This window comes from Chryseobacterium aahli (assembly GCF_022699665.1).
Lineage (GTDB): Bacteria > Bacteroidota > Bacteroidia > Flavobacteriales > Weeksellaceae > Chryseobacterium > Chryseobacterium aahli.
In genome coordinates this window covers 230687-288357 of sequence record NZ_JALDNB010000004.1, presented here as the reverse complement: position 1 = coordinate 288357, position 57671 = coordinate 230687, and the positions used below count along the sequence as shown (strand labels likewise).

The following is a 57671-nucleotide window of genomic DNA, read 5'->3' as shown; positions in this document are numbered from 1 at the left end:
TCTCTTGTAGATTACGTCACGCTGCTTATTCATCACATCATCGTACTCAAGAAGTCTCTTTCTTGTTCCGAAGTTGTTTTCTTCTACTTTTTTCTGAGCTCTCTCGATAGACTTAGAAATCATAGAATGCTGAATCACTTCACCATCTTTATGACCCATTCTGTCCATCATTTTAGCAATTCTTTCAGAACCGAATAAACGCATTAAGTTGTCTTCCAAAGAAACATAGAATTGCGAACTACCAGGATCTCCCTGACGTCCTGCTCTACCTCTCAGCTGTCTGTCAACACGTCTAGAATCGTGTCTTTCTGTTCCGATGATCGCTAAACCACCCGATTCTTTTACTTCTTTTGAAAGCTTAATATCGGTACCACGACCTGCCATGTTGGTTGCAATGGTTACAACTCCTGGCTGACCCGCTCCGGCAACGATTTCTGCTTCTTTCTTGTGAAGTTTCGCATTCAACACCTGGTGCTGAATTTTTCTTAACTGAAGTGCTTTTGAAAGCAACTGAGAAATCTCAACTGAAGTCGTCCCAACCAATACTGGTCTTCCGGCTGATGTTAAGTTCTCGATTTCTTCAATTACTGCATTGTATTTTTCTCTGTTGGTTTTGAAAACCAAATCTTGTTTATCATTTCTTTGAATCGGACGGTTGGTAGGAATAACTACCACATCTAATTTATAAATCTGCCAAAGTTCTCCAGCCTCAGTTTCTGCCGTACCCGTCATCCCCGCAAGTTTGTTGTACATACGGAAGTAGTTCTGAAGAGTCACCGTTGCAAATGTCTGAGTAGCTGCTTCGATTTTTACACTTTCTTTAGCTTCAATCGCTTGGTGAAGACCGTCAGAATAACGTCTTCCTTCCATGATACGACCTGTCTGCTCATCAACGATTTTTACTTCACCATCGATCACTACATATTCATCATCTTTTTCAAATAATGTGTAGGCTTTCAACAATTGGCTCATCGTGTGAACACGCTCAGATTTTTCGGCAAAATCAGAGAATAGTTTTTCTTTAGCTTCGAATTCCTCTTCTTTAGATAAATTTTTAGCTTCTACTTCAGCAATCTCAGTTCCAATGTCCGGAAGAACGAAGAAGTTATTGTCTTCATTTCCTTGAGACATATATTCAACACCTTTATCCGTCAAATCAACCTGATTGTTTTTTTCTTCAATTACGAAGTAAAGATCCTGATCTACAATCGGCATATCACGGTTGTTGTCAGCCATGTATTGAGCTTCAGTTTTTTGAAGCAATGCACGGTTTCCGCTTTCTGATAAAAACTTAATTAACTGTCTGTTTTTTGGTAAACCTCTGTAAGCCTGAAGTAATTTGAATCCTCCTTCTTTAGTCTTACCAGCAGCGATTAATTTTTTTGCTTCATTGAAAATTGCAGAAACGGTTTTTTTCTGAACTTCAACAATTCTGTCGATAGAAGGTTTAAGAACATCAAATTCTTGTCTGTCTCCCTGTGGAACGGGACCAGAAATAATCAAAGGTGTTCTTGCATCATCCACCAAAACTGAGTCAACCTCATCCACAATTGCAAAGTTCAATTCTCTCTGTACCAATTCTGAAGGTGAAGCCACCATGTTATCTCTCAGATAATCGAAACCGAATTCGTTATTCGTTCCGTAAGTAATATCTGAGTTGTATGCTTTTCTTCTTCCGTCTGAGTTCGGTTGGTGATTATCGATACAGTCGATAGACATTCCGTGGAATTGGTACAAAGGTCCCATCCAAGCGGAGTCACGCTTTGCTAAATAATCATTCACGGTTACAACGTGTACACCTCTTTCAGGAAGTGCATTTAGGTAAATTGGAAGTGTTCCCACCAAAGTCTTACCTTCACCCGTTGCCATCTCAGCAATTTTACCACTGTGAAGAATCACACCACCGATAAACTGAGTATCGTAATGCACCATATCCCACAAAATAGGAGTTCCGGCTGCATTCCATGAGTTTTTCCAAACTGCTTCATTTCCTTGGATTTCAACGAAATCTTTAGTTGCAGCAAGTTCTTTATCCCAATCTGTAGCCGTCACACGAATTTCTCCGTTTTGAGCCCATCTTCTAGATGTTTCTTTGATCAACGCAAAAGCTTCCGGTAGAACCTGTAAAAGAACTTTTTCTTCAATCTCGTAAGAATCTTTTTTCAAAGCTTCTATTTTAGAGAAAAGAGCCTCTTTTTCATCAACATTTTTTGAGTTTTTGATTTGCTCTTTGATTTCTTCTATCTGAGTTGTAATTGTATTAGTCGCTTCTTTAATTTTAGATTTAAATTCAGCGGTCTTTTCTCTCAAACCGTCATCAGATAATTCTCCGATGGCTGGTTCAACAGATTTTATTTTTGTTACAACTTTTTTTACTTCTTTTAGGTCCTGCGCTTTTTTGTCTCCCAAAAACCCTTTAAGAACTTTATTTAAAAAACTCATAGAATTTGTTTTAAGCTCAAAACCTCAGGCTTTAAGCGTATTAAATTACACTCGATGGTGTATGTTATTACTGAAAAAGCTTTAAGCGTATTGCCTAAAGCCTAATGCTTTTATTAATATTCGTCCTCGTTCCAAAGATAATCTTCGTCCGTAGGATAGTCGGCCCATATTTCATCAATAGCGTCGTAAACCTCTCCTTCGTCTTCAATAGCCTGAAGGTTTTCTACAACTTCCATTGGTGCACCAGTTCTGATTGCGTAGTCGATAAGTTCTGCCTTTGTCATCGGCCAAGGTGCGTCGCTTAGGTATGAAGCTAATTCTAATGTCCAGTACATAATTTTTATTTTTTGCAAAAGTATAAAAATAGGTTATATTATAAACTTTTTTTATGATTTGATTTTCAATTCTTTTATTAAATTTTGTCTATGTTTACTGCAAATGCTTTTGTGAGCGTGATTGCGGTAGGTTGATGTCATTTTCTCAAAAACCATTCCACAAATTTTTTTGTGCCATTTTGGAAGTTTGTTGTAGGGGCGTAACCAAGCAGATTTCTAGCTTTTGTAATGTCAGCATTGGTTTTCTGCACATCGCCCTGCTGCATTGGCAGTATTTTTTTTATGGCAATTTTGTCAAGATTTTGCTCGATAGCAGACAACATTTCAGACAACTTGATGACTTCGCTTTCCCCCAGATTAATAATTTCGTACACTTTAGAATTCTTTTCTAAATAATCAATTGATTTCACAATTCCATCAATGATATCGTCGATGTATGTGTAATCTCTAGCGGTGTTTCCGTCGCCGTAGAAAGGGATTTCTTTATCTTCTGAAATCAGTTTTGTGAATTTATGTATCGCTAGATCAGGTCTTTGTCTCGGTCCATAAACGGTAAAAAACCTTAGCTGAATCATATCGATATAATACAAGCTGTGATAAACATGACCTAAGATTTCACCACATTTTTTGGTTGCAGCGTAAGGGGAAATAGGCTGGTCTACATTATCGGTTTCTGAAAAAGGAGTTTTCTCATTGTTTCCGTAAACACTTGAGGAAGAAGCGCAAACGAATTTTTTATTTCCAAACTGATTGCACAGTTCCCAAAGATTCATTGTTCCTCGAACATTGACTTCCTCATATTCTAAAGGTCTTTCGATAGATGGTCGAACTCCGGCAAGTGCAGCTAGATGAATAATTAAATCAAACTGATGATTTTTAAATATTTTTTCCAAACCTTTTTTGTCCCTGATATCCTGATAATATAAAGTGTAACGTTCTGATTTTGATGTAGAAATCAAATTTTGGATATCGCTTTCTTTATCAGAAAATTCAAAATCAATATTTTTTTCAATAGAATCTAAAGTATTTTTAATTTTCACCTTATAATCATAGAAATCATCAAAATTGTCAATGTTTATGACAGAATGTCCGTGTTTCAATAATTCTTCTATCAAGTGAGAACCAATAAATCCGCTTCCTCCCGTAACGAGATACGTCATGTGTATTTTTTTAGAAGACAAATTTATTAATAATAGTTGAATGCTCTTTTCTTACTTTTGTTTTTTAAACTGAATTGATGATTAATTTTCAAAAACTTTTTGCTTTACCGAAAGAGGAAGAAGAAGATTTTACCTTTAATGAGATTGAGGAAGGCATTTTCTTTCGAGGTCACAATCTTTGGCTTTTGGTCATCTCGATGGGTATTGCCTGTATAGGTCTAAATATCAACAGTCCGGCAGCGGTAATTGGTGCGATGTTGATATCACCTTTAATGGGTCCCATCGTGGGCGCGGCATTCGGCTTTTCGATTGGTAACAGACATTTGATGCGTTTAGGCATTATCAATTGGGCACTAATGATTGTCGTGGCACTTTGCTCGTCTGCATTGTATTTTTTCATCACACCTTTTCATTCAGAAACCGCACAACTCGAAAGCTTTAAAACAGCTACTATTTTTGACTGTTTTTTAGCATTATTAGGAGGTTTTGCATGGTTTTTGGGTATTGTAAGAAAAGAAGCGATCAAAGTAATTGCGGGAGTTGCAGTTTCTACCGCATGCATTCCGCCACTTTGTACCGCCGGATACGGAATAGCCAATGGAAATTGGGAATATTTCTGGGGAGGATTTTACTTTTACTTAATCAACTGTTTTTTTATAGCAGTAGGCACTTGGATTCTCAGTATTATTTTAGGTTATCAAAAATACTATCTTCAGAAAAACAAGATTAAAAACCAAAAAATGTCTCTGTTTATAAGCTTAATTTCTGCTTTAATTCTTATTCCAAGCATTCTACTAACAAAGAAAAAATGGGAAAAAGAAAAGCTTAAAGAAAGATCTGAAAGTTACATTAAAACCATCAAAGAAAACCATCCGGAACTCGCTATTATCAGTCACGAAGTTTTCGAGGAAAAGGGAGAGAAGTTTTTAAAAATTACATTATTAAACGACAGTGTAGCAATCAGCAAAAACAGATTAGACGAACACGATAGTCTTGTAAAAGACATCCATCTTATTTGGCAGTATTCACCAAAACAGCAAAATCCAGAAACCGCAAAAATACACGAAATGCAGGCGCAAATTTCTGAATTAAAGCTAGAAATGGAACGATTAAAAACCAAAAAAGAATAATAACTGATTCTAAAATTTTATATTTACTTAAAAGTTAACAAATATGCAGTTTCAAGGGCAAATTTTAAAAATGACGAGTTTCAATGATCAACCTATTCAATATTATCTGAATCTTTCGGGTGATCTCATCCATATGAACGAATTGTTGGGTAAGGAACTAAGCATAAAACATACAGGTTATCAATGTGTAAATTGTGGTTTAGATAAAACAATTTACAGAATGGGTTTCTGCAAAAGCTGCTTTTTTGAAAGTCCTTATGCCAGTGATACCATTATTCGTCCGGAGCTTTCTACCGCACATTTAGGAATTGGTGAGCGTGATCTTGATGTAGAAAAAGAAATCCAATTGCAGCCGCATACCGTATATCTAGCTTATACAGGTGATGTGAAAGTGGGTGTGACGAGAAATACACAAATTCCGACGAGATGGATTGATCAGGGTGCAACATTTGCTCTACCGATAGCCAGAACCGAAAACCGTTATGAAGCCGGAATGATAGAAGTTGCCCTCAAAGAACATCTTTCCGACAAAACCAACTGGAGAAAAATGCTGCAGGATGATTTTGAAGATGAGGTAGATTTGGCAGATTTTCAGCAGAAAATAAAAGAATATTTCCCTGAGGATTTCCAAAAGTTTTATTCTGAAGGCGAAGATATGTGGAAGTTTGATTATCCTTTTTCAAAGCCTGAAAAAGTGACTTCTTTTACTTTAGACAAAAAACCTGAGTTTACAGGAAGACTTGTTGGAATTAAAGGACAGTATTTAGCATTTGAAGGTGGCAATTTTATGAATGTAAGAGGTCATGAAGGATATGTGATCGAGTTGGAAGTGAGGAATTAAAAATAAAAAAATAATTATGAAAAAACCCTGGGTTAAGAAGCTAATAATAGGTCTTGGAATTGTATTCGGGCTTATTCTGATTGCCAACTTAGCAATCAACATTTGGCTAAAAACCCAGCTTCCTGATTATATCAAGAAAAATACAGACTATAAAGTTTCGTACAAATCTTTGAACGTAGATTTGGGAACCGGAAATATTTTTGCGACAGGAATTACCGTCAACAATAAGAACCCACAAAATGTAAATATTATAGGTTTTCAGGGAACGATTGATACCTTGAAAATTAGCCGTTTAGGAATTTACGATGCGATTTTTAATAAAAAAATAAGTACATCAGATATTTATCTGGCAAAGCCTAATCTAAATATCATTTTAGCGAAACCTAAAGACAAGAAAAAAGAAAAAAACACCACTCCGCTTGATTTTGAAAACATCAGAATCAACAACGGAACGATTCAGGTATTTAAGCATACTAAGCAAAAGTTTTTTTCTGTTGATGATTTAGATTTAATTGTTGAGACTCTTCAGATGACAGAAGAGTCTGTACAAGATAAACTTCCTTTTGTTTTTGACCAATACAGCATCAAAGGGACAAGTTTTTTCTTTCAGCCTGATGATATTTATACTTTAAAAATTAATAAAATTACAACAACGAATGGGCAGGTTTCTATTGATCAACTTCAACTTGCGCCAATCATTGATTTTGAAAACTTCAGGAAAATTTATCCGAAGAAAAAGCAATTGATATCGGCAACGATCCAGAAAATTGATTTTAAAGATGTTGTTTTAAAGGATAATAAAGTTTCTCTCACGAATGCTACTTTTCAGAACCCGAATATTTTAGTTTATACCACCAATGCAATTCCAGATAAAGTAAAAAAGCCGACTAATTTTGAATTAAGCCTTGATAATTTTAAATTAAATAATGCCCTCATTCAGGTGAATAAACCTGATGGGAATAAACTTTTGTTTGCGAAAAACGTTAATTTAAATATTAAAAATATTGAGTTCGGTAAAGAAACTTCTGATGAAATGATTCCTTTACGATACAAGGATTTTAATTTTTCTGGGAGAGATATTCAGTTTTTTAACCATCAGAACATCAACGTAGAAAGCATTGCATTAAGTCCGAAAAAAGGTGACATCAGAAATGTCTCGGTTGTGCCAAACGATTTGGGATCAGACAAAACTTCAATGAATCTTAAGGCAAATCAGATTGCTTTTAATATCAATAAATGGGAAATTATTGATAAAAAACTTAATCTCGATGTTCAGGATGTTTTGGTTAATCAAGTGAACGGAACTATAACTGCAGGAACGGCAAAGTCTGTTAAGAAATCAAATTTTGATGGAATTCAATTTCCTATTGTCATTAAAAATGTCAATCTGAAAAATTCAAATATTACGTACGATAAAGCAAACCAGCCACTTACTTTTAATGATTTAAACGCTTCCATAAAAGATATTGAACTCAGCGAGAAACCAAAGAACGGCGGATTGGCTGTTAAAATTAAAGATTATACACTGACAACGAAAAATTTCGCCTACAAAACGAAATTTTACAATATGACGGTTGCCGCTTTAGCGTTTGATAAAAATAAAATAAAACTGGATCAGTTTGCGATGAAACCGCTTGTTTCAAGAGCGCAGTTTATCAGAATGATTCCGGTTGAAAGCGATTTATATGATTTAAAAGCAAATCAGGTGAACTTCGTCGGGGAATGGGATTTTTTCTCTGAAAATCAATTCCTTCATGCGACGAATGTGACTATTTTATCTGCCAATGCCAATATTTTCAGGAGTAAAATTCCAGCTGACGATCCGAAGGAAAAGTTATTGTATTCAAGACTTTTGAGAACGATAAAAATTCCAATGCTTATTGATCAGCTTCAACTGAAAAATTCAGTTTTAGAATACGAAGAAGATACACCGAAGAGCAGCGGACCAGGAAAACTGACGTTTACCAATTTCAATATGAACGTAAAAAATCTGAACTCTGCCAAAATGAAAGGCAAACCCACTCAGGTTGACATCAAAATAGACTGTACATTTATGGAAAGTTCGCTGCTTTCTGTCAACTGGGGATTCAATACGGCAGATCAGAGTGATCGCTTTACCATTGCAGGAAAACTGAATAATATTCCGGCAGTGGCGCTGAATGCGTTTGTGGTTCCTTATATGAGTGTTACCGCTACCGGAACGATTCAGGAGATGTTATTTAATTTTAAAGGAAATCCGAAAGGTATCGGCGGAACTTTTAATCTTAAACACAAAGATTTGAAAGTTTCCATATTAGATAAAGACAGCAAAAAGAAAAAAGGGGTTTTAAGTGCTGTAGTGAATATTTTCGTTAAATCAGATTCAGGAAAATTTCCGGAATCGGTCACAGTGGAAAATGTGGAAAGAGATCCTACAAAATCATTCTTTAATCTGTTTTGGAAAGGTATTGAAGATGGCTTGAAGAAAACCCTGATTGGGATTGATATCGATAAAACTAAAAAGACCGTTGAAAAAACCAAGGAAACGGTAAAAGAGGTGAAAAATACCTTTAAAGATGCGAAGGCTTCAGTAAAGGAAGCTAAAAAAGATATTTCTAAAGCAGTAAAATCTACTCAAAAAACAGAAGCTGAAAAACCAAAAGAGAAAAAAGGAATTTTCAGAAAAGTCTTTAACAAAAAAGAAAATCCCGAAACTGATTAGGCTTCGGGCATATTTATCTTATTTAAATTTAATTAAAAATTATATTCTTCACTTTCGTTAACTGGGATATCTCGTAAAAAAGTATCAAATTCTTGTCCGGGATAATTGCTGTCTGCACCGTAAGAATCGATGATGATGCCTTTATTTCCTGAATTATCTTCGAGCACGTACAAAACGGCACTATCATCGGGGTTGCTGTCACCTTCAAAACGATAGGTTTTTAAAATGGTCAGTTCGTTGGGCTGATAATTTTTGTCTGAATCTTCATATCTCATTTCACAAGAATCATTCATTCTGAACTCTCTGTGAATGCCTCTTTCTCGTAATCTTTCCATAACTTGGCTTAATGTGGTCATTCTGTCGATGTTTTCCGGATTTTCCATAATAATTAATTTTTTATTGCGTGTAAGTTAAATAGATAAGTACAATTTTCAAACCATAACATGGTTTATAAGTTAATTGTATAATCTCATTACCTGGTTCTAATGTTAACAAAAATTATAATGACAGTGGGTGAAAAAGGTATACTATTTGATAGATCATATTACAAAATTGTACTAAATATGAAAAAAGAAGTAGGAGTTTTACTTGCGGGAGGAGTTGGTCTCTTGGCGGTGCTTAGCTTTTTAAGCGTTAAAAAAATATTAAGTAAAAAGCATAAAAAATACAGCGAATATTATTCTGACCATCACAGACATTTTGACAAAAATTCTGAAGACGATGATCATGGAATAGAATTTTATGCTTTCAAATAAGATATAAGCAAGTAGTAGTAAGATATAAATTTTTAAAATCCAGCATCCATTTTTTTTTGGTGTTGGATTTTTTTTTGTGGAAAACTTTCTTCTTAAAACTCATTATTTTCCAACCAAAGGTTTATAATTTTACATCAGAAATGCAGAACGAAAATATCATAAAAGGACAAGGTGCTCAGCGAAATGTAATCAACCGTTTCGACAGATATACCTTTGAACCTGAAGATGAGGATTTTGAAACTATGAAAACTACTTTCACGGAAGTTTTCCCAAAAACTATTGTGAATCAGGTGAAAAGTGAAGATTTGCCGATGGAATATTCTATGAATCCTTATCAGGGCTGCGAACACGGATGTTCTTATTGTTTCGCCAGACCCACGCATGAATACTGGGGTTACAGCGCCGGAATTGATTTTGAGAGGAAAATCATGGTCAAAAAAAATGCTCCGGAATTATTAGAGAAATTTTTCAAAAAAAAGGGATACAAACCAGAACCGATTTTGCTTTCCGGAAACACCGACTGTTATCAACCTGCCGAAAGACAATTTGAAATTACCCGAAAAATTCTGCAAGTTTGTCTTGATTACAGACATCCTGTCAATGTACTTACAAAAAATGCTTTAGTTTTGAGGGATTTAGATATTCTGAAACCGATGGCTGAACAAAACTTAGTCTCAGTTTCATTAAGCATTCCGACCATCAACGAGGATCTTCGAAGAAAAATGGAACCCAGAACCAGTTCTTCAAAAAATAAACTGAAGGCGGTAGAGATTCTTTCTCAAAGCGGAATTCCTACTCATGTCATGGTAGCTCCAATTATTCCGGGGTTAAATAGTGATGAGCCTTTGGCTATTTTAAAAGCCATTTCAGATGCGGGAGCACAAAGTTTTGGCTATACTTTAGTTAGATTAAATGACACCGTAGAACCTGTTTTTGTGAAATGGATTGAAGATGCTTTTCCTGACAGGGCACAAAAAGTTTTAAACCTTATTCGCTCAATGCGTGGCGGAAAATTTGGTGATAAAAGAATTTTTGACAGGCATAAAGGTGAAGGAAACATTGCTGAAATGATTCATAACACTTTTAAGATTGGAAGAAAAAAATATTTTGACGGAAAACAATTTCCGAAACTTTCAACGGATGGTTTTACGGGGACGAGGGAGCAGCAGTTGAGGCTGTTTTAAAATAAAAAACCGCTCCAATAAGGGAACGGTTTTCTGTCGTTTCTGACAATTTCTTTAAATAGAATCATCGGGACATTTAAAATCTTTGCTGCAGGTTGCACAGATTACAACACCATTACAGTAGTACATACAGAAATCAGGTTCTGGTAATCCTTTGATTCCGCCTGCTCCCGAAATTGATTTTAATTGGTCTTTGCTCAGTTTTTTTAGATTTTTCATAATGTTTTGTTTTAAAGTATGATGGTTTTGTAAATATAATTAAAATTTGTTTATGTTGTTTTCTTGTGGTATTGATTTTTAATTTAATTAAAAATCACAAAAAATACTTAGAAATTGTTCTAAATATCAATGATCCCTAAAGCGACTGCTGTCTTCACAAGTCCGGCAATATTATGTACCTGAAGTTTGCTGAAAATATTTTTTCGATGAGTTTCTACAGTATGTTTGCTGATGTAAAGTTTTTCGGAAATTTCCTCAGTTGTGTAACCTTTACATATAAAATTAATGATTTCCTTTTCCCTTTTGCTTACAATGCTTTTATTAAAATCATACTTCTCTGCCGTCTGAAAGTCTTTGTAAAAAACTTTTTCATTATTCCAGACTATTTTTTTGATGCTTTCAATCAGTATTTCAGAGTTTGTATCTTTAAGTAAATAACCGTCTACATCAAAAGCTGACATCATATTAGAATAAGAACTCATTACTAGAATTTTTATGGTAGGGTAAATCTGATGTACCATTTTTGAAAGCTCAATACCATTCATTTCCGGCATTGATATATCTGTAATCAATAGATCCGGTTTTTGAAGTTTTAAATTTTTTAATAAGTCAGAATAATTACTGACAGAATATATTACTTCAAAATCATCATCCTGTTCCAAAAGTATAGTGAGACCTTTTAAAAAAAGGAGATGGTCATCAATGATCGCAATCTTTATTGTGTTTTTCATAATTTTAGTTCAATAACGATAGATGTGCCTTTGTCTAAATCAGATTGAATGTTGATTTCTCCGGATATTGTCTCTAATCTTTCCTGAATGTTTTTTAATCCGACTCCTTTTTTATCAATGTTAAAACCTATTCCGTTATCAGTAATAATAATGTTGATATCATTCAGATGTCTGTTTATTGATAGTTCTGCTTCTGTTGCATTTGCGTGTTTGGAGATGTTATTCAGCAATTCCTGCAAAATTCTGTAGATATTTATTTTGTTTATTTCACTTAAATCATCAAGCGCATTTTCCGGGAAAATATGAACATCAAAATTGAATTCGTTTCTAGCTTGGTAAGTTGCTTCCAAATCTAATAAAAGATTTTTAAGGCTCTTCTCTTTAAGATTATTAATGCTCAGATTATGTGAGATTTGTCTTATCTCCTGAAATACTACAGAAATGTTTTCCTGAATTTTTTCTAAGTTTTTATTATTAAGATCAACGTTTTCTTTAGCTAACAACAACTTTATCCCGGCCAAATCTCCCGCAACGCCATCATGCAGATCTTTGGCAATTCTGTTTCTCTCAAAATCCTGACCTTTTATCAGAGCACTCATTTCGTTCAGTTTCTGATCTTGTAAAAGTTTTTCTTTTTCCTGATGATGATTGATGTTTTCCTGATGTCTCAGTTTTTTCTGAAATTGCGATCTTTTATATCCAAAATATAAAAAACCAATCAATATAAAAATACATAAAAGAGAAGTGACCATTACTAATTTGCTTTTCTTCTCCTGAAATTCTTTTTGCTGATTTAGGAGCTGAATCTGATTGTTTTTTTTGTTAACTTCATATTTGGTGATAATTTCGTTGATGTTTTTAGTTTTTTCTATAGTAAAAATGCTGTCATGCAATTGATGATAAATTTTTTGGTATAAATAAGCACTTTTATAATTTCCGTTTTTCTCAAGGGCATTATTGAGGTCGTCCATTAAAGAAATTCTGTAATCTAAACTTATCTTGGGATCTTTTGAGATTTTCTCGGCTTTAAGATAATAATCTATTGCTTCAGAATATTGACCTTTTTTATAATAGTAACCTCCTGAATTGTAGTAATATAAAAAGTATAAACTTGAATCACCAATTTCATTAATAAGTCTCTGAGCAGCATTAAGATGTGATAAAGCCTGATTAAAGTTTTTATATTTGTTATCACTCATAAAAAAAACGGCTAAATTGATATCAATATCATATTGCCATTTTTTATGATCAAGTTGTTTGGCGATTGAAAGAGCAGTATTGAAATACTGTAAAGCTAAACCAGGATTTCTCTTTCTCTCTATTACGGCTAAATTATTACAGCTTCCAAAGTGGTCAGCAACGAGTTCCTTATCCTTTGTAAACTGATAATCTTCTTTATAATATTTAATAGCCTGAATAGTATCGTTTTGAGATAGAAATAAATTTCCCAAGTTTTTTAAAGTAATGCTTTTTTCATTAAGTCCATTTTTCTCGGATATCTTTAATGATTTTAGGAAAAGTTGTATAGCAACAGCGTAATTGCTTTCGTTATTCTTAATTAACCCCAATTGATTATAGGCAAGAGCAAGGGTTTGAAAATTATCAGATTTTAAGGCAACTGGAATTGATGCGTAAATATAGCTTTGAGCTTTTTTTATGTCTCCTTTCTGATAAAAACAATATCCTAATCCATAATATCCTTTTGATAAATAAAAATCATCAGCTTTTTTTTCACTGATAATTTTTATTTTGTTGATATAGTAGATTGAAGAATCTAAGTTTTCATTTAAATTACTCCTGTATTTTACGAGCATTTTTTCAATCTCAGGATCTTTCTTTTGACCCATGAAAAAAATACTATTTGACAGAAAGAACAATATAAAATATTTCATCATGGAAGTAAATATACCATAAATATGGTATAGCGTGCAAAATGTATTAAGAATACATTTGTTATATAAAAACTCATAATTATGCTAAAAACAGTAATCTTTTTTTTATTTGGATGCTCGTTATGTTTTGGGCAAAGTAATCAGGCGTCAGTATTAACTTTAGAAGGTGATGGTACCAAGACAACAAGTACTAGTGGGCAAGGAAGTGGGTCTGGAAATAATTTGCCAAACTTACTTGTAGTCCAAAATGGAAATAATTTGATAGTTTCTTTAAGTCGACCAGAGGCAAAATTTAACAGTTACTCGCTATATAATGGATCTGGTATGACAATTTTTGAAGATCAGCAGATCCGTCCAACAAATTCTTATTCTATTGATATATCAAATCTGAAACTGGGTCATTATTTCATTACTGTGGAAGTCATTACTCCTACATTTCTAAGTATATCGCGGCAGTTTATAAAGCTGTAATTATTTATCAATCACAAGAACACAAATGCCTATATAATATTGATTTAGTAAAGTAAAAATTTATAACCCAATAAATTTAAATAAATCATAATCATGAAAGCGGAATCTGAAAAGCTTAAAAAAGAGTAGGAAAAATTAAAATAACTATTATGAAAAATTTAAAAAAATTATCAAGACAAGAACTGAGATCTGTGAATGGTGGGATTGAAGTATGCCGTCAAGATTGCCAAGTAGGATACCGTAAATGCTGTATTCCTCGTCAGGCATATTATTGCGCTCCTATTGGTGCAGTATGTAGCAGTACTGGTGGTCCTGGAAATCCGGGCGAACCAATGGAAAATTAATTAAATAAAATTCTATTTATGAAAAACATAAAAAAACTTTCAAGAGAAAATCTGAAAACAATCAATGGTGGAATGAAGGACTGTACGAAACCTACACAAGATCCAGATGTAATTTGTACATCACACGGACCAAATTGTTGGCAACCAGAATGCAGATACTAAATTAAATTCCAAAATATAATACCATTTATGAAAAATCTAAAAAAATTATCAAGAGAAGACTTAAAATTAGTTAGTGGTGGGGTAATGGAGTACCTTATTAAATGTTGCAAAACAAAAACTTGCCCTACAAATCCAAATTGTCTTATAGCTGTAAATCCTGTTTAAATAGATTTCTAAGTCCCTAAAAACGTGTACAAACTGGGCAAACCAAATCATGTAAAATACGATGTGTTTTTAGAGAACGAAGAGTTACAGATCAGAGTTAATAATTTTATAATTAAAAAGTTGAGAGGCATAAATTGTTTCTCAATTTTTTATTTATTTTAAAAGAAACTTCAAAATAAAAATATTTTTTACCTTATAAAAAGGATTTACATTGTTTTTTTATATATTCATCCAATTAAATATACACCAAATCAATCCATGAATTTCGACAAACTCATAGAACACTTCAAACTCGACAAACAGGAATTTTACTTCCAGTTCAATTCTCATCCCAACTATCCTTCGGCTCTGGCTTTCAGTGATACTCTGAATTTTTTGGGGTTAAAAAATGACGCCTACGAATTAGATAAAGAATATTGGGACGAACTGCCGGAAGAATATATGGCATTGGTTGACAATTCGTTTTCTTTGGTAAAGAAGAAAGGAAATGACTTCACAATTTATTCTGATAAGATAAAAACTCTGAATAAAGAAGAGTTGTACAAGAATTCAGGAGATTTTGTGCTTCTTTTTGAGAAAACTGAGAATGTAAAAACGACCTCGTTTTTCAATTTCAAACCATTTATTTATTTGGTTTTCGGGATTATTATTCTCTTCTCGTTTCTGCAGTTTACTTGGTACGAAAGTGTTTTCAACATTTTGTCGCTGGTAGGAGTTTATATTTCTTTAGAGCTTTTTAATCAAAAATTTGGTCAGGAATCTGCCGTGGTCAGTAATATTTGCGGTGGTGCTGCCAATAGTTCTTCTCAAAGTTCATGTTCCAAGATTTTCTCTTCAGATAAAACAGATATTTTGGGGCTAAAGCTTTCAGATTTTAGCTTGATATATTTTCTGGGAATTACATTTTTAGGGCTTGTTTTGCCGCAGTCTCAGTTTATTTTGAGAATTACAGCAATCATTTCGATTTTGGTTATTCTTTACTCATTTTATGTTCAGGTTTTTGTTGAAAAATCACTTTGCAGAATATGTCTGGTTATTATTTTTGTCTTGTTGGCTCAGATTACAATCAGTTCATTCTATTTTAATATGGAAGCAAATTGGGCTGTTGTTTTTATTGTCGCCATCTTATTTATTACTCTGTTTTTTACGGTTGCTTTCTTGAATAATCTAATGAATCAGAAAGAAGAACTCAAAAAATCGAATGCAAAGAATCTAAGGTTTAAAAGAAACTATGACCTTTTCAAAAGAGAACTTACAGATAAAGGAAAAATTGAATTTACAGATAATCAAACATTTTTCTTAGGGAATAAAGATGCCAAACTTCATATTTCTGTAGTTTCTAATCCTTACTGCGGATTCTGTAAAGATGCTCATAAGATCGTAGAAGACTTGCTTTTACAATATCCTGATGAGATTTCTGCTCAGATGAGGTTCAATTATTCAAATGAAAGAGCTGATGAAAAGTATACTCAGCTTATTTCAGATTTTTTGAATATTTACAAAAACAAAAAACAAAAAGAATTTTTGAAAGTAGTTGATATTTGGTTTAAAAATAGAGATGAAAACGAAATTAAAATAAAATCGCAATCTGAAAATCCGCAAGACCTTACAAATGTTATTCAGATGACTGCGGAAAATAGTTCTGCCGGGCTTACTTTCACACCTGTTTTTATTATTAATGGCTACCAGTTTCCGGATAAATATGATCGTGAGGATATTCATTATTTCATCAGTGAATTGATTGAAGATGAAGATTTTACTACTTGAAATCTTTCATTTAATTAAAATTATTTTTTTAAATGAATGAAAGATACTCCTTGTGATGGGTGGAATTATTGGACACATAAAAACTAATGCTGTAATGGTGGATTTCGATGCTAATTAACCCAAGACTAATAATAATGATATAATAGAATGAAAAAAATATTTTTATTAATACTTCTAATAGTATTCGAAATAGGATTTGCGCAAAAAGTAAAAAAGGATGAGAGAGTAAAAGATAAATTTGAATCTAAACAACCCCAAGATTTATCTGCTCCGCCACCACCAATGACTACTTTTCCCGCTCAATATCCAAATGGAAATAAAGCTTTTGTTGAAGTTGTTAAAAAACAGTTAAATAAAGATGCACTAAAATCTTTAGGTAAAAACCTTCAGACAAAGATTATTTTAAAAATTGATTCTCAGGGTAATGTGCTCAATATTTCTACCTATGGAAATAATGAAGTTTTTAATAACGAGGTTAAAAAAGCTGCTGATAAGGCAACTTTAAAAGTTAAATGGGAAGCTGGAAAAAACAATCGTGGTGAAAAAGTTATCGACATAGTTAATTTGCCCTTTAAATTTTCTAACAGTTAATTTCTGGTATTAATTACAAAATTAGTCCTGCGAAAAGTTGTCATATTTGATGGCATTTACAACGAATATAATTTTGAAAAATCTCTGATATATCTTTAGTGAGAAATGATTACAACAACAGTTCATTTTCTACACTTTTTATTATTTTCAAATACAAATAACCATGAATACATTTATTGTTTTGTTAGTGAATTGATTGAAGATGAAGATTTTCCTGCTTAAAATATTTCATTTAATTAAAATTGCTTAATTTTAAATGAATGAAAAGCGAGATCCGAAAAGCTTAAAAAGAGTAGGAAATTACCAAATTCAATCAGTATGAAAAATTTAAAAAAGATCAATCGACAAGAATTGAAAACAATTCAGGGCGGTCTTACCTGTAAAGGCGGGCAACTTTGCCTGATCGACGGAAAATGGAAATGCATGCCTTACGACGGATGCGGTGGCGGAAACCAGCCATAACTTAATCATCAAATCAAACTAAATTACAGTATTATGAAAAATTTAAAAAAAGTATCAAGAAATCAGATGAAAGACATTAACGGTGGAGCTTTAGGTTGCTCTCAAGCATGCTGTCCTCCTCCGGGAATAAAAAGATGTCCAAATATTTATTGTTTTGCACCATGTCCGGTAGAATCTTAAAAAATAATCATATGAAAAATCTTAAAAAATTAGCAAGAAACGAAATGAAAGACATTTTTGGAGCCGGACCAATTCTTATTGGTTGTTCAACAGCTTGCTGTCCTACAGACGGCAGACCAAGATGTCCGAAAATTTACTGTCCGGCTGTTGTTTGCCCACAGTATATATAATGGATTTGATAACTAATTAATTTGTTATTTTAAATTTGACAATCATTAAAAAGAAAGAGACTGTTTAATCAGTCTCTTTCTTTTATTTTGGAACGTTAAATAACATTTAAGCTAGTTTTGGTCTGAAATTTAATTTTTTCTTTTAAAATTTGTAATTTTCTTTTAAGTTGATTGTACTTGTTATATTGATATGATGCTAAGGTTTTAATTAATTTTTAACATCAAATTAATGAATGCCTCAATTGGGGCATTCATTTCAATTTATAAAAAATCATCAACAAACGTGCTTAATTTTTTTTAACAAACTTTAACCTTTGTAAATTAAAAATTAAGAAGAGTTCTCCTATATTTGAAATATATTTAAGCGGAATCTGAAAAGCTAATAGAGTAGGAAAAAAATTAAATTTACAAAAATGAAAAAATTAAAAAAAATTTCGAGAGAAAGTATGAAGTCCGTGTTTGCAGGAGAGAGAGGAAATATTGGTGAGTCTGGAGGTCCATATTGTGGTGATTCTTATAGCATATATATGGGAGAACAATGCACCTGCTTAAGAACTGGAGGCAATTGGATATGCGGGAAATGTTATCATGGTGGCAATTATGCTGTGATAGCATCTATTTCAAACAACTGTGATCAATTTGGTGGTTTTACCGGAGATGGTGGTCTTGGTTAAATAAATAGATTATTAAAAAAAATCAGTCCGTATGAAATTCATTTCAATACGGACTTTTTTAATGTGATAATTTAATATAAATGAAAAATATACATTATATTAAAATTTGAGAGAACTTTCCTTAATTATTTTGATGAAATTCCCCCTTTTGCTTTCAGCCAGATTCTAAAGATTGGGGTTTCACCTTTCTCAGAATTGTTAGTAGACATTACAGAAAATCCAGAGCTTTTTTAAAACGACAATAGAGGTAGCCGTTTATTTGCTTCAGGCTATGTTGATGAAGATTTGGGCGTGAGTCTAGATTAAGTTTAATATGTTTACCGAAGAAGTTCGTTTTTGTGAATGGTACTTTTACAAGTATTATCTCGAATATTGGACATTTTTACAATAGAAATTTTTTAAGAAAGAAAATTATTCAAAAGTATCATAAATTTATGAACGCTTATTGTTGTTTTTTTCAGTTGTTCAAAAAGGTATTTCAATAATTAATATTTGTACAAATCAAGATCTAATCTATTGTTATTTCTTTTTAAAGCTTCTTTAAAATGATCTTTATTTTTTCTCATCTGCTCATTTGCATCTAATTTATTTCCAGATGCATCCATAAAAATGAATGTAGAATTTCCTTGTGCATCTCGTTCTGAGCTAGCTATTTTCGCTTTCGTTACTTTATTAGGATCATTAATATGTTCCCTCCAAAGCTTATTGAATTTTATATTATCTACAGAAATTTCATTATCTATTCGATTGAAAGACATGTTTTTATCAAGTGTGGTGGAAGCTTTTTTAATTGTTTTATTTGCAATTAATGTCATTATATGGCTGCTATGTTTGTCTTCTATTTTTACGATAAGTCCGGGAAGTCCGTAAAATTTATATGGGCCATCCTGAAACGGTAAATCTGTAGAGAACCACGCTGTCCATTGTCTGCCAAGGTATTTTGTAGTTGCTTTCTGAGCAGAATAATTACCTGTTTTTATTTTTTCAGGGTGAATTTTCCAGATAGGTTTACTGTTTTCTAATACTTTGTAAAAATCTAAACTTAAACTTGTGTGTAGATAAGTTTGATATTCGGGATACTGTTTTGTGACTTTGCTTCTTACATACCCTTTATAATTGCCAGACTTTATAAATGCTGTAGGACTTCCTGTATCTCCCTGCTTTTCAAAATCAATATTAATAAGAGAATCTGTCACAAATACATCGTAACTATAATATTTTGAACCGTCATTATTAATATCCAATAGCATTATTTCTTTTTTCACATCACTTAGATTTGTAGTGTCGCTTATAAACTGATATTCATATGTAAAACGCTGCACTTGTGATGTATATAGTGTTGAAATTAGGATTAATACGAATAAGTAAATTTTCATGTGAATTTATATGGCAACTAAAGTAAGAATTTTTTGAGAACAAAATCATTAAGATTTAAAGAAAAAAATAATTCACAAAAAGATTAGTTAAATTGAAAATAAAGTTTAATTTTGGAAAAGCGGAATCCGAAAAGCTAATAGAGTAGGAAAAAAATTACAAAACAAAAATTTATGAAAAACTTTGAAAAACTAGAAAATTTTGAACTAGAAAATGAAAAATTAAAAGTTGTAGTTGGTGGTAATGATCCTGTAACTTCAACAGGAGGAGGTTCAGTTACTATCCCTAATCACCCAAGCGCAGGTCAAAGCTCAACTACGACATGGACTAGCGATTCATGCAATGCAGATGGTTCAACAAGATATCTAGGAAAAGTTACTCAAGTAAGTTATTCTTTAGACTAGGTTCTTCTTAAAAAACGAATTAATTTATAAAGGTTAAGAATAACTAATTATAAAGATTAAGAGAAGTATTATGTACTTCTCTTTAATTTTTTTAAACAAATACAATTATTGATTTACATCTAAAATATATGGTGCTTCTTGTTAGTAATTATAATGATTCAATTACAGATGAAATATGTTCTTGGTTATCATCGGAAGATAAAAAATTCATCCGTTTAAATGAAAATCAGGTAATCTCTTCTATAAATTTTAATTTTAATCAAAGTTTATTTGAAATTTCCATAGATAAAATTTCGTATAATTTAAATGAAATAAAATCTGTCTTTTATAGAAATGGTACTATTTCATATAATACTTGTGATATTAGCAATGATGAACTAGATGTAGATGTAGATTTAGAAGAATTTTATAGAAGAGAGTGTAGTTCCATTACAAACTTCATATTCTACTATTTGCAGACAAGAAACATCCCTATGTATGGGAATTTTTTTGTTAAAGAAGTAAATAAATTAGAAGTATTGCATTTGGCAAGTATGCTTGGTTTTAAAATTCCAGAAACTTATATTTTTTCAGAAGTTTCAGATATTAAAAAAGCTATTATAAAAAAAAAATTTATTACTAAAGCTTTATCAGAAATGCAACCTATTATCAATGGAGAGGGTCTTTATTTAAATTATACCAGTCAGATTTGCAAAGAAAATATTCAAAACAAAATAAAAATAATACCGACCTTATTACAAAATAAAATTCTAACCGACTTTGAAATTCGAACATTTTTCTTTGAAAATAAAATATGGTCAATTGCAACTTTTGATTTTGAAAATAATGTTGATATAAGAAACATAAAAGAGATTGATAAAAAGTATATTCCGTATGAGCTTCCAAAGTCTCTGCAAAAAAAAATACTGAAATTAGCAAAAGTATTGAAATTGAAATGTGGAACTATTGATTTTCTTAGAACCAAAAATGAATATTTCTTTTTGGAAGTGAATCCTTTAGGTCAGTTTCACCAAGTCAGTCTTTTTGGTAATTACAATATAGGTAAATATATAGCAAGTCTATTATGAAAGATAAATTACAACTAAAAGGAATAGAATATTCATTGCAAGAATGGATCAAATGTAAGAATATAATTCAAATAAAACCTGTTGGTAATAAAAACATAAAAAACGTCACCACTCATATTATACGTTCGCCAAAACGGTATTCAATATTTTAAAATATGTACATAAAGTTATTTGAATCTGTAAAGATTACCAAAGGTTTCCATAGGTCAATTATATATGATAGTAACTCAGGGGTTTTAAAATTTATACCAAATGCATTATATGATCTTTTAATAGATGGGAGCCAAAATTATCTTTCTTTGAAAAAGGAATTGGATGTAGAATCTGCAAAAATTTTACAGCAATATATTGATTTTATAATATCAAATAAATTGGGAATAATCATTCACTCAATCAAAGAATTAAATAGATTTAAAAATTCTGATAATAAAATTGATAAACCGAACAATTTAAATTATTTAATCATTGATTTAGATAATCTAGATATTTTGCGAGGGAAAATTACTCAACAAATTACCCAAAATAAAATTAAATTTATCCAGATTCGACTGGGTAGGCTATTCGATGATAAAGAGATTTTCGAGTTGTTTTCATTGCTTAAATGGTTTAATGACACATATATTAATGAAATTTCAATAGTATTTGCTTATACCCTTGAAATATTTAACTTTATTAAAAATGGAAAAATTGATTCGGAAAAATATTTACAGTTTATTATGCATTCTTCGGATGAGAACATACACATAAATTACGGTTCTATTGAGATTATAAAAATTAAAGATGAAATTAAGATTCCTATCAGCTGTGGTTCAGTTAAATTGGAAAACATGAATTCGAGTCGTTCATTCTATTATGAATCTATACATTGCAACTCTTGCCTTAACAAAAAAATAGCTATCGATACCAATGGTAATATTCGTAATTGCCCTTCGATGCCCCAAAGCTTTGGAAATATAAAGGATACAACCTTAGAGGAAGCATTAGATCACAAAGATTTTAAAAAATATTGGAATCTTACCAAGGATAAAATAGAAGTTTGCAAAGATTGTGAGTTTCGTTATATTTGTACAGATTGCAGAGCTTATACTGAAAGAACACATGAAGATAAAGAAGGATTAGATATTTCAAAACCTTTAAAATGTGGTTATAATCCTTACATCGGCGAATGGGAAGAGTGGAGTACCAACCCACTTAAAGAGAAAGCGATAAAATACTATGGTATGCAAGAATTAGTTAAAAAAAATAAACACAATTAATTGGCAAAAAAATTCCCCTTTTACCTTCAGCCTGATTCCAAAGATTGCGGTCCTACCTGTCTCAGGATAGTCAGCAAACACTACGGAAAAAGCATTTCGTTACAGCAAATCCGTAACCTTTCAGAAACGACAAGAGAAGGAAGCAGTCTGCTTGGTTTGAGCGATGCTGCTGAAGATTTGGGCTTCCGTTCTTTGGGAGTGCAGATCGATTTTAATACATTGGCCGAAGAAGTTCCGTTTCCGTGTATTGTACACTGGAACAAAAATCATTTTGTCGTTGTTTATAAAATTGATAAAAATAATATTGTTTACATTTCTGATCCGAGTTATGGTTTAATTACCTACACAAGAGAAGAATTTATCAAACGATGGATCGGCGAAAACGCCAATGAAAATACAGAAGAAGGTATTGCTTTAATTCTCGAAACGACTCCTGCATTTTTCCAAACTGAATTTGACGATCAAGAAAGTAAAGCAAGCTTTTCTTTTCTTTCTAAATACCTGCTTAAGTATAAATCATTGATTGTTCAGTTGGCGGTGGGTTTACTTGCGGGAAGTTTACTTTCTTTGATTCTTCCTTTCCTTACTCAAAGTATTGTGGATGTGGGGATTCAGAATCAGGATCTGAATTTTATCTATTTGGTATTATTGGCTCAGGTTATGCTTTTTCTCGGCAGAATGGGAATTGAGGTTATCCGAAGCTGGATTTTGCTTCACCTTTCCACCCGAATCAATATCTCGATTATCTCAGATTTCTTTATTAAATTAATGAAACTTCCGATCAGTTTTTTTGATACAAGAATGACGGGAGACATCATGCAGAGAATCAACGATCACCACAGAATTGAGCAGCTTCTAACGAATTCTTCATTAAATACATTGTTTTCGTTAGTCAATCTAATCATTTTCAGCATCGTTTTACTGTTTTATGATTACAGATTGTTTGTTGTTTATCTGGTCGGAGCGATTTTATATATCGGATGGATCACTTTTTTCCTCGGAAAACGAAAAGAACTCGATTATAAAAGATTTTCACAGGTTTCCCAAGAACAAAGCAAAGTCATTGAATTGATCAATGGAATGCAGGAAATCAAAATGTACAACGCCGAAAAGCAGAAACGCTGGGATTGGGAATTTTTGCAGGTTAAATTATTTAAACTCAGAATAAAATCTCTTTCACTTGAGCAATGGCAGTCCGTTGGTGGAAACTTTATCAATCAAATGAAAGACATTCTGGTGAGTTTTCTTTCTGCCAAATTGGTTTTGGAAGGAAACCTTACTTTGGGGATGATGCTTTCTGTTCAGTATATTATCGGTCAATTGAATAGCCCTTTATTACAACTCATTGACTTTATCAAACAGACTCAGGATGCTAAAATTTCTTTGGAAAGATTGGGCGAAATTCACGATAAGGAAGACGAAGAAAGTAAAGATGAGCAATATGCTACCGAAATTCCGGAAAAAGATATCGAAATCAACAATATGTCTTTCAGATACATCGGTTCTGATGTTCCGGTTTTTGAAAATTTAAGTTTAAATATTCCTTACCAAAAAACAACAGCCATTGTCGGAGCCAGCGGAAGCGGAAAAACGACGCTTTTAAAATTATTAATGAAATTTTATGAACCCAACAAAGGAGAAATTAAAATAGGAAATACCCAAATGAAAAATATTTCGCCAAGATTCTGGAGAGATCAGTGCGGGGTTGTGATGCAGGAAGGCTATGTTTTTAATGATACCATTGCCAATAATATTGCTGTAGGTGAAGATTATGTAGATAAAACAAAACTGAGAAAAGCAGTCGAAATTGCCAATATCAAAGAGTTCATTGAAGGATTACCATTAAGTTACAACACGAAAATCGGAAACGAAGGACTTGGCGTGAGTGGCGGACAAAAACAAAGATTGTTCATTGCAAGAGCGGTTTATAAATCTCCGGAGTATATTTTCTTTGATGAAGCAACAAGTGCTTTGGATGCGAATAATGAGAAAGTAATCATGGAAAATCTGGAACAGTTTTTCGAAGGAAAAACGGCAATCGTAATTGCCCACAGGTTATCAACCGTAAAACATGCCGATAAAATTATCGTTTTAGATAAAGGTAAAGTTGTGGAAGAAGGAAATCATGCGGAATTGGTATCTTTAAAAGGTGAATATTACAGACTCGTTAAAAATCAGTTAGAACTTGGAAACTAAAAAAGACATTTTAGACAACATAGAACTCCGCTCAGAAAGCGTTCAGGATATTCTCACGGATCCGCCACACTGGATGTTCCGATGGGGAAATACAATAATATTACTAATATTATTGCTTATTCTTGCGATGAGTTACATTATCAAATATCCGGAATTTGTTCCGGCGCCTATTATTGTGACCTCACAAAATCCACCGGAAAAAATCGAGGCAAGAAGCAGTTCGAAAATCGAAAAAATATTCATCAAAGATCACCAGAAAGTAAAAAAAGGTGACGTTTTGCTGGTTTTGCAGTCTACTGCACATTATCAGGATGTTTTAAAGTTGAAAAAAATAGTAGATTCTATTGCTTCAGATCAGTTGCTTTCTTTTCCTGTGAATGAAGCTTCTCATTATAAACTAGGTGAACTTCAAGGCGATTACAATAGCTTTGCAAAAGCTTTTCAGGATGAGAATTTATTTACAAGATTGCAGCCCTATGCACCTGAAAATCTTGCTGCCAATCAAAGTATTTCAGAATCACGAGGCAGAATTATTAATTTAAGGCAGCAGAGAAACCTTGAAGCTGCAAAAACTGAACTCACCCGCAAGAATTATCAAAGATCGCAGGAATTATTCAATCAGGGCGTAATTGCGGCGGTAGAATTGGAAGGTGAAAAGCTAAAATACCTTCAGGCTCAGCAGAATTTAGAAAATATAAGCATTTCTTTATCTCAAATGCAGGAAAGTATTTCGAATCTCAATAAAACAAAAAGCGGAACAGCAATCAATACCGAAAAAGATAAAATAACATATTCATCCCAGACTCTGCAGCTATTTGAGCAATTAAGAAAATCTCTTAAACAATGGGAGCAAACCTATCTCATTGTTTCTTCTACAGATGGTATGGCAAGTTTTCAGCAGTTTTATGGTGAAAATCAATTCGTAAAAGCAGGAGATCCAATTGTTTCAATTTTACCTGATCATACAGAGCAGTTGGTGGGAAGAATGTCTGTTCCGACAGCAAATTCGGGGAAAATTATTCCAGGAGAAAAGGTTTTAATTAAATTAGACAACTACCGTTTTCAGGAATACGGAATCATCGAAGGGAGAGTGCAAAACATCTCTCTGATTCCCGATGACAAAGGAAATTATTACGTAGATGTAGTTCTGCCAAAAGGTTTGAAAACATCGTATAACAAAACCTTGAAGTTTGATAAAGAGTTGAGAGGAAATGCTGAAATCGTAACGCAGGATTTAAGGTTGATTGAAAGGTTCTTCTATCAGATCAGAAAATTGCTGGGATATCAATCATAAATCTGATTCAACTTAAAAAAATCTGTGTCAATCTGTGAAATCTGTGGGAAGAATTGCTCTCCATGGATTTCACAGATTTTCACAGATGATACTGTTTGAAAATAAAAAAACCGAACTCAACGTCCGGTTTTAAAATTATTTTTTGATCAATCCCAATTCAATTAATCTTTCGTGTAAAAATTCTCCTGCAGTTGTATCTTCGTAAAGTTTAGGATGATTTTCATCGACACAATTTTCAAGCGCATTCAGCGACATTTCGCTCACTGGGTGCATAAAGAAAGGAATAGAATATCTCGAAGTTCCCCACAATTCTCTCGGCGGGTTAACCACTCTGTGAATCGTAGATTTCAATTTATTGTTGGTGTGTCTCGAAAGCATATCTCCAACGTTAATCATCAATTCGTCTGGTTCTGCGATTGCATCAATCCATTCTCCTTTATGATTTTGAACCTGAAGACCTTTTCCCTGAGAGCCCATCAAAAGCGTAATCAGATTGATGTCTCCATGAGCAGCTGCTCTTACTGCATCATCCGGTTCCTGAGTGATTGGCGGATAATGAATGGGTCTTAAGATAGAATTACCTTCTGCAATTTTATCATCAAAATAAAACTCATCAAGACCAAGGTACAATGCCAACGCTCTCAAAACATATTTTCCTGTTTTTTCTAGCATTTGGTAAGTTTCCTTTCCTACTTCATTAAATTTTGGAAGTTCGTCTACGATGACATTGTCGGGATACTGGCTTTTGTATTTTGAGTCATCCGAAACATACTGCCCGAAATGCCAAAACTCTTTCAAATCGCCTTTTTTAAATCCTTTTGCAGTTTCTTTTCCGAAACCTACATAACCACGTTGTCCCCCGATTCCGGGGATCTCATACTTTTGTTTGGTTTCTGTGGGAAGTTCAAAGAAGTTTTTAACTTCTCCATAAAGATCATCTACGAGTTTGTCATTTAGGAAATGTCCTTTTAAGGCAACAAAACCAATTTCTTCGTAAGCTTTTCCGATTTCATTTACAAATTTCTGTTTGCGTTCCGGGTTGTCCGAAAGGAAATCACGCAGGTCTACACTAGGTATTTTATCCATTTTATAGAAATTTTACGTGGGGCTAATTTACAGATTTTTTGGCTTAAATGATTTTACAATTAATTATTTATAAGCTAAATTTGCTCTATGAAAAAATATTCCTCCAAGAGAAGTATTCAGGTACTTGCCAATCTTTTTCAGCAATACAATATTTTAGACGTTGTCATATCTCCGGGATCTCGAAATGCTCCTCTGGCGATTCATTTTTCGGAAGTGGATGATTTCAACTGTTATAGTATTGTTGATGAGAGAAGTGCGGCATTTGTCGCTCTTGGGATGGCAATGAGCGAGAAAAAAACCGTTGCAATTACTTGTACAAGCGGTTCTGCAGCTGCAAATTATTATCCTGCCGTCACCGAAGCTTTTTATTCAAATATTCCGATGTTGATCTTAACGGCAGATCGTCCGACAGATTATGTTGATCTGTTTGACGGACAAACCATAAGACAAAACAATCTTTTCCATCAGCATTCTTACGGAGATTTTCAATTGGTGGAAGACAGCAAAGATGATGCAGAAAGCATCAATTCAGATATTATAAAAAAAGCAATCGAGCTTTGTTTTGAAAAGCAAGGTCCGGTTCATATCAATATTCCTTTAGAAGAACCTTTGTATGACTTAGTTTCTGAGCTTCCGACTTTTCCTAAGGTTGAGAAAACAATCAAGAAAAAAGAATACGAAATCCCATCAAATTTAGTAGCAGAATGGAATACTTCACAGAGAATTATGATTCTGGTTGGGACAAAAGATTACAGTCCGGAACTGGAAAATCAATTGACGCAATTGGTGAAAAATCATTCAGTGGTTGTTTTGAGCGAAGCTAATTCAAATTTATATCACGAAAAGTTTTTCAAACATATTGATCGCTATATTTTTGCTTTTACAGAAGAGGATTTTAAAACGTATGCTCCGGATTTATTGATTACGGTCGGACAAAACGTAGTTTCTAAAAAAGTAAAACAGTTTCTAAGAAATGCACATCCGAAACAGCACTGGCACTTGGATGAGGTTTGGCAACCTGACACCTATTTTGCTTTAACGCAGAAATTGGAGATTAAACCAGAGCTTTTCTTTTCTAAATTATTAAATTTCATCAACTTAGAGCCAAGGCCTTACTACAATCTTTGGGATGTTTTAAGGGATAAAAAAGATAAAAAACATAAAGACTTTTTAAATTTAACAGAGTTTTCAGATTTCTATTTCTTTAATAAGGCTTCTCAAAGTATTCCTGAGAATTACAATATTCATTTCAGCAACTCGTCGGCAATTCGTTATGCACAGTTGTTTGATTTTGGTAAAAGAAAAATGTATTGCAACAGAGGAACCAGCGGAATTGACGGTTCAACTTCCACAGCAATGGGTTTTGCCATAAAAAATGCAAATCCGACTTTGTTAATTACGGGAGATTTAAGTTTCTTCTACGACATCAATGGGCTTTGGAATCAATATATTCCGCCATTTACAAGAATTATTATTTTCAATAACGGGGAAGGAAATATCTTCAAAATTATTCCCGGGCCAGGAAATGCCAACTCCAATACGGTTGACGAATTTATCTCAACAAAACATCATAAAAATGCCGAGTTTTTAGCGAAACATTTTGGTTTTTCTTACGTAAAAGTTGATGATGACGGAACTTTAGACCGTGTTTTTGATAATTTCTTTAAACCTGATGTTCAGGCTAAAATCATGGAAGTCAACACACAAGGTAAAAATAATGCGGATACGCAGAAGGCTTATTTTAATTTTTTAAAGGAAAGCTAAGAAATGTTGAACCATTAAGTAAAGTTAAGATAGGTTAAGAAAAATCTGTAGATTTTTTAAGCATGAATTCTTACGGCGAAGCTAAATCTTAATATTCTAAACTCCTTAAAAAATCGTAATGGTAAAAAAAGCAGATTTATAATTTAATAAATCTGCTTAATTAGTTTAATCTGCGAGAGTATATTTTAAATTTACATATCCAAATAATCATCATTCCCCGGAAGGTTAGTAATCTTCGAAATCGGATAGATAAACATATCATCAAAGTCATTTAACGCATTAATCAATTGAAAATGTGAGAATTCTTTGATGTTTTGTAAAGTAATTTCTGCTTCTTTGATCTTCTTTTTCTTTAAAAGATGCTGTCTTTGAACTCCGTTTAAAAGATAAGTTGAGGGCGTAAACCATTCTTTCCCTTTTTGGAATAAAAGATTAGAAAATGAAGTATCGGTGATATGATTGTTTTTTACAATGATGATTTCTTCGGCTTTAGATTTCATCTTCATTTTCTCCAACTCTTTGCGGTCTTCAAACTTAAAAGAATAATCGTAAATGTTATTCTCTACTAATTGAAAATCTTGTATCTCCGGTATTGCGTAAGGAATCATCATGGTTCTGAATTTCTTATCCAGATCATAAGTCAGTCTTAGTTTGTACAAACCATCCTCATCATGATTTAGGTTTTTAAAAATTTTTTCCAAATCAATAGAACCTTCTTTCCCGAAATGGGTAAAAGTATCGTTGACACGTTTTTGGTGAAATTCTAGCAGGAACATTTCCTGATCTTCTACTTTAATGCTTTCAATGAATTGGGACATAAATTTTATTTTTCATTTCTTCATACTCGTCTTCTAACTTGCTCATGTGCGTGATTCCACCGCCACTTTTGAAATACAGTTGATCGCCTTCTTTTTCGATAAAACGAATCATCACACAACTGTCTAAATTTTCTCCGTCAAACCAACCGCAAACTCCAGTGTAAAAACCTCTGTCAAAGCCTTCTGCTTCCAAAATAATTTCTAAAGTTTTGGGTTTTGGTGCACCTAAAATAGAACCTGCAGGCAAAAGTTTTTGCATAATGCTTCCCACTTTTCCTTTAAATTCGGACTTCAGATTTCCTGAAATTTCTGAGCTCATTGCAAAAAGATCTTTTTGATGGGTTTTCAGAAAATCAATGTACTGAAATTTATCCACCTTCACATCATCTGCGACCATACTGAGATCATTTCTAAGCAAATCGACGACGGTGTAATGTTCGGCTTTTTCTTTTTTATCGTTCTTTAAGACTTCTGCGGCATTCTCCAAAGATGCATCAATCGTTCCTTTCATCGGATAAGTGAAAATTTTATCACTGATTATTTTGACGAAAGTTTCAGGAGAAAAAAATACGAAAAAATCTTTATATAAAACCTTGTATTTCGCCTGAGAATGATGAAAAATTTCTTCTAAACTCAGATTAGTTTCAATTTTTGTTTTTCGGGTGTAATTCGTAAGATACGAATTTCCAAGACGGATATTTTTCTGAACACGATCGAAGCCTTTTTGAAAGCTTTCCAATGATTCAGGGAAAGATTTCCATTCTGTTTTTTTGTTTAATGCTTCTTGCTTTTTGGTGTTTGAAAATGATTGAAAATCAATTAATAAACCGTTTTCGTAAATTTCGCTTTCCTTAAATATTTCTACTTGGTCAACGAGAAAATCTATGATATAGAAAAATGGAACTTTCTGAAGCGAAAGTTCGTCCATTTCAATAAATTTTTGATGATTTGCCGAAAACATTCCGCAAAAGTAGTTATTGATGTTTACTTTTGCACAAAATATTTTCAATGCAGGAGAAATATCCACAAAAACCGGGACTCGATTTTATCTTAAAACAAGCGTTTTATTACTGGAACAGAACATTGCTTTTTCAGGTGATGTTTTCAATCATCTATTTTGCGGTATTTTTTACAGCATTTTTTTTCTTTGTAGATTATTATGGAATTTCTTCTTACAATGCCGAACTTATAGATGCATTTAGAAAAGGTCAGGAAGCTTATCTTGAGCAGGTTCAAAAAATGGGCACGACAGAAAATGTTATTTATTTTGATTATGCATTTTCAGGAATTTTAATATTTCTTTATCCTTTAAATTTGGGGTTTTTTCAAATTTATAAAAAGATAGATTTAAAAGAGCCAATAAGTTTAGGTGATTTGTTTGCAGGATATAAAGGATTAAATTTTTTCCGTTACGTCAGTTATTTTCTTTTTTGGTTTATGTTTTTTAGATTGACTACGGTTACACTTATTATTCCTGTTTTTTGGGTTATGGTAACGCTTTTTGTTGCTCCATTGATGTTTTTTCAAAATAAAACAATATTCGAAGCAATTTCTATAAACTGGAAACTATTAAAAATGTATTTCATAGAAATATTGGTCTGTGTTATTGTAGCCTTTATTTTCAGATACGTTGGTTTCGCATTGTTCTTTGTAGGAATATTATTTACTTTCCCTTTTTGGAATGCGATGATTTATTCACTTTACAAAACCATTTTTACAGAAGAAAGTTAAATTTTAGAATGGTAACAGATTTGTTCTCGAAAAAATTTAAATTTGAGAAACATTAAAAAAATCTAACCATGTCTGACTTTAACGAATTTGACCAGCAAGGTTCTGCTCCCAATCGAGATACAGGATCTATTATTTCGCATGCTTTCGAGATGTATAAAGGGGTTTTCCTTTATGTTGTCGTCGCAATGATTATCTATTTTATTTGTGATTTTCTTTTACAGTCGATTTCAGGTGTCAATTATTGGAGTGACTTCAGTAATTTCCGAGACTTTGATGATGGCGACTATGATTATAATCGTTGGAACCGACCTGGTATGTCTCTTTACTACTCTGGATATGGTCTGCTAAGTATTCTTTTATCTCCACTTTTTGTTGGATTAATTTATATTACCAATAAATTCAACACAAAAATACCTATTGAATTTTCAGATTTGTTTATTGGTTATCTTCAAAATTTGGGTAACATTTTACTGTATAGTCTGATTACCAATATCATCCTGACTATTGCAGCGATGATGTGTGTTATTCCTGTATTTTTTGTTTTTCCGTTATTTCTTTTGGGGTATCCCATTCTTTTATTTGAGAATGCAAATGCAATGGATGCAATTTCAAAAACTTACAGCATTGCAAAGGAAAACTATGGCGTTTTTTTAGGAACCGGAATCTTAGCAGCTCTTATTTCGATTTCTGGAGTATTACTTTGTTGTTTTGGTCTGATTTTTACTTATCCATTTATTTATATTGCCATGTATTCTGTGTACTGCGCATATCTAGGTAAACCAAGACAAATAACTTACAAATAATGTCAAACTACGAAAAACAAATCAGCAGTGTTGTTATCAAGCAAATTGCTCTGCTCGCTATTATATTGATTCTAGCGGCTTTAATCTGCTTTAACTTAGCACTTTTTATACCTTCTGTATTAGGAGCAATTACGATTTATGTCGTTTGCAGAAAGTATAATTTCTATCTTCAGGAGGAGAGAAAATGGAAACCTTGGGCTTCGGCTTTAGTTTTGATGGTGGCGAGTTTGATTATTATCATTCTCCCGATTTACTTCATTGCCGATCTTCTGATAGAAAAACTTGGAAATGCACAGGCGTACATGAATAAATTCAATGTTTTTATCGATAAAATTCATGATTTTGTTTATTCTAAAACTAACATAGATCTTTTAAGTAAAGAAAATATGGTGAAGGTGAAAGAAACGGCTGGTCGTTTTTCCACAACAGCATTAAGTGGTACTTTCAACACTCTTACGGTGGTCATGTCGATGTATTTTATTCTTTATTTTATGTTTGAAAGACCGAGGTTGTTTGAAAGGATTTTGGCTTCTGCAGCACCTTTGAAAAGAGCAAACGTATCTATGATTGGTGAGAAGATGCGTAAATTAATTATGGCAAATGCGATTGGAATTCCTGTTGTGGCTATTGGGCAGGGGATTATTGCTTTAATTGGATATTTTATTTTTGGAGCGCCAAGTCCCATTCTTCTTTTTGCTTTGACAGCAGCGGCATCGATGATTCCTATTGTGGGAGCAGCCATTATTTATGTCCCAATTTGTATTTTTATGATTGCTGAAGGACAAACCGGTCCGGGGATTGGTTTGGGAATCTACTGTTTGGTTGTTGTGGGTCTTACCGATAATATTCTGCGCTTTACTTTATTAAAAAGGCTTGAAGATATACATCCTTTAAATACTGTTTTCGGAATCATTATGGGAATGAATTTGTTTGGGTTCATGGGATTAGTATTCGGGCCGATTTTGGTTTCTTTTACCCTTCTTTTGATTCAGGTTTACAGGAACGAATTTTCGGATGATGATACCCCAGAACTTGAACTTTCCAGTAAAGGGAATAATGACGATTTGGAAAATAAAATTGATTTAATAGTTTAAAAAAATGGAGCAGGGAATAAATCCTGAAATTTTACAGGAGATTTGTGTAGTGAAAATGCCTTTCGGAAAGTACCAAAACACTGTTTTGGCTGACTTACCAATAAGCTATTTAGAATGGTTTAACCGGCAAGGGATGCCAAAAGGAAAATTGGGAATGCAATTGGCTACAATTTATGAGATAAAATTAAATGGTTTGATGGATTTGTTGACGCCGCTTCGTGGAGGGAAAGTGGAGTATGAGAAGCCTAAGACGAAGGTTTATAAGTTCTAAATAATAGATTTATTAGAAAAATTTCGGTGGCTCCCAAAGGGAGCCACCGAAATTTTAAATAGATATAAAATTAACCCTTCAAAGCTGCAATCTCATCTCTCAACTGTGCCGCTTTTATAAAGTCTAAATTTTTAGCAGCGCCTTCCATTTCTTTCTGCTTTTGAGCAACTAATTTTTCTACATCTTCTGTTGCGTAGGTTGCTTTTACGTCGGCAACTTTTTGTAAAATTTGTTTCTGAGTATATTTTTCGTCTGGGAAATCTTTACTTCTTCCAACGAGATTTTCAGAGATCTTTTTATTTAAAGCCATCGGAACCTTGCCGTGTTCAAGATTGTAAGCTATTTGTTTTTCACGACGGTATTCGGTTTCATCGAGAGTTGCCTGCATTGATTTGGTAATCTTGTCTGCGTATAAAATGGCTCTTCCATTAAGGTTTCTTGCCGCACGACCAACCGTCTGAATCATTGATCTTCTGCTTCTTAGCATTCCTTCTTTGTCGGCATCAAGAATTGCAACGAGCGAAACTTCCGGTAAATCTAATCCTTCTCTCAATAAGTTGACCCCAATTAAAACATCAAAAATCCCAAGACGTAAATCCTGCATAATCTGAATACGCTCCAAAGTTTCAACATCAGAGTGAATGTATCTTGTTCTGATGCCAAATCTTACAAAATATTTTGTCAGTTCTTCAGCCATTTTCTTGGTTAAAGTAGTTACCAAAACTCTTTCATCTATTTCAGCGCGTTTTCTGATTTCTTCCATTAAATCATCAATCTGATTCAAAGAAGGACGAATTTCAATAATCGGATCTAGAAGTCCGGTCGGACGGATAATCTGTTCAATATATTCCCCGCCTGTTTTTTCCAGTTCATAATCTGCCGGCGTAGCGGAAACATAAATTACCTGATTTTGAATTCCTTCAAACTCTTCAAACTTCAGAGGACGGTTATCCATTGCAGCAGGAAGACGGAATCCGTATTCCACCAAAGCTTCTTTACGGCTTCTGTCACCTCCATACATGGCATGAACCTGTGGAACGGTAACGTGGCTTTCGTCAATGACCATCAAATAATCTTTCGGGAAGTAATCTAAAAGACAGAAAGGTCTTGAGCCCGGCAATCTTCCATCAAGATAGCGTGAATAATTCTCAATTCCTGAGCAGTAACCTAATTCTTTAATCATTTCAAGATCGAGTTCTGTTCTTTCCTGAAGTCTTTTTGATTCTAAAGGTTTCCCGATTTCAGAGAAAAAGTCGACTTGTTTTACCATATCATCCTGAATATTTCTAATCGCTCCGTTCAAAGTTTCTTTTGAAGTCACAAAGAGGTTCGCAGGGTAAATTTGAATCTGATCAAAATTGGCAGTTGTATTTCCTGAAACAGGATCAAAACTCTGGATTTTTTCAATTTCATCTCCGAAAAACTGAATTCTTACGCCATTATCTGCGTAGGCTGGGAAGATATCCACCACATCTCCTTTTACACGAAACGTGCCTCTCGAGAAGTCTTCCAATGTTCTGGAATATAAAGCATTAACTAAAGAATGAAGCAGTGCGGTTCTTGTCGTTTTCTCACCAATTTCAAGTGAAATCAAAGACTTATGAAATTCCGCAGGGTTTCCAACACCGTAAATGCATGATACTGAAGCAACAATCAAAACATCTCTTCTTCCTGAAAGTAAGCTAGCAATGGCTGAAAGTCGTAGTTTTTCAACTTCTTCGTTGATGCTTAAATCTTTTTCAATATAAGTTCCTGAGCTTGCGATATAAGCTTCAGGTTGGTAATAATCGTAATAACTCACAAAATACTCAACAGCATTTTCGGGGAAGAATTCTTTAAATTCCATGAAAAGTTGAGCTGCCAAAGTCTTATTGTGCGCTAAAACTAAAGTCGGTTTTTGGGTATTGTGAACAACATTGGCAACGGTAAATGTTTTACCGGAACCTGTCACTCCCAGTAAAGTCTGATATTTTTCACCGATTTCTAAACCTTCAGTTAGTTTTTCAATGGCTGTAGGTTGGTCTCCGGTTGGTTTATATTCTGATTGAAGTTTAAATTTCATACATCAAATTTATGAAATAAAAAAGAGTCCTAAAGAGGACTCTGAATATAATTTATTGTGTTTTTTTGAATGTTTCAAACTTCATTGTCAATGGAATTTGAAATCTGTATGCAACGTTGTTACCGTCTTTGGTGGCGGGTTTCCACGTTATGTTTTCATTAGCAAGTTTTACTGCTTTAATCGCTTCAGTGTTGAAAATCTCATTATTTCCGGCAGATCTTATGTTTGAAACTTCACCTTTTTCATTGATTGTAAAAAGAATATTTGCTTTTATTAAGCTTTCATCACCTTTAAGAACGGCACCATTAAAATTTTGAGAAATTTTATTTCGCATTGCATTTATTCCGCCAGGATACTCTGGAAGTGTGGAAACTTCCTGTTTCTGATTAATTTCGGTTGCAACGCCAACAGTCTTAACACTTTTCACATTTGAATCATAATTTTGAATGCTTACCGATGTCAATTTTGTATCTACATTTTTTCTTGGAGTGATCGTATCTTTTCCTTTGATGAACGCTTTTGCTTTAAAACCCATGAAGGTTTTTTCCTTTTCATTTTGGTAATTTTGAAAATATTGATGTGTCATTAAATTTACCTGATAAGGTTCAGGATTTTTTGCGCTTATAGCATTAGGGTATCTCTTGCTTACAGATTGATGTGAAAAATCTTCGGGCTTGTAGTTTTGTAAATCCTGATTTTTGGTTTTCTTACCGTCAATCCATAAACCGTATTTTTTCGAATTCTTAAAATCATTAAGTTGATTTTGGGTTACATTAATTTTTTCAGATTTTTTTATATTAAAAAAGTAAAATGGAGTTGCGTCTCTCTGCTCTTTCGTAAGTTGAAAATAGAGATCCTTAAGTTTTTCTCGGTCAGATAAACTTACAGTTTTTTCAAACTCTGCATATTTTTTTAGTTCTATAAGATTACCATATTTTTTAATTATCTTATTAAACTCAGTGTAAGGATCTTCTTCAGCAAAGATACTTTCACTTTTACCTGAAATTTTTGATAAAGAATCTTTCGCATAGACTTTCTCCACAAAAAGTCCGGCAAGCACGACGAAAAGCGGAATCGCCAAATACTTTTTTGCCTCAGCAAATTTTGAATTTGTTTTTGTCATCATAATGAATCTTTTTTTGGTGTTATTGAAATTGAATTGGTGTGTTAACTGTAAGTTTTGTTGTTTCAGAACTTCATACAGAATCAGTTCCTGATAGTTTTTAATGTTTTCATTTTTGATAATAACTTCTTCATCTGCCAAAAATTCATGATTGGTAATCATCACATTTTTATAGAAGTAAATGAAAGGATTGAACCAAGAAAAAGCCTTTATAACTTCGATCAGTAATACATCGAATGAATGCTTTTGTTTTACATGAATTTCCTCGTGAAGAAATATTCTTTCGTCAATTTTTTTATCCTTAAAATACTTCTCAGAAAGATAAATGGTGCTCAAAAAACTAAACGGCGCAATCTCTTTTTTAAGCAAAATGACATTGCAGTTCTGATAAATGATTTTCCGGCCTTTCAATGTTTTAATTTTTAGTATTGAATAAAGAATTTTTGCAATCAGTATTCCTGAGATTACGAAGTAAATGATCTGCAATAATTGAGTGTAATTGAACGTTTCCGCCTGCATTGTAGTAGAATTCTGCAAAATCTGTTGTGGAATTTCCTGCTCAATCAACAGAACTGGTTTGTCCTTTACAATTTCCTTGGTTTCAATCGTCACAAAAGGAATTGAGTAGGAGAAAATAAGCCCCAACAATAAATAAAAGCGGTTGAAGGTCAATGTTTTCTCTTTTGCCAGAAATAAATAGTAGAGTCCAAGCACAATTCCTGAACACAGAATTATTTTTAGAATGATCGTTTCCATGGCTATTCTTTTATTTCTTTGTCGATAATTTCACGAAGTTCTTTCAACTGCTTCTGACTCAATTTAGTGTTTGATGTAAAAAACGATGCAAACTGTGTCACCGAGCTGTTAAAAAAACGGTCAATCATAGAAGTCATTTCTTCTTTGAAATATTCACTTTTCGCAACTTTTGGAAAGTATTCGCGTGAATTTCCATATAAGGTGTAGCCTACTAAATCTTTATTCTGCATTCTTTTCAGCAATGTTGCAACAGTTGTAGATGCAGGCTTGGGTTCAGGGTAAGATTCCAGAATTTCTTTCATGAAAAGTTTTTGTTTTTCCCAAAGCATTTCCATAATCACTTCTTCAGAATCTGTCAGTTTTATTTCTTTCATGTTCTACGTATTTCTATTTTGTTCTACAAATGTAGAATAAAAATTTAATTCCACAATTTTTTATGGCATTATTTTTACACTCAATTCATTAACTACTTTTAATAGTGTTAAAAAAATACTGTTACTCATCAAATAAATTCAGAATTTCTTTTAAACCAATACATATTATATATGAAAAAATTACTCTTACCCATTGTATTAGCTTCGGCAACAATGATTGTTTCGTGTCAGGGAAAAGGCAAACCAAGCGAACCATCAGCGAAAGAAGAAAAAGCAAATACAAGTTATAAACCAGCTTTTGAAGGACAAACCCGAATTGCACCTGTTAAAACATCAACTCCTTATAATGTTGAAGTTCTAACTAAAGATTTAGGTAGACCTTGGGGGATTGTAAATTTACCAGACGGGAAGTTTTTAATTACCGAAAAATCTGGCTTTATCAATGTCGTTTCAACTGATGGGAAACAAATTTCCAAGATTGAAGGATTTCCTAAAGTTGATGATAAAGGACAAGGTGGAATGCTTGACGTAGCTCTGGATCCAGATTTTAAAACAAATCAAATGATTTATTTTGTTTTTTCTGAACCTTTTGGCGATGGGAACTTAATTTCAGTTGCAGAAGGAAAACTTTCGACAGATTTGAAAAATATCTCTGACGTTAAAGTCATTTTTCGGGCAACGCCTTCTTACGATGGCGATAAACATTACGGAAGTCGTTTACAGTTTGATAAAGATGGTAGTTTGTTTGTGAGCACCGGTGAAAGATCAGATAAGGAAACAAGAGTGTATGCACAGAAAACGGATAATTATTTAGGTAAAATTTTAAAAATTACCAAAGACGGAAAACCTGCTCCGGGAAATCCGTTTATTGGAAAAGATGGTTATAAACCTGAAATTTATGCTTTCGGAATTCGCAGTCCTCAAGGTTTAGCTTTAGACGAAAAAGGCCAGCTTTGGGATATCGAAATGGGGCCAAGAGGTGGAGATGAGATCAATTTAATCCAACCCGGAAAAAACTACGGTTGGGGAGATGTAACCTACGGAATTGAATATTCGGGTGAAAAAATCAACAACGGAACGACTCAAAAAGAAGGAACCGAACAACCTATTTACTATTGGGATCCGGTAGTTTCGCCAAGTGGAGTGACTTTCTACACAGGAAATATTGAAGAATGGAAAAATAATCTTTTCATTGCGTGTTTGAGCGGACAACACATCAACAGAATTGTTTTGAAAGATAATAAAGTTGTGGGCGAAGAGCGATTGCTTTTAGACCAAAAGGAAAGATTCAGAGATGTGTTGAATGGTTCTGACGGAAATCTCTACGGAATTACCGACAGCGGAAAATTGTATAAGATTTCGAAGAAATAAATTCGAAGTGAGAAAGTCCCAAAGGGACGACCTAACAGAAAATAGGATGCGATCCTGTCAAATGATATCATAATAAAAAAGAGGCTGCAAAATCTAAGATTTTGCAGCCTCTTTAAATTTAATTCTAAAAACTTTTAATAATCCTGTTCAATCCTTCTTCCAAAATTTCTCTAGAAGTAGAGAAGCATATTCTGATGTGGCCTTCTGCTCCTTTTCCAAACCAGCGTTCAGAACCGGGAACAACTGCCACTTTTCCTTGCTTTAAAACATGTTGAGCAAACTGGTCGCTCGACATTCCGTTTTCAATTTTTGGAAAAATCACAAACGTGGCTTCAGGAAGATTAGGCGTTAAAATTCCTGAATTACTCAAGATGCTGTGCGCCAAATCTCTGTTGTGTTGCAAATGCGTTAGGAAATCATTAAACCAAGGTTTTGCTCGGTCGATTGCCACGCTTCCTGCAATTTGTGACAAAGTAGAAACACCTTCAATGGTAGAATTGAATTGAGATTTTTCTGTGAAATCGTCAAGAAGTTCCTGATCATTGCATAAAACGGCACCGATTCTTAAACCCGCAATTCCAAAAGACTTTGAAAACCCGAATACGGTAAAACTCTTCTTTTTAGCTTCTTCAGAAACTGATGAATACGTATTGAATTCTCTTTTATCGTAAACAATATCGCTCCATATTTCATCACTCATCACCCAAAGATCATGAGCTGCTGCAATTTCAGAGATTTTCTTTAAAATTTCTTTTGAGTAAACTCTTCCAACTGGATTGTGAGGGTTGCAGATGCTGATCAATTTAGTTTTAGGACCAATTAATGAAACTAACATCTCAAAATCAATATCTCCGGTTTTAGAATCCACAGGACATAATTTCAGAACTCCACCAACTGCGTCAACGGTCTTTTTAAATAAAAAATCAACCGGATCAAAGATGATCGCTTCGTCGCCAGGATTTAGAACGTATTTGGCAACCATAAACATTCCCATCGCAGCACTATTGACTGCCAATACATTTTCAGGAGTAAAGTTTCCGTTTTTCCCTGTATTGAAATGTTCTGAAACGCTTTTTTTAAACTCAGGCAGACCGGAAAATGGTCCGTAGCTTAAATATCCGTCTTTAATATATTCAATAATGCCCTGTTCGATCTCCGTAGACATTCTGAAATCCGGATCAGCAGCAGTGAGAGGAATAATTCCGTCTTCTAAAGTTGCCCATCTTCCGTTGTAGGCCTTTTTTTTGAGAGCCTCAAAATTTATATCAGTATTGTTAAACATATTATTTGTAAGAGATTGGTAAAGAGTCTTTTGGTTGTTCACTGACAGGTAATAAAAACTGCTCAAGCAATATTCTGCCGTTTTTAATGTGTATTTCTATTTCAGGTTTTCTTTCCTGCTCGTATTTTTCAAAGGTTTCCTCCAGGTCTTTATTTTCCAATAAAAGCTGTGTCAGAATGTAAGAATCTTTTAGAGCTGAGGTTACACCCTGACTTGTAAAAGGAATCAGAGGATGTGCTGCGTCACCTAAAAATGCAATATTTTTATAATGAAAAGGATTGAGTTTTTCCAATTCGTAAACTCTCCAGATGTGTGCATTTTCGTAGCTTGATTCTTTAACAATCGAAGAAACTAAAGGATTCCAGTCTCCGAAATTATCAAGCATAAATTGCTTGATGCAGTCTGAGGTATAATCTTCGTTAATAAAATAACGGGTGATGTCAAACTGACAATACCATAAAATCTTGGTTGGAGACAGCTTTAAAACTCCGAAAGTCAATCCGCCGTCTTCGTGGTGAAATTTATGAAAGTTGCCTTCGATCTGGCTGGCAATTTCTTCATTTTCAATAATGTTGACGACTTCATTTTCTCTCACCGCCTTCATCACTTCGTCCTGAAAGATTGCTCTTCTGATTCTGCTTCTTGAACCGTCGGATGCAATCACAACATCGGCCTGTAGTTTTGCGTGATCTTCAAATTCCAGTTCGGCTTTTCCTTCAGAGAAACCTGTAAGATTCAGTGTGTTTTGGTAAGAAATTTTGTCTGCAGGAATATTTTGGCTTAAAACTTCAATTAAAGTACTTCTTGAAATCACAAAAACGTTATCCAGATCTTTTTCTGAGAGAACGTTTCCGTTGTGACAGTAATGAATGTATTTTTTCAGAAAACTTCCTTTGGTGTAAAGATCATTGATGTCAATAATTTCCGAAAGATATTCAATTCCTTCTTTTGGAAGAATAAAACCGTGACCTTTCAAATCGTCTTTTGTACGTCTCTCGTAAAGATGATAGTCGATATTATTTTTTTCTAAATAATTGGCCATGCTCAATCCTGAAACTCCGGCTCCGATAATCGCAACTTTACTCATTCTAGTTAGAATTTGAATTTAAAATCCAAAGATCACCATTTTTGATTTTCTTACGCTCCAATTTATTTTCAGTGCTTAGATTCAATAAAAATTCCTGAGATTTTTCAAACGAAGTATTAGAAAGTACTGCAAATTCCTGAGTGGTAAGTGTAGGATAAACCGCAAATAAATTTTGCCAGTCTGCAGAATATTCTTTTTTCTTAGTTTCAGGATCGATTTTTTTAACTCTTTTTTCAAATTCTGCATAAGGTTTAAAGCCATAAAGAACATCCAGCATTTCGTCATCTTTCACGAAGATCAAAGTAGGAAATCCTCTTACGCCCAATTGTTTCCCTAAATCCAAATCTTTTTTGAACTCGATTTGAGCTTTAGATTCATAATCTTCTTTCCATTGTGTAACATCTAATTTGGCTAAAGCTGCTGCTTTTTCTAAATGTTCATCTTTTGTGATGTTTAATTTATCCAAGAAAACCATTTCACGAAGAATTCTTAAAAACACAATGGCTTTCTTTTCATCCTGCATCTGTGCCGCTTTGAAAGCGATGGATGGAGGATAAGATGAGTTTAAAGGATCTTCAAGCCAAACGCCGCCATCGATTGGCATTTTATAATGTGGGCTTACTTCTTCCCAATGTCCCGCAACATCGCTTGGCTTGCTGATTCCACCGGAATTGTAGATGTCCCAAGAAGGCAAAAGTCCGCCCATTCTGTAATCGATCTCTACGGCATCGCCATATTCTAATTTAAATTTTCTAAGCTGAGCTTCAATTCCCCAACATGATGAGCAAATAGGGTCTGTATAGTAAATGATTTTGATTTTATCTGTTTTTTCTGTTGTAAATTCAGCAGAAGAAGATTCGTCAGCGGGTGTTTCAAGAATTTCGCACACACCTTTTTCGTAGTCACAATTAAGAAGAGGATTATTATTCATAGTATTAAAATGATTAGCATTAAAAAAATTAAGAAGTATAGACAGAACTGTCATGAGAGCTGTATCCATTGTAAAGTATTTTGATTTAACATAATATTAAAGAAAGAAATGATAGAACATCAAATCTACTGATATTAAGTTAATTCTACTCTGGAGCTTTAAATACGTTGTCGTCTGAATGAAAACCTGCCACACCGCCGCTTACCGCAAATTTCATTGCTGTGGCTGCAGTCATTCCCACTACGGGTTTGATGTTTTTCTCTGCGGTTATAATTACCCAACCGGAAATTGCATAAGAATGCGGAAGATATACCGCAACGAAATCATGCTTGTGAACATCTGACATGTCTTTCTGCGTCAAAAAACCAATTCTCCAAATCTTTGGGTTTTCATTGGTTTTAACCCAGACTGGATCACTGAATTTTTTCTTATCGCCTACAAATGAAGACATTACATCTTTTGTAGGCGAATAAATATGTTTAATACCGGGAGTTCGTTCTAAAATTCGGTCAATGGCATCAACAAAAAACCGCCCGACCACAAATTTGTTTCCCAAATATCCTAATAATGCGGTCACGAGAATAGTAGACACAAAAACCAATCCCGGAATTTGTTTTGCAACAGATGGAATAATATTATCAACAGATGAAATCACATACCAGATCACAAAAATCGTCAACCCGATAGGGCCAATGATTAATAATCCCTGAAAGAAATTTTTCAGGAAAAAATTGGTGATATTTTCAAAAGTAAGTTTTTTCAATTGGGTTTTTTAGCCGTGTATAGTTTCTTTGTTACCGTAAGATTTAATGATTTTGGCTTCGTATTCCAGCCATTCTTCCCATCGTTTGTTTACCTGATCAGGATCACCTAGTTCTCTTGCAAAGCCTATAAATGTAGTATAATGATTAGCTTCAGAAATCATCAGTTCTTTATAAAATGTTTTGAGTTCTTCGTCCTTTATATTTTCTGTTAAAACTTTAAATCTCTCACAGCTTCTCGCTTCAATCATCGCAGCAAAAAGCATTTTATCAACAATCATCGTGTCTCTGTGTCCTCCTTTTTGGATGAAATTCACCAGTTCGTTTACGTAATCGTCTTTTCTGGTACGCCCAAAAGTATAACCACGTTTTTTGATAATCTCTAAAACCTGACCGAAATGTTCCAGTTCTTCCTGAGCAATCGCCAAAAGTTCCGTCACGATGTCCGGACGTTCCGGAAGCATAGTGATCAATCCGATCGCATTGGTAGCAGCTTTTTGCTCACACCAAGCATGATCGGTTAAAATTTCCTGAATGTTATCCTCTGCAATGTTTGCCCACCTTGGATCGGTAGGAAGTTTCAACTTAAACATGATTTAAAAATTTTGGTAAATTTAATTAATAAAATTAACATTTAATCATGCTAAATTTCTATTTGTGAATTTTTTATAGCTGTAATCATCCGTGGCATAGAGTTGGATTTAAAAGGTTTAACATTAAAACCTTAAATCATGAATACTTTATCAATTAGAAAAAATTTACAAAAGTTTGCATTTACTATGATGGCATTATTTTTCAGTGTCATCTCATTTGCTCAGGATTCGGTTCCTGATAACAAAGTCAGTACATCTACAACGACCACTACAACTGAAGAATGGTACATGGATCCTACTTATCTTATCATCGGAGGAGTTGTTCTTATCGTCATTATCGCATTGCTTGTGAGAGGAGGAGGACGAACAAGAAGAGATTAAGTTTTAGAAAATAAATTAAAATATTGCCGCTCAATAATTTACTGAGCGGTTTTTTTACGTAAAATTTCTAAAACATTCCATCCCAAACCATCAAATTTCTTTAAACCTGTTGCAATAATGAAAGCTAAAATCACATTAATGATATAAATTATGACCATCAACATCCACCAAGGCATCGATTCTTTCATCGGAACGACCAGAAAGTAAACCAAAGACGAACTGATTCCCTGACCGAAATAAAAGAAAATAGCATTTTTACCGATATGAGTGACGAAATTTTCTTTGGTGATTTTTAATCGATTATATAGCACAAATAAAGTTGTAAGTGAGAAGAAAGTCCAAATGATATATGCAGTTTGCGGCGGGAATTTCTTTTTGTTGATTTTAAAAAACACTTCGTCTCCGAAATACCAAAACATCCAGACCAAAGCTGCTGCCACCAATCCGTAAAGTACAGGAATCATTTTGGTAGGGATGGTTTTGCCTCGCATTCTGTTTCCGATAAGGAAAACCGTCATATAAAAAGTGACATAACCGACTTGTCCGGTTGGATATATTTCAGGGGAAATATTAAACAGTAAAGTTAAAGCAATGCAGATTCCGATAAACCAATTGATGTGTTTCGGGAAAAATCTTAAAATTAAAACTCCGAAAACGGTCAATATGAAATAAACTTTTAAGTACCAAAAACTTCCCATCACCACCGGAAAAGTGTCAGCATTTGAATATTCATGGAGAAACCAGTTTCCTAAATTCTGCCATTGCGGTGCTGTTGAAATACTCGTTGCCGAATACTTTGAACCAAAAGTAGAGTAGAAGCTCTGAAGCCATTCGAGCGAGAAAAAAGTGAGCCCGAAAATTTTGAAGAAATAATCTAGAAAGAACAGAAGTGTTACAAAAATCATGTAGGTAATCTGAAGCTTCAGTAATCTGTAAAGCGTTTTTTCAATATTCGAACCTGAAGTGATTCCACTTAAAGCATAAAACAAAGCAACATCAAAAACCAAAGAAAAAACTCTGATCTCAGGAATAATGTAAAACTGTCCCGACCAAAATGCGGTATGAATAAATATAATGGAAAGTGTGGCTAAACCTTTCGCAAAATCGATATAGAGATCTCTGTTCATGTTTTTGTATACAATATTCAAAAGTAATTAAACTTTGTGAATATTTTATACAAAGAAAAAGAGGCAAGAATGATGTCTTACCTCTTTGGTGAATATATTTTAAAAGTGAGTTTATTGAAGGTTTTTAAATTCTTCTGCAGAAATTTCTCCACTTTGAATTTTTCTCAGTTCGTCCATATATTGGCTCATGTAGGCATCAATTTCAGGATTTTGGGAATTTTTACCCATTTTATATGTTCCGTTTAACACTCCCTGATAATAATAGAAAAAGTTGTAATCGAATGAAGAAGCTGTAAGGTCATATTGACCCAATAAAAATCCTAAACGAACAGCAGATCTTCTCTGCGGAGGTGTTCCATGATGTCCAGCGCTTGTTGTTTGGTAATCACCGATGCTTTGGGCAAATTCATAAGCTGCAGCAATCTGCGCAAATGATGTTTGATTATATCCGGTTGGTCTTCTTAGATAATATCCTGCGAAACCGTCTGCTTCCAGTTCGTTGGGTCTTGCAGTGGATTCACTAACGGAGGGTAAACCGAAGATATACTGTAATTGATGACCATACTCGTGAGCTAAAATCATCGCATTTACAATATTTCCGCCTTTATTTTTTGCATCTGCATAAATGGCGTATCCATAATAAATTTTTCCTGTGGAATAAGAAATTGCATTATAAGTGGAATTTGGGTTCGACGGATCATTTACAAATCTCAACGTTGGGTTGCTCCTTCCCCACAGACTTGCAATTTTAGTCATCTGAGCGTTCATAAAACTCGTGTCTGTAGAATTGGGCAATGATGTGGTAAGTACTGCATTTGAGCTCCAGTACTGGTCTACATAATAACAAATCTTTTCGAGTTCGCCTGGTTGCTCAGGTTTTAAATTTTCTGTTTGAGATTCAGATACAGGAGTCTCCATTGTATCGTCGTTACATGCTGATAATGAGAATACAGCAAATGCTCCTGCTAGTAAGCAGAAATTAAAGTTTCTTTTCATATTGAAATATTTTGGTGAAAGCGAAGATATGCAATAATGTGAAATAATTCACTAATTCATACTGAAAAAAAACTATGCTATGCAGGTAAAAAATTATTGTTCATTATTTAATTTTGATATGATTTAAAATAATTTCAAATAAAACAGAAGCAATTTAATTTCTATATTTGGAGAATTAATCACAAAAATATGAAGCACATTTTTAGCCTTTTAACTCTCCTCGTATTCCTTAACCTCTCAGCGCAAGGAAATCGTTTTACTTACGATTATCAATTCAGAATTGATTCCACAAAAACCGACAGTTTAAAAAAAGAGTTTATGAATCTCGATATTTTCCCGACGAAATCTTATTTTTATGGTCAGGCTAAATTTGCAAGTGATTCTATCACAAATAATTCCATCATTGAGCAAAGAAAGTCTACACCGAATAGTTTAAGCTATTCTTCCACGACAGAAGAGTGGAATATTTCTTATTTGATAGAAAAGTCATATCCGAGTTTTAAAACGACATGGTTTACCAATATCGAGCAGACCAATATGATTGTGGAAGAAACTCCCATTATAAAATGGCAGATTCTTCCGGAAACACAAAAAATTGAAAACTATAACTGTCAGAAAGCGACTGCGAATTTTGGAGGAAGAATTTGGGAAGCATGGTTTTCTAAAGATTTGCCTTTTCCTGATGGACCGTATAAATTTCATGGTTTACCTGGTTTGATTGTCAAATTGGAAGATAAAAGTAAGTCACATCAGTTTTTATTAAAAGGAAGCAAGAAACTGAAAACTGAAGATCATTCGTGGGACTATATTTTGGCATTAGAAAAAGAGGCCAAACATGAATTTGAGGGCGTAAAAGTGAGCCCGGCTCAATATAAAAAGTTATATATGACTTATAAAAATGATCCTGCAAAAGACATTAAACTTGATTTAGCCAATCCCAATAATTCTATGACGGTGACGACCGAAGGTGGCAAGAAACTAACTAGTAATGCAGAAATTATTAAGTTCTTTGAAGAATCAATGGCTAAAAAATATAAATCGGTTAATAATCAGCTGGAATTAAATTTACACAGAAAGTAGAAAATTTCTCAAAATCATGTTGTTACTAAAGAAATAATCAGTACATTTGCACCTCGAATTAACTAAAAATTTATAGACAATGTTTGCAATTGTAGAAATAGCAGGGCTTCAATATAAAGTTGAGCAAGACCAGAAGTTGTTTGTGAACCGTTTGAAAGGAGACAAAGGAGGAAAAGTATCTTTCGATAAAATTCTTCTTACTGTAAACGGAGCAATCACTGTAGGCGCCCCAGCTGTAAGCGGTATCACTGTAGAGGCAGAGATCCTTGACCACGTAAAAGCTGATAAAGTAATCATCTTCAAAAAGAAAAGAAGAAAAGGTTATGAAGTTAAAAATGGTCACAGACAATCTTTAACTCAGATCAAAATCACTGGTATTACAGGATTTGACAGTAAAAAAGCAGAGAAGCCTGCTAAAAAAACAACTAAAAAAGCTGACGCTGAAAGCGCAGAATAATTGTAAAACCAAAAAACCTTAAAATAAAATGGCACACAAGAAAGGAGTTGGTAGTTCCAAAAACGGTAGAGAATCTCATTCTAAAAGATTAGGTGTGAAGATTTTCGGTGGACAAGACGCTATTGCTGGTAACATTATTATCAGACAAAGAGGTACTCAGCACCACCCAGGTAACAATGTGGGTATGGGTAAAGATCACACTTTGCACGCACTTGTTGACGGTAAAGTAGTTTTCAGAAAGAAAGCAAACAACAGATCTTACGTATCTATTGAGCCAAACGCATAATTAAAAAGCGTTTTATAAAAATAAAATCCTCAGCATTTTTGTTGAGGATTTTTTTGTGCTATTATTTTATTTTTTTATAAATTTTTGAAAGTTGAGCATTCCTTCTGTATTCTTTATTTGAATAATATAAGTTCCTGTAGGTAATTGATGAACAGGAATTTTTATTTCATTATTGTCTTCTTTAATTTGATTAATTCGTTTTCCTGCTAAATCAAATATTAAAACTTCTGAAATTCTTTTTTCTGATTTGATATTAATAAAATCAGATGTTGGATTCGGATATACTTTGAATGTGTTCTTCTTCTTGTCAAACTCTGAAGTTGATAGTATTCCACTTTTTACTAAAACATCATCAACATTAATTGAGCATCCATACCAAGCAACGCCTTCCAATGCAATTTGATAAGTTGCTGAGGGCGAAGGTAATGTTAATGTGCCGGAATTAGTCCAATCGCTGATGCTACTGTTGAAAGTTGTAATTAATGTCCAAGTTCCGGTAGTTGAGGTTCTGTAATAAACTTTAAGTTCATTTTGATCGCCACCCCAATCTTTGTTTCGGTAATAGAATTCTAATGTAGGACTGTTTACAGAAGATAAATTTAAAATAGGGCTTACATACTTTGTTGCATCTCCGTCAAATGAGTCTATGTCAAACTCTGCCATTAGATCTCCTTGATACGCACCCGTTGTATAACCATAATATGCAGTGGTAACATTACTCCATTCCTGTGTTCCTGATTCATAAATTTTTGTCCATTCCGCTGCTGTTGTAGAGCTGGTTTCAAAAGTTTCTGTCCAAGGAAATGTTGTGATTTGAGCATTAAGAGATACTCCTAATAAAACAAAGGGAATAAATAGTTTTTTCATGATAATTAATTTAAAGTTTTATCGAATATACATAATTAAAACGAAAAACATCAATTATTAACAAAGTTAAGATTCTGGAAATCAAACGAAAACCTGTAAAAAACTCTGAGCAAAAGTTTTGCCCAGAGTTTTTATTATTTATATCCTTTTATACTAGACTTTCAGAACCAGTCATATTTTTTAAAACCCAAACTGGAAACCAGCCTTAATTCCAAACTTAGAAGCATCCGGACGGTCAAGGTAATTTCCTCTCCAGTTGAAATCTACACGGAAGATTCTGATGTTGCCAAAACCGATGTTTTCAATACCAAATCCATATTCATAGTAAACCTGCTGATCCGGTGCGGAATATTTTAAATTCTCAACATTGATGTTTTTTGACGCGTCGCTCAAAGATCCGTAAGCGCCTCTGATGAATGCAACTTCTCTCAGCTTCAGTTTCTTGATTAAAGGGATAAATGAAAGAATTTTACCGTTAAAATGATGCTCTATGTGAAGAGTAGAGTAAGTATCTGCTACAAATTCATAATAATTTAATTGAGCAAATGTATTTGGTACAATTCCATACGACTGGTTTCCGGGAATAATGTTTTGCAATGCCAAAGGAACGGTGTCAAAGTTTTTACCGGCTTCAAAATTTAGCAACGTTTTTCCCCAACTTCCAAGAAGGATGGGTTTGTAAAACATAAACTGCAATTTATTATAATTGAAATCGGCATTAAATAATCCATCAATACCTCTCGTATATTTTAAAACAATCGTCGGTGCCAAAGTTCCATGTTCGTAACGGTCGACTCCGGTTTGAGAAAACGTAGCGCCTGGTCTTGCAATTAAACTAACGGTAACGTGCGAATCAATCGTTGTTTTCCTCAATACACCATTTCTGTAATACATCAAACTAAAACCTGATGGATTGGCAGATTTAATGCTTTGCATCGTTCCGTCAACTCTTATTTGAAAGTTTTTCCAAGGCTCAATAGACGTGAAAAAACTCGTTTGGTTAACCGAACTTAAAGAAGCGTTTTCTCCTCTCGCAAAAACAGTTGAAGAAGCGAAAGAACGCGATAAAATTCCGTCTTCTGTGGTCAGCTGTACTCCAAGTTGGGTGATGTCTCTTTTTGTTCCACCTCCAATCATAAAACGATTCACTCTGTTGAACATATATCGTCCTTCCACACCGTATTTGAATTGCTGATCTTTAAAGCCGTAAGCGTTGTAAAATTCAACTCTCCAAGGATCGTTCTGTCCGAAGTAAGTTCTTGCTCCTAATCTTATTCTGTCACCTTCCACATCATTTTTCCCGTAAACAGAGGTGATTGGGCCTAAATCGATGCCTTTTGTAACGTTGTAATATCTTGAAGCTAATGTTTCTGTTAATTTTAAAATTCTGTTGAATTTTGGCGTTTGTTGTAGCTTGTCCAGCATTTCATAAACTCCTTTTTCTTGTTTTGAAAGTGAATCTGGTCTTGCTTTTGCCCAAAATGCGTCATCTTTATCAACAAAACGGTCATCATACTCTTCTTTTCTTCTTGTGAAAATAGTGTCCGCTAAAGGTTTATTAAAATCATATTCAGAATAGTCTACAGAGCGCTTGGCAATAATGCTTTTGGCACTTTTCTTTTTTGAGAAAGGCGTCATTTCAATTTCGGTGACGTATTTTTTAGGTAAAAATGTTTCATCATCAGGATTGTCGTATTCCAATTCTGTTGAAATGGAATTGATGAAATTTACATTGATTTTATTGGTCGACTTTAAGCTGGCTTCTAAAACTGCATAAGAATCTGTATCAATGTAAAGATATCCCTGAAAGGCTAAAACCTCAGTTCTCCTCGGCTGATAACGGATTTTATAGGCCTGTTCTCCACGAATGGAAACTGTGTCAGTCAAGTTGTAATCATACGTGCTAAAACCATCCGTTCCCACCGGACTCGGAAATCCAATGTCAAAATAATTTAAAGTATTATCGTAAATATTGATATCCCGGTAAAGATTTTTAGCGGTAATCGCAATCACCTGATTGTCCTGAAATCCGGAGGTTTTTTGAGCAACTAGAAGTTTTTTTGTTTTCTTGTTCGGTTTGTTTTCTCCGAAATGGTTGTAGATAGATTCATTTAAGAAAATAGGTAACGCCATTTTTCCTCTTGCTGTAGAATCGGCGTAATCAAAGATGAAATCTAATTTGTTAAAGATTTTTCTATGCATGAAAGCACTGTCAAGATTGTTGGCGTCAAACTGAATCTTTTCGTATTCTTTGTAAGTGTACGTATCAAATTTATCAAGACCGTTGTTTCTCTTGCGTTTCCAGACTTCCTGCATGATTCGGTATGCGGGATTTTCTTTCTTACTCTTAAATTTTGTTTTCTCGTTGTGGATAACAACTTCTTCGATGCTGCTTACTTTTTCAGAGGATAATTTAATGATCAGATTGCTGTTTTTGTCTGCAGTAATATCTACACTTTCTAAAGCATAGTTTTTTTTCTGAAATTTAAGTTTGTAAATAATGCTGTCAGACTGTACGCTGAAGCTTCCTGAAGTAGTAGTAAGAATGGGAGTATTGTTGTCGTTGATAAAGATTTCAACTGCGCTAATCTCTTTGTTGTTTTTGTTATCTACAATCTTTCCGTTTGCTGTGTTTTGGGCATGAAAAAGACTGGTTATAAAAAGGGAAATATAAAGGAAACCGTATTTAAATTGATTGGTTGACATCATTCGTATCTTCAAGCATTTAGCTAAACAAAAATTGTGCTGTTTATGATTAAAATTTAAAAGTTTTTTTAAAGACTTTTGGGTTTATTTACCAAAATGCAAATGTAACGAAAATAAACCTATGAATATTGCGTCTACACAACCCTGGAGGTTGATATTTAATAAATAATGTAAAGTACGATTATGGAAAAGTATAAAATCAAAAAAGACCTACAATAATGTAAGTCTTTTTTGCTCCTCCTCTTGGGCTCGAACCAAGGACCCTCTGATTAACAGTCAGATGCTCTAACCAACTGAGCTAAGGAGGAATGTTCCTCTTTTAGAGTGGTGCAAATATAATATGAAAAATAATATCAAGCAAATATTTTTTGGTTAAAATTACCCGAAAAGTGCTATCAGATTATTTTTCAGGAATTTAAATTTTAAAATAAATGGAAACACTAAAGTATTAAAATCAAAAAAGACTTACATTGCTGTACTTCTCTTTTGATCCTTCTCTTGCGCTCGCAAGTGCGAAAGATCTTCTGATTAATCCTGAAGTTTCGGGACTCTGACCAACTGTGATAAATTTCCAGAAAATATAATTTTATGGAAATGTTAAGATATTAAAATCAAAAAAGACCTACAATAATGTAAGTCTTTTTTGCTCCTCCTCTTGGGCTCGAACCAAGGACCCTCTGATTAACAGTCAGATGCTCTAACCAACTGAGCTAAGGAGGAATGTCCCTATTTTTAGGTGGTGCAAATATAGGACTGATATTTAAACCACGCAAGTTTTTTAATTAATTTTTTAAATAAAATTAAAATTTATTGGTAATGATTTTAAAGATGTCTGCTCCGAAAATCAGTAACATTAAGCCTAACAGGAAGATAACTCCAACCATCTGTGCGTTTTCCAATATCTTTTGTGGAACAGGTTTTCCGACAATCATCTCATATAATGTGAAAATAACGTGTCCACCATCCAATCCAGGGATAGGAATTAAGTTTAAGAACGCCAACCAAACAGAAAACATTGCTGTAAAACTCCAGAAAGCCGTCCAGTCGATAGAAACACTTCCGTCTTGAGCTTTGTCAACAGGCATGTTTTTGATGATTGCCAACGGTCCTCCAACTTTTTTGTAACCCTGAACCTTTTTGTTGAAGATTAATTTAAATTGTTTTACCTGATACGTTAAACTTTCAATACTTCTTGTAAAGCCTCTTCCGATTGACTGTCCGAAAGTAAAATGTTTTGTCTCATAGAATTTTTGCAGCTGCTTGTAAGAAGCCAATCCTAGTGTTCCTTCTTTTGATACTGATAAAACAAGCGGTTGAATTGCTCCGCCTCTTAATACATCTACTTTTAAATTTTTTCCTGCACTATTTTGGACAGTTTCTTTAAATTCATCATAATAAGAAATCTTCTTTCCATCTACAGAAACTACTTGGTCACCAACTTTCAACCCTGCTTGTAAAGTCTTAGGATTGTAAATAGAATCGATAATTGCAGGGAATCTTGGAGTAAGAAATGATTTAGGATTTTCGTCTCTGAAAGCCATTGCTTTACCGTCGTCGTTGGTTGGGAAGGTAACTTCTTTTCCGTTTCTTAAAACAGTGATTTCGTCGCTCAATAGAACGTCTAAAGCCAATTTATCAAGGTTATTTTGAGTTTTTCCGTCTACTTTTAAGATTTTATCTCCATCCTGAAAACCCATTCCTTTTGCAACGCTTGTATAGTTCATCGGAGCGTCTACTTTCGCAGTATCAAAAGATGTTTCACCATTAAAGAAAGAAAGACATCCGTAGATGATCCAAGCCAAGAAGAAGTTTACCGTAACTCCTCCAAGCATAATAATCAATCTCTGCCAAGCCGGTTTAGCTCTGAATTCCCAAGGCTGAGCAGGTTGCTTCAATTGTTCGGTATCCATACTTTCGTCAACCATTCCGGCGATTTTCACATAACCTCCGAAAGGAAGCCATCCGATACCATATTCGGTTTCACCAATTTTCTTTTTTGCTAAAGAAAACCACGGATCGAAGAATAGATAAAATTTTTCTACTTTGGTTTTGAAATATTTGGCGGGTAAGAAATGCCCAAGTTCGTGAAGAATTACTAAGATAGATATGCTTAATATAAATTGAAAGATCTTAATTGCTAATTCCATTAATTGTTTTTAGATTTTAATTTGCAAAGGTAACAATTATCAAAAGGATGCCAAACAAAAAAGCTCCTCGAAATGAGAAGCTTTGTCATATATTTTGTCACTGTTTTTAGAAATTGAAAGAAACACCAAGGCTTCCGTTGTTTCCCACTTCTGCGAAAACTCCGAATTTATCTGTGAAGAAATATCTTGCTCCAATGTGCGCTCCGATTCCGAAGTCTCTGCCAAGAACTCCCAAGTCAACGCCGGGATAAATATCCAATTGCTCCGGTAAATCCAAAGCTTCTTTCAAGTGGAAATTTACTCTCCCGAAAATAAAAACTCTGTTGTCTTCATTATTGTCTTTATAACCGTCAAAATAAGCATTGGCTCCAGCTCCAACGGATATAAGTTGATTCAAACCATAATCATAAGTAGCGGCAATCCCTGTTCCGTACCCCCAAGCATTTAAGCCTAAATTTACTTTCTGATCTCCTTTCCCCGTGTAGGCTTGTGCGCTCACTGTTGCTCCCGTAAGAACCAGCATCAGCATAAAAACCAATTTCTTCATAGATTTATTTTTAAATTATTACTAATGACAATTTGTAGCAAATATAAAACCGAAACGAATTAAAAACTGTAATTTTATACAAGTTTTGAAATAGAAATATGGAAATTATAGGATTGAATCAAGATATTGTCTGGAAAAACAAATCTGAAAACTTTAAATTAATTGAAAATCAGCTTCAAAATCAGGATGCAGATTTATTTCTCCTGCCTGAAATGTTTTCTACGGGTTTTTGTATGGATGCTGCTGAAGTTTCAGATAAAAATGAAGAATCTCTGGAGTTTTTAAAGAAAATTTCGAAAGCAAAAAATACTGCTTTCTGTGGAAGTGCTTCCGTTGAAGTTGAAGGGAAATTTTATAACAGAATGTATTTTGTAAAACCAGATTCTGAAGTTGTTTTTTACGATAAAAGACACTTGTTCTCTTTTTCGGGAGAAGATAAGGTATATACTCCCGGAAAGGAAAGAGTAATTTTAGAATATCTTGGAATTCGTTTTCTGTTGCAGGTTTGCTATGATTTGAGGTTTCCTGTTTTTGCAAGAAATAATGATGATTACGATGCGATTTTATACGTTGCCAACTGGCCGGAGAAAAGAGTTGATGCTTGGGAACATTTATTAAAAGCGAGAGCGATTGAAAATTTATCCTACGTTTTTGGTTTGAATAGAATTGGAACTGATGGTAATGATCTTTTCTATCAGGAAAGTTCGCACTGCTTTTTTGCCGACGGAAAAGAAATTGCTGAGAAAAAAGGAAATTTGGTTTTAGCAGAATTAAATTTGGAAGAGTTAAAGGATTTCAGAAATCATTTTCAGTTTTTGAATGATAGGGATGATTTTGAGATTACTGATTAGCATTATCTATATGTAGAAAATGTAAATATAGAACTCTCATCTAGCTATTCTAAGGTTGATTTAGGTTTTAAGAATATCGTATGATTAATTATAGTAAGGGAGTTAATTCGTTGCATTTTGTAGGTATTATTGATTTTTTTAAATAATATATTTCTTTTTAGTTGAAATGTTATAATTTTTTATATTTTTAAATTCTAATAACATAAACTCTATGACTAAAAAATTATTCTTGCTTATCTTTTGTTTCTTCAGCTTTGTTTTAAATGCACAAAAAGATAGTCGTTATGATGAAAATGATATTGCTGAATTCCAATTGGAAGATGGGTCATCGTTTAAAGCTTATATTATTGGCACTGTTACGAACACACTTAATGTTGGTCAGATTATTATTCATAACAGAATTTCTGGATTTAAATACGCGACTTTAGATGATCAAAAGAAAAAGGAAATAAGCGCGAAAGATGTGAAAAAAGTGATTTATTATAATGGTGGTGAAGTTTCACAGATTCAGGAAAAAATCAAAGTAAAAACGGTTGATAAAGACGCAAGTCTTTCAAATGAAACAGCTGAAACGTTTGAATATCTGTTGTATGATGGTAAAATTAAACTCTACAGTTCTAATGTTTTCGAGTGTCTGGATCTTACCAATTGTTATTACACCCACTCAAATTTCTATATTAAAAAACCGGATGATGCTTTTACGGTGTTGGCAGTAAAGACTAAAAGCCAGTTTAATACTAAAATGGGGTCATCTATTGAAAAAATTGTTCCTGCATTCAGAGCGATTGGAGGAAATTGCAGTTCATTTAGTCAGTATCTTGATGACTTCGATAAAAATATGATGAAGGACAAACAGCTGGACAAAACTTTACAAAAAGAATATCAGGAAATTTATAAAACAACCCTGAAGGAAGTGAAAAATGACAGGGAGCAACTTAGAAAGTTATTCCATATTGTGGCAGATAAGGTGCAAAGCCGACAAGCCGAAATTTATATGGGACTGATCAAAGAATATGAGAAAAACTGTCCTTAAAAAACGAATAGTTAAAGAGTGAAAAAACTTCCAAAGATTTTCGCTGATTTTTTTGCTACGAATGCAAGAATCTTTTTGATCTAAGATTCTTGTAAAATTTATTTTACTGAAATAGTAAATATCAAATTCGTGCATTGGTGGCTAATTCTTTCCAAAGATTTTAACCGCATTCATCTGTGAAATCCGAGGAATTTTCAGTCAACCTAAATATACTGCTCTAAAAGCTGTGTCAAACGATTCACATCATGCACACCGCTTTCTTTATACAGCAATTCTCCTTTTTTGAAAACTGCCAAAGTAGGAACGCCACGCACTCCATACTGAGAAGCAATTGCAGGATATTGATCAACATCAATTTTTACAATTCTTGCGCCTTCACCTACCTTTTCTTTCACAGTTGTTAAAACCGATGACTGTACTTTGCAAGGCTGACACCAAGTTGCGAAAAAGTCGATCAATACGGGTCTTTCTGATTCTATAAGTTCCTGAAATTTTTGTGACATAATGATTTAATTTAATCTATTGCTTTAAATTCTGAATGGCTTTAATATTATCTAAAGTCTTGCCATCATACACTTCAACGCCGTTCTTTTTTAACATTTCTACGGCTTCGTCTGCCTGAATTCCTTTGTTGCAAAAAACGACAACCTTTTTGCCTTTCAATGACTCTGCTTTGTTCTGAATTTCGGCTAAAGGAATATTAATGGCGTCTTTTGCAGTTTCTTCTGCGTACTGCTCCGGAATTCTTACGTCAACCAAAATGGTTTCAGAATTTTTCACCAATTCTTTAATATCAGTTTTATGTACATTTTGTTGTATAGATGCCGTTTTGCAGGCATTCAGTGAAAAAAATGCAGCAAGAATAATTCCAAATAGAAATATTTTCATTTAAAGAGTTTTAGACTGACAAACAAAATCCGAAGTCGGCAATTTTTCTGTTTTTTTAATTCCGTTGAAACCACCTTCGATTTCGGTGAAATTTCTGATTCCGTGAGAGTTAAGGATGCTTGCTGCAATCATGCTTCTATAACCTCCAGCGCAATGCAAGAAGAAATGTTCAGAATCATCGATTGTAGAAACCCAATCGCTGATGTTGTCTAATGGCTTGCTGTACGCATTGTCAATATGTTCAGCAGAATATTCTCCGATTTTTCTTACGTCAATGATTTTTGAATTTTCATTAAATTTTTCTGCAAATTCAATAGGAGAAATCCTTTTCACTTCATCAATTTCTTTTGTAGAATTTTTCCATGAATTGAAACCACCTTTTAAATATCCTAAAACATTGTCAAAACCGACCCTGCTTAATCTCGTAATCA

60 protein-coding genes and 2 tRNA genes (2 of these 62 running past the window's edge) are annotated in these 57671 nt (G+C 33.7%); 32 read left to right on the top strand and 30 right to left on the bottom strand.

Going from position 1 to position 57671, the window contains the following annotated elements; all coding sequences use genetic code 11:
* From secA to MQX03_RS10010, 3 genes are all read right to left on the bottom strand, one after another.
* Positions 1-2442, bottom strand: partial view of a preprotein translocase subunit SecA gene (gene secA, locus MQX03_RS10020; RefSeq protein ID WP_242802855.1) — the 5' portion only. Its footprint begins 630 nt before the window's first position; only the first 2442 of its 3072 coding nucleotides appear in the window; it begins with the start codon at positions 2440-2442; its stop codon lies off the left edge, out of view.
* Between the two features lie 113 nt (positions 2443-2555).
* A complete protein-coding gene (locus MQX03_RS10015; RefSeq protein ID WP_129535597.1) occupies positions 2556-2777 on the bottom strand; it encodes a DUF2795 domain-containing protein in 222 nt (73 codons plus the stop codon).
* A gap of 137 nt (positions 2778-2914) precedes the next feature.
* Complete coding sequence (locus tag MQX03_RS10010) at positions 2915-3937, bottom strand: GDP-mannose 4,6-dehydratase (protein WP_242802853.1); 1023 nt, start codon at positions 3935-3937, stop codon at positions 2915-2917.
* Positions 3938-4014: 77 nt separating this feature from the next.
* On the opposite strand from MQX03_RS10010, the gene MQX03_RS10005 reads away from it, so the two are divergent.
* The 3 genes from MQX03_RS10005 to MQX03_RS09995 are packed head-to-tail and all read left to right on the top strand — an operon-like array spanning position 4015 to position 8609.
* Positions 4015-5067, top strand: coding sequence for a DUF389 domain-containing protein (locus MQX03_RS10005; RefSeq protein WP_242802851.1), 1053 nt, complete (start codon positions 4015-4017; stop codon positions 5065-5067).
* Between the two features lie 43 nt (positions 5068-5110).
* The gene (locus MQX03_RS10000) at positions 5111-5908 is read left to right on the top strand and encodes a DUF2797 domain-containing protein (RefSeq protein ID WP_242802849.1); all 798 of its coding nucleotides are present in this window, start codon (positions 5111-5113) and stop codon (positions 5906-5908) included.
* 16 nt (positions 5909-5924) lie between these two features.
* Complete coding sequence (locus MQX03_RS09995) at positions 5925-8609, top strand: AsmA family protein (RefSeq protein WP_242802847.1); 2685 nt, start codon at positions 5925-5927, stop codon at positions 8607-8609.
* 32 nt (positions 8610-8641) lie between these two features.
* Here the strand turns inward: MQX03_RS09995 and MQX03_RS09990 are convergent, their stop codons facing one another.
* Positions 8642-8992, bottom strand: a complete 351-nt coding sequence (locus MQX03_RS09990; protein ID WP_242802845.1) for a hypothetical protein — start codon at positions 8990-8992, stop codon at positions 8642-8644.
* Positions 8993-9172: 180 nt separating this feature from the next.
* Here MQX03_RS09990 and MQX03_RS09985 point away from each other — a divergent pair, with 180 nt between their 5' ends.
* Together MQX03_RS09985 and MQX03_RS09980 are read left to right on the top strand one after the other, a co-directional pair.
* Positions 9173-9364 carry a hypothetical protein gene (locus MQX03_RS09985; RefSeq protein ID WP_129535604.1) on the top strand — a complete coding sequence of 64 codons (192 nt, stop codon included), beginning with the start codon at positions 9173-9175 and terminating at the stop codon, positions 9362-9364.
* A 140-nt stretch (positions 9365-9504) separates the two neighbouring features.
* Positions 9505-10548: a PA0069 family radical SAM protein gene (locus tag MQX03_RS09980; protein ID WP_242802844.1), complete on the top strand. Its 1044-nt coding sequence runs from the start codon at positions 9505-9507 to the stop codon at positions 10546-10548.
* Positions 10549-10602: 54 nt separating this feature from the next.
* Here the strand turns inward: MQX03_RS09980 and MQX03_RS09975 are convergent, their stop codons facing one another.
* The 3 genes from MQX03_RS09975 to MQX03_RS09965 all read right to left on the bottom strand — a co-directional run bounded on the left by MQX03_RS09975 (position 10603) and on the right by MQX03_RS09965 (position 13345).
* The gene (locus tag MQX03_RS09975; protein ID WP_242802842.1) at positions 10603-10767 is read right to left on the bottom strand and encodes a bacteriocin-like protein; all 165 of its coding nucleotides are present in this window, start codon (positions 10765-10767) and stop codon (positions 10603-10605) included.
* Positions 10768-10886: 119 nt separating this feature from the next.
* A complete protein-coding gene (locus MQX03_RS09970) occupies positions 10887-11498 on the bottom strand; it encodes a response regulator transcription factor (protein WP_242802840.1) in 612 nt (203 codons plus the stop codon).
* Complete coding sequence (locus MQX03_RS09965; protein WP_242802838.1) at positions 11495-13345, bottom strand: tetratricopeptide repeat-containing sensor histidine kinase; 1851 nt, start codon at positions 13343-13345, stop codon at positions 11495-11497. The genes MQX03_RS09970 and MQX03_RS09965 overlap by 4 nt, the downstream gene beginning before the upstream one ends.
* Before the next feature lie 126 nt (positions 13346-13471).
* Between MQX03_RS09965 and MQX03_RS09960 the strand changes: the two genes are divergently transcribed.
* From MQX03_RS09960 to MQX03_RS09930, 10 genes are all read left to right on the top strand, one after another.
* Positions 13472-13861, top strand: coding sequence for a T9SS type A sorting domain-containing protein (locus MQX03_RS09960; protein WP_242802836.1), 390 nt, complete (start codon positions 13472-13474; stop codon positions 13859-13861).
* Between the two features lie 149 nt (positions 13862-14010).
* Positions 14011-14205: a bacteriocin-like protein gene (locus MQX03_RS09955; RefSeq protein WP_242802834.1), complete on the top strand. Its 195-nt coding sequence runs from the start codon at positions 14011-14013 to the stop codon at positions 14203-14205.
* Positions 14206-14223: 18 nt separating this feature from the next.
* Positions 14224-14367, top strand: coding sequence for a bacteriocin-like protein (locus MQX03_RS20630; protein ID WP_449508580.1), 144 nt, complete (start codon positions 14224-14226; stop codon positions 14365-14367).
* A gap of 27 nt (positions 14368-14394) precedes the next feature.
* The gene (locus MQX03_RS20625; protein WP_449508579.1) at positions 14395-14532 is read left to right on the top strand and encodes a bacteriocin-like protein; all 138 of its coding nucleotides are present in this window, start codon (positions 14395-14397) and stop codon (positions 14530-14532) included.
* A gap of 258 nt (positions 14533-14790) precedes the next feature.
* Complete coding sequence (locus MQX03_RS09950; protein ID WP_242802832.1) at positions 14791-16299, top strand: vitamin K epoxide reductase family protein; 1509 nt, start codon at positions 14791-14793, stop codon at positions 16297-16299.
* Positions 16300-16446: 147 nt separating this feature from the next.
* Entirely contained in the window at positions 16447-16890 is a 444-nt protein-coding gene (locus MQX03_RS09945; RefSeq protein ID WP_242802830.1) for a hypothetical protein, read from the top strand.
* 318 nt (positions 16891-17208) lie between these two features.
* Positions 17209-17352 carry a bacteriocin-like protein gene (locus tag MQX03_RS09940; RefSeq protein WP_164998565.1) on the top strand — a complete coding sequence of 48 codons (144 nt, stop codon included), beginning with the start codon at positions 17209-17211 and terminating at the stop codon, positions 17350-17352.
* A 33-nt stretch (positions 17353-17385) separates the two neighbouring features.
* The gene (locus MQX03_RS20620; RefSeq protein WP_449508578.1) at positions 17386-17532 is read left to right on the top strand and encodes a bacteriocin-like protein; all 147 of its coding nucleotides are present in this window, start codon (positions 17386-17388) and stop codon (positions 17530-17532) included.
* An 11-nt stretch (positions 17533-17543) separates the two neighbouring features.
* Complete coding sequence (locus tag MQX03_RS09935) at positions 17544-17702, top strand: bacteriocin-like protein (RefSeq protein WP_242802828.1); 159 nt, start codon at positions 17544-17546, stop codon at positions 17700-17702.
* A gap of 413 nt (positions 17703-18115) precedes the next feature.
* Positions 18116-18376: a bacteriocin-like protein gene (locus MQX03_RS09930; protein WP_242802826.1), complete on the top strand. Its 261-nt coding sequence runs from the start codon at positions 18116-18118 to the stop codon at positions 18374-18376.
* Positions 18377-18861: 485 nt separating this feature from the next.
* Here the strand turns inward: MQX03_RS09930 and MQX03_RS09925 are convergent, their stop codons facing one another.
* Entirely contained in the window at positions 18862-19752 is an 891-nt protein-coding gene (locus MQX03_RS09925) for a GLPGLI family protein (protein ID WP_242802824.1), read from the bottom strand.
* 171 nt (positions 19753-19923) lie between these two features.
* Here MQX03_RS09925 and MQX03_RS09920 point away from each other — a divergent pair, with 171 nt between their 5' ends.
* From MQX03_RS09920 to MQX03_RS09900, 5 genes are all read left to right on the top strand, one after another.
* Positions 19924-20154, top strand: a complete 231-nt coding sequence (locus tag MQX03_RS09920) for a hypothetical protein (protein ID WP_242802822.1) — start codon at positions 19924-19926, stop codon at positions 20152-20154.
* A gap of 128 nt (positions 20155-20282) precedes the next feature.
* On the top strand, positions 20283-21221 hold the full coding sequence (locus tag MQX03_RS09915; RefSeq protein WP_242802820.1) for an ATP-grasp domain-containing protein: 939 nt from the start codon (positions 20283-20285) through the stop codon (positions 21219-21221).
* A 155-nt stretch (positions 21222-21376) separates the two neighbouring features.
* Complete coding sequence (gene gwsS, locus MQX03_RS09910; protein WP_242802818.1) at positions 21377-22477, top strand: grasp-with-spasm system SPASM domain peptide maturase; 1101 nt, start codon at positions 21377-21379, stop codon at positions 22475-22477.
* Entirely contained in the window at positions 22478-24673 is a 2196-nt protein-coding gene (locus tag MQX03_RS09905) for a peptidase domain-containing ABC transporter (protein ID WP_242802816.1), read from the top strand.
* On the top strand, positions 24663-25967 hold the full coding sequence (locus tag MQX03_RS09900; protein ID WP_242802814.1) for an HlyD family secretion protein: 1305 nt from the start codon (positions 24663-24665) through the stop codon (positions 25965-25967). The genes MQX03_RS09905 and MQX03_RS09900 overlap by 11 nt, the downstream gene beginning before the upstream one ends.
* A gap of 135 nt (positions 25968-26102) precedes the next feature.
* Here MQX03_RS09900 and MQX03_RS09895 read toward each other — a convergent pair whose 3' ends face one another.
* Positions 26103-27053, bottom strand: a complete 951-nt coding sequence (locus MQX03_RS09895; protein ID WP_242802812.1) for an isopenicillin N synthase family dioxygenase — start codon at positions 27051-27053, stop codon at positions 26103-26105.
* 87 nt (positions 27054-27140) lie between these two features.
* Here MQX03_RS09895 and menD point away from each other — a divergent pair, with 87 nt between their 5' ends.
* Positions 27141-28817: a 2-succinyl-5-enolpyruvyl-6-hydroxy-3-cyclohexene-1-carboxylic-acid synthase gene (menD, locus tag MQX03_RS09890; protein ID WP_242802810.1), complete on the top strand. Its 1677-nt coding sequence runs from the start codon at positions 27141-27143 to the stop codon at positions 28815-28817.
* Positions 28818-29008: 191 nt separating this feature from the next.
* Here menD and MQX03_RS09885 read toward each other — a convergent pair whose 3' ends face one another.
* Both MQX03_RS09885 and MQX03_RS09880 read right to left on the bottom strand, forming a co-directional pair.
* Complete coding sequence (locus MQX03_RS09885) at positions 29009-29635, bottom strand: aminotransferase class IV (protein WP_242802808.1); 627 nt, start codon at positions 29633-29635, stop codon at positions 29009-29011.
* On the bottom strand, positions 29619-30596 hold the full coding sequence (locus MQX03_RS09880; RefSeq protein ID WP_242802806.1) for an aminodeoxychorismate synthase component I: 978 nt from the start codon (positions 30594-30596) through the stop codon (positions 29619-29621). The genes MQX03_RS09885 and MQX03_RS09880 overlap by 17 nt, the downstream gene beginning before the upstream one ends.
* 47 nt (positions 30597-30643) lie before the next feature.
* Between MQX03_RS09880 and MQX03_RS09875 the strand changes: the two genes are divergently transcribed.
* The 4 genes from MQX03_RS09875 to MQX03_RS09860 all read left to right on the top strand — a co-directional run bounded on the left by MQX03_RS09875 (position 30644) and on the right by MQX03_RS09860 (position 33534).
* Positions 30644-31366 carry a hypothetical protein gene (locus MQX03_RS09875; RefSeq protein WP_242802804.1) on the top strand — a complete coding sequence of 241 codons (723 nt, stop codon included), beginning with the start codon at positions 30644-30646 and terminating at the stop codon, positions 31364-31366.
* A gap of 68 nt (positions 31367-31434) precedes the next feature.
* Positions 31435-32169 (top strand): beta-carotene 15,15'-monooxygenase, encoded by a 735-nt coding sequence (locus MQX03_RS09870; protein ID WP_242802802.1) that lies wholly within the window; start codon positions 31435-31437, stop codon positions 32167-32169.
* Positions 32169-33263, top strand: coding sequence for an AI-2E family transporter (locus tag MQX03_RS09865; protein ID WP_242802800.1), 1095 nt, complete (start codon positions 32169-32171; stop codon positions 33261-33263). Before MQX03_RS09870 ends, MQX03_RS09865 begins: the two co-directional genes overlap by 1 nt.
* A 16-nt stretch (positions 33264-33279) precedes the next feature.
* Complete coding sequence (locus MQX03_RS09860; protein ID WP_129537263.1) at positions 33280-33534, top strand: DUF3820 family protein; 255 nt, start codon at positions 33280-33282, stop codon at positions 33532-33534.
* 70 nt (positions 33535-33604) lie between these two features.
* On the opposite strand, the gene uvrB is transcribed toward MQX03_RS09860, so the two are convergent.
* From uvrB to MQX03_RS09845, 3 genes are read right to left on the bottom strand one after another with little or no spacing between them, the layout of a single operon-like run.
* The gene (uvrB, locus tag MQX03_RS09855; protein ID WP_242802798.1) at positions 33605-35596 is read right to left on the bottom strand and encodes an excinuclease ABC subunit UvrB; all 1992 of its coding nucleotides are present in this window, start codon (positions 35594-35596) and stop codon (positions 33605-33607) included.
* Between the two features lie 52 nt (positions 35597-35648).
* Complete coding sequence (locus MQX03_RS09850) at positions 35649-37475, bottom strand: M56 family metallopeptidase (RefSeq protein ID WP_242802796.1); 1827 nt, start codon at positions 37473-37475, stop codon at positions 35649-35651.
* Positions 37476-37477: 2 nt separating this feature from the next.
* Entirely contained in the window at positions 37478-37849 is a 372-nt protein-coding gene (locus tag MQX03_RS09845; RefSeq protein ID WP_047443457.1) for a BlaI/MecI/CopY family transcriptional regulator, read from the bottom strand.
* 171 nt (positions 37850-38020) lie between these two features.
* Here MQX03_RS09845 and MQX03_RS09840 point away from each other — a divergent pair, with 171 nt between their 5' ends.
* Positions 38021-39220 (top strand): PQQ-dependent sugar dehydrogenase, encoded by a 1200-nt coding sequence (locus MQX03_RS09840; protein WP_242802794.1) that lies wholly within the window; start codon positions 38021-38023, stop codon positions 39218-39220.
* Between the two features lie 124 nt (positions 39221-39344).
* On the opposite strand, the gene MQX03_RS09835 is transcribed toward MQX03_RS09840, so the two are convergent.
* The 5 genes from MQX03_RS09835 to miaE all read right to left on the bottom strand — a co-directional run bounded on the left by MQX03_RS09835 (position 39345) and on the right by miaE (position 43874).
* Positions 39345-40502, bottom strand: a complete 1158-nt coding sequence (locus MQX03_RS09835; RefSeq protein WP_242802793.1) for a pyridoxal phosphate-dependent aminotransferase — start codon at positions 40500-40502, stop codon at positions 39345-39347.
* Between the two features lies 1 nt (position 40503).
* Positions 40504-41589, bottom strand: coding sequence for an FAD-dependent oxidoreductase (locus MQX03_RS09830; protein ID WP_242802791.1), 1086 nt, complete (start codon positions 41587-41589; stop codon positions 40504-40506).
* A 1-nt stretch (position 41590) separates the two neighbouring features.
* A complete protein-coding gene (locus tag MQX03_RS09825) occupies positions 41591-42589 on the bottom strand; it encodes a DsbA family protein (RefSeq protein ID WP_317224567.1) in 999 nt (332 codons plus the stop codon).
* 76 nt (positions 42590-42665) lie between these two features.
* Positions 42666-43283 (bottom strand): DUF502 domain-containing protein, encoded by a 618-nt coding sequence (locus MQX03_RS09820; RefSeq protein WP_242802789.1) that lies wholly within the window; start codon positions 43281-43283, stop codon positions 42666-42668.
* A 9-nt stretch (positions 43284-43292) separates the two neighbouring features.
* Positions 43293-43874: a tRNA-(ms[2]io[6]A)-hydroxylase gene (gene miaE, locus MQX03_RS09815; RefSeq protein WP_242802787.1), complete on the bottom strand. Its 582-nt coding sequence runs from the start codon at positions 43872-43874 to the stop codon at positions 43293-43295.
* Positions 43875-44012: 138 nt separating this feature from the next.
* On the opposite strand from miaE, the gene MQX03_RS09810 reads away from it, so the two are divergent.
* A complete protein-coding gene (locus MQX03_RS09810; RefSeq protein WP_242802785.1) occupies positions 44013-44255 on the top strand; it encodes a hypothetical protein in 243 nt (80 codons plus the stop codon).
* Positions 44256-44293: 38 nt separating this feature from the next.
* Here MQX03_RS09810 and MQX03_RS09805 read toward each other — a convergent pair whose 3' ends face one another.
* Both MQX03_RS09805 and MQX03_RS09800 read right to left on the bottom strand, forming a co-directional pair.
* On the bottom strand, positions 44294-45382 hold the full coding sequence (locus MQX03_RS09805) for an acyltransferase family protein (RefSeq protein WP_242802783.1): 1089 nt from the start codon (positions 45380-45382) through the stop codon (positions 44294-44296).
* A 111-nt stretch (positions 45383-45493) separates the two neighbouring features.
* Positions 45494-46378, bottom strand: coding sequence for a neutral zinc metallopeptidase (locus tag MQX03_RS09800; RefSeq protein WP_242802781.1), 885 nt, complete (start codon positions 46376-46378; stop codon positions 45494-45496).
* A gap of 189 nt (positions 46379-46567) precedes the next feature.
* Here MQX03_RS09800 and MQX03_RS09795 point away from each other — a divergent pair, with 189 nt between their 5' ends.
* From MQX03_RS09795 to rpmA, 3 genes are all read left to right on the top strand, one after another.
* Positions 46568-47458, top strand: a complete 891-nt coding sequence (locus MQX03_RS09795; RefSeq protein WP_242802779.1) for a GLPGLI family protein — start codon at positions 46568-46570, stop codon at positions 47456-47458.
* Positions 47459-47537: 79 nt separating this feature from the next.
* Positions 47538-47915, top strand: coding sequence for a 50S ribosomal protein L21 (gene rplU / locus MQX03_RS09790; RefSeq protein WP_229982922.1), 378 nt, complete (start codon positions 47538-47540; stop codon positions 47913-47915).
* Between the two features lie 28 nt (positions 47916-47943).
* A complete protein-coding gene (rpmA, locus tag MQX03_RS09785; protein ID WP_129535640.1) occupies positions 47944-48201 on the top strand; it encodes a 50S ribosomal protein L27 in 258 nt (85 codons plus the stop codon).
* Between the two features lie 66 nt (positions 48202-48267).
* On the opposite strand, the gene MQX03_RS09780 is transcribed toward rpmA, so the two are convergent.
* The 6 genes from MQX03_RS09780 to MQX03_RS09755 form a co-directional block, all read right to left on the bottom strand.
* Entirely contained in the window at positions 48268-49068 is an 801-nt protein-coding gene (locus MQX03_RS09780) for a T9SS type A sorting domain-containing protein (RefSeq protein WP_242802777.1), read from the bottom strand.
* A gap of 180 nt (positions 49069-49248) precedes the next feature.
* Complete coding sequence (locus tag MQX03_RS09775; RefSeq protein ID WP_242802775.1) at positions 49249-51777, bottom strand: DUF5686 family protein; 2529 nt, start codon at positions 51775-51777, stop codon at positions 49249-49251.
* A gap of 231 nt (positions 51778-52008) precedes the next feature.
* Positions 52009-52082, bottom strand: a tRNA-Asn gene (locus MQX03_RS09770).
* A 338-nt stretch (positions 52083-52420) separates the two neighbouring features.
* A tRNA-Asn gene (locus MQX03_RS09765) sits at positions 52421-52494 on the bottom strand.
* 80 nt (positions 52495-52574) lie between these two features.
* Complete coding sequence (gene rseP / locus MQX03_RS09760; protein WP_242802773.1) at positions 52575-53921, bottom strand: RIP metalloprotease RseP; 1347 nt, start codon at positions 53919-53921, stop codon at positions 52575-52577.
* 106 nt (positions 53922-54027) lie between these two features.
* Complete coding sequence (locus MQX03_RS09755; protein WP_129535643.1) at positions 54028-54468, bottom strand: DUF6646 family protein; 441 nt, start codon at positions 54466-54468, stop codon at positions 54028-54030.
* Between the two features lie 98 nt (positions 54469-54566).
* Between MQX03_RS09755 and MQX03_RS09750 the strand changes: the two genes are divergently transcribed.
* Positions 54567-55319, top strand: a complete 753-nt coding sequence (locus tag MQX03_RS09750) for a nitrilase-related carbon-nitrogen hydrolase (RefSeq protein WP_242802771.1) — start codon at positions 54567-54569, stop codon at positions 55317-55319.
* Between the two features lie 211 nt (positions 55320-55530).
* Positions 55531-56352, top strand: coding sequence for a hypothetical protein (locus MQX03_RS09745; protein WP_242802769.1), 822 nt, complete (start codon positions 55531-55533; stop codon positions 56350-56352).
* Between the two features lie 203 nt (positions 56353-56555).
* On the opposite strand, the gene MQX03_RS09740 is transcribed toward MQX03_RS09745, so the two are convergent.
* The 3 genes in view from MQX03_RS09740 to MQX03_RS09730 are tightly spaced (at most 16 nt apart) and all read right to left on the bottom strand, a layout consistent with a single transcriptional unit that may run on beyond the window.
* On the bottom strand, positions 56556-56855 hold the full coding sequence (locus MQX03_RS09740; protein WP_056027470.1) for a thioredoxin family protein: 300 nt from the start codon (positions 56853-56855) through the stop codon (positions 56556-56558).
* A gap of 16 nt (positions 56856-56871) precedes the next feature.
* A complete protein-coding gene (locus MQX03_RS09735; RefSeq protein WP_242802767.1) occupies positions 56872-57240 on the bottom strand; it encodes a rhodanese-like domain-containing protein in 369 nt (122 codons plus the stop codon).
* Positions 57241-57671, bottom strand: partial view of an MBL fold metallo-hydrolase gene (locus MQX03_RS09730; RefSeq protein WP_242802765.1) — the 3' end only. The gene runs 979 nt beyond the window's last position; 431 of the gene's 1410 nt are visible here — the last part of the coding sequence; its start codon lies beyond the right edge, outside the window; the stop codon is at positions 57241-57243.

Excerpts from the sequence above, each read along its gene's own strand:
- MQX03_RS10015 (WP_129535597.1), bottom strand. The coding sequence starts at position 2,777 with ATGTACTGGACATTAGAATTAGCTTCATACCTAAGCGACGCACCTTGG.
- MQX03_RS10010 (WP_242802853.1), bottom strand. The coding sequence starts at position 3,937 with ATGACGTATCTCGTTACGGGAGGAAGCGGATTTATTGGTTCTCACTTG.
- MQX03_RS10005 (WP_242802851.1), top strand. The coding sequence starts at position 4,015 with ATGATTAATTTTCAAAAACTTTTTGCTTTACCGAAAGAGGAAGAAGAA.
- MQX03_RS10000 (WP_242802849.1), top strand. The coding sequence starts at position 5,111 with ATGCAGTTTCAAGGGCAAATTTTAAAAATGACGAGTTTCAATGATCAA.
- MQX03_RS09995 (WP_242802847.1), top strand. The coding sequence starts at position 5,925 with ATGAAAAAACCCTGGGTTAAGAAGCTAATAATAGGTCTTGGAATTGTA.
- MQX03_RS09990 (WP_242802845.1), bottom strand. The coding sequence starts at position 8,992 with ATGGAAAATCCGGAAAACATCGACAGAATGACCACATTAAGCCAAGTT.
- MQX03_RS09985 (WP_129535604.1), top strand. The coding sequence starts at position 9,173 with ATGAAAAAAGAAGTAGGAGTTTTACTTGCGGGAGGAGTTGGTCTCTTG.
- MQX03_RS09980 (WP_242802844.1), top strand. The coding sequence starts at position 9,505 with ATGCAGAACGAAAATATCATAAAAGGACAAGGTGCTCAGCGAAATGTA.
- MQX03_RS09975 (WP_242802842.1), bottom strand. The coding sequence starts at position 10,767 with ATGAAAAATCTAAAAAAACTGAGCAAAGACCAATTAAAATCAATTTCG.
- MQX03_RS09970 (WP_242802840.1), bottom strand. The coding sequence starts at position 11,498 with ATGAAAAACACAATAAAGATTGCGATCATTGATGACCATCTCCTTTTT.
- MQX03_RS09965 (WP_242802838.1), bottom strand. The coding sequence starts at position 13,345 with ATGGGTCAAAAGAAAGATCCTGAGATTGAAAAAATGCTCGTAAAATAC.
- MQX03_RS09960 (WP_242802836.1), top strand. The coding sequence starts at position 13,472 with ATGCTAAAAACAGTAATCTTTTTTTTATTTGGATGCTCGTTATGTTTT.
- MQX03_RS09955 (WP_242802834.1), top strand. The coding sequence starts at position 14,011 with ATGAAAAATTTAAAAAAATTATCAAGACAAGAACTGAGATCTGTGAAT.
- MQX03_RS20630 (WP_449508580.1), top strand. The coding sequence starts at position 14,224 with ATGAAAAACATAAAAAAACTTTCAAGAGAAAATCTGAAAACAATCAAT.
- MQX03_RS20625 (WP_449508579.1), top strand. The coding sequence starts at position 14,395 with ATGAAAAATCTAAAAAAATTATCAAGAGAAGACTTAAAATTAGTTAGT.
- MQX03_RS09950 (WP_242802832.1), top strand. The coding sequence starts at position 14,791 with ATGAATTTCGACAAACTCATAGAACACTTCAAACTCGACAAACAGGAA.
- MQX03_RS09945 (WP_242802830.1), top strand. The coding sequence starts at position 16,447 with ATGAAAAAAATATTTTTATTAATACTTCTAATAGTATTCGAAATAGGA.
- MQX03_RS09940 (WP_164998565.1), top strand. The coding sequence starts at position 17,209 with ATGAAAAATTTAAAAAAGATCAATCGACAAGAATTGAAAACAATTCAG.
- MQX03_RS20620 (WP_449508578.1), top strand. The coding sequence starts at position 17,386 with ATGAAAAATTTAAAAAAAGTATCAAGAAATCAGATGAAAGACATTAAC.
- MQX03_RS09935 (WP_242802828.1), top strand. The coding sequence starts at position 17,544 with ATGAAAAATCTTAAAAAATTAGCAAGAAACGAAATGAAAGACATTTTT.
- MQX03_RS09930 (WP_242802826.1), top strand. The coding sequence starts at position 18,116 with ATGAAAAAATTAAAAAAAATTTCGAGAGAAAGTATGAAGTCCGTGTTT.
- MQX03_RS09925 (WP_242802824.1), bottom strand. The coding sequence starts at position 19,752 with ATGAAAATTTACTTATTCGTATTAATCCTAATTTCAACACTATATACA.
- MQX03_RS09920 (WP_242802822.1), top strand. The coding sequence starts at position 19,924 with ATGAAAAACTTTGAAAAACTAGAAAATTTTGAACTAGAAAATGAAAAA.
- MQX03_RS09915 (WP_242802820.1), top strand. The coding sequence starts at position 20,283 with ATGGTGCTTCTTGTTAGTAATTATAATGATTCAATTACAGATGAAATA.
- gwsS (WP_242802818.1), top strand. The coding sequence starts at position 21,377 with ATGTACATAAAGTTATTTGAATCTGTAAAGATTACCAAAGGTTTCCAT.
- MQX03_RS09895 (WP_242802812.1), bottom strand. The coding sequence starts at position 27,053 with ATGGATAAAATACCTAGTGTAGACCTGCGTGATTTCCTTTCGGACAAC.
- menD (WP_242802810.1), top strand. The coding sequence starts at position 27,141 with ATGAAAAAATATTCCTCCAAGAGAAGTATTCAGGTACTTGCCAATCTT.
- MQX03_RS09885 (WP_242802808.1), bottom strand. The coding sequence starts at position 29,635 with ATGTCCCAATTCATTGAAAGCATTAAAGTAGAAGATCAGGAAATGTTC.
- MQX03_RS09880 (WP_242802806.1), bottom strand. The coding sequence starts at position 30,596 with ATGTTTTCGGCAAATCATCAAAAATTTATTGAAATGGACGAACTTTCG.
- MQX03_RS09875 (WP_242802804.1), top strand. The coding sequence starts at position 30,644 with ATGCAGGAGAAATATCCACAAAAACCGGGACTCGATTTTATCTTAAAA.
- MQX03_RS09870 (WP_242802802.1), top strand. The coding sequence starts at position 31,435 with ATGTCTGACTTTAACGAATTTGACCAGCAAGGTTCTGCTCCCAATCGA.
- MQX03_RS09865 (WP_242802800.1), top strand. The coding sequence starts at position 32,169 with ATGTCAAACTACGAAAAACAAATCAGCAGTGTTGTTATCAAGCAAATT.
- uvrB (WP_242802798.1), bottom strand. The coding sequence starts at position 35,596 with ATGAAATTTAAACTTCAATCAGAATATAAACCAACCGGAGACCAACCT.
- MQX03_RS09850 (WP_242802796.1), bottom strand. The coding sequence starts at position 37,475 with ATGGAAACGATCATTCTAAAAATAATTCTGTGTTCAGGAATTGTGCTT.
- MQX03_RS09845 (WP_047443457.1), bottom strand. The coding sequence starts at position 37,849 with ATGAAAGAAATAAAACTGACAGATTCTGAAGAAGTGATTATGGAAATG.
- MQX03_RS09840 (WP_242802794.1), top strand. The coding sequence starts at position 38,021 with ATGAAAAAATTACTCTTACCCATTGTATTAGCTTCGGCAACAATGATT.
- MQX03_RS09835 (WP_242802793.1), bottom strand. The coding sequence starts at position 40,502 with ATGTTTAACAATACTGATATAAATTTTGAGGCTCTCAAAAAAAAGGCC.
- MQX03_RS09830 (WP_242802791.1), bottom strand. The coding sequence starts at position 41,589 with ATGAGTAAAGTTGCGATTATCGGAGCCGGAGTTTCAGGATTGAGCATG.
- MQX03_RS09825 (WP_317224567.1), bottom strand. The coding sequence starts at position 42,589 with ATGGATACAGCTCTCATGACAGTTCTGTCTATACTTCTTAATTTTTTT.
- miaE (WP_242802787.1), bottom strand. The coding sequence starts at position 43,874 with ATGTTTAAGTTGAAACTTCCTACCGATCCAAGGTGGGCAAACATTGCA.
- MQX03_RS09810 (WP_242802785.1), top strand. The coding sequence starts at position 44,013 with ATGAATACTTTATCAATTAGAAAAAATTTACAAAAGTTTGCATTTACT.
- MQX03_RS09805 (WP_242802783.1), bottom strand. The coding sequence starts at position 45,382 with ATGAACAGAGATCTCTATATCGATTTTGCGAAAGGTTTAGCCACACTT.
- MQX03_RS09800 (WP_242802781.1), bottom strand. The coding sequence starts at position 46,378 with ATGAAAAGAAACTTTAATTTCTGCTTACTAGCAGGAGCATTTGCTGTA.
- MQX03_RS09795 (WP_242802779.1), top strand. The coding sequence starts at position 46,568 with ATGAAGCACATTTTTAGCCTTTTAACTCTCCTCGTATTCCTTAACCTC.
- rplU (WP_229982922.1), top strand. The coding sequence starts at position 47,538 with ATGTTTGCAATTGTAGAAATAGCAGGGCTTCAATATAAAGTTGAGCAA.
- rpmA (WP_129535640.1), top strand. The coding sequence starts at position 47,944 with ATGGCACACAAGAAAGGAGTTGGTAGTTCCAAAAACGGTAGAGAATCT.
- MQX03_RS09780 (WP_242802777.1), bottom strand. The coding sequence starts at position 49,068 with ATGAAAAAACTATTTATTCCCTTTGTTTTATTAGGAGTATCTCTTAAT.
- MQX03_RS09775 (WP_242802775.1), bottom strand. The coding sequence starts at position 51,777 with ATGATGTCAACCAATCAATTTAAATACGGTTTCCTTTATATTTCCCTT.
- rseP (WP_242802773.1), bottom strand. The coding sequence starts at position 53,921 with ATGGAATTAGCAATTAAGATCTTTCAATTTATATTAAGCATATCTATC.
- MQX03_RS09755 (WP_129535643.1), bottom strand. The coding sequence starts at position 54,468 with ATGAAGAAATTGGTTTTTATGCTGATGCTGGTTCTTACGGGAGCAACA.
- MQX03_RS09750 (WP_242802771.1), top strand. The coding sequence starts at position 54,567 with ATGGAAATTATAGGATTGAATCAAGATATTGTCTGGAAAAACAAATCT.
- MQX03_RS09745 (WP_242802769.1), top strand. The coding sequence starts at position 55,531 with ATGACTAAAAAATTATTCTTGCTTATCTTTTGTTTCTTCAGCTTTGTT.
- MQX03_RS09740 (WP_056027470.1), bottom strand. The coding sequence starts at position 56,855 with ATGTCACAAAAATTTCAGGAACTTATAGAATCAGAAAGACCCGTATTG.
- MQX03_RS09735 (WP_242802767.1), bottom strand. The coding sequence starts at position 57,240 with ATGAAAATATTTCTATTTGGAATTATTCTTGCTGCATTTTTTTCACTG.